Below are 55,536 nucleotides of genomic sequence, written 5' to 3' on the forward strand. Positions count from 1 at the left end.
CGCCCGCGACCGATGCCCAGATCGTCGACGCCGCGAGAGACGTTCTCCTCGAACGTGAATGGGACCTGGTGGTCTGTCTGACGGATCTGCCCCTGCACGTGGGCCGGCGCCCTGTCGTCGCGCATGCGAACGCGGTGCACGGCGTCGCGGTCCTGTCGGTCCCCGCCCTCGGCCCGACCGGCCTACGTCAGCGGGCGCGGACCACGGTCACCGGTCTCGTCGGACAACTCCTCGGTGCCGACGCCGACGACCTCCGCGACCACGAGAAGTCCCCGTCGAAGTCGCCGCTGCGGCATCGTGTCCGCCAGCTCGGCACCGACACCGACGAGGCGGGCACCGCCTTCACCGCCCGGGTGCTGACCGGCAATCTCCGGCTCCTTTCGGGGATGGTGCGCGCCAACCGACCGTGGCGCCTCGCGCTCGGACTGACCCGGGCACTGACCGGCGCCATCGCCGCCGGTGTCTTCGCACTGGTCACCGCCGACATCTGGCTACTGGCCGACACCTTCGGCTGGGTCCGCCTCACCGGCGTCGCCGTCGGTTCGATCGTCGCCATCACCGCCACCCTGATCGTCGGCGCCAACCTGTGGGAACGGGGGTCGTCGCGGCAGTCGCGCGAACAGATCGTCCTGTTCAACACCGTCACCGTCATCACCGTCGTGCTGGGAGTCGCGGCGTTCTATGCCGCTCTCTTCGTCCTCGCGACCCTCGGGGCCCTGTGCCTCGTGGTCCCACAGGTCTTCGGCGACGCCCTCGGTCACGACCCCGGGATCACCGACTACTTGGAGGTCGCGTGGCTGACGTGTTCGCTCGCCACCGTCGGCGGTGCGCTCGGTGCCGGGCTCGAGACCGACGAGGCGGTGCGCGACGCCGCGTACACCCAACATCCCGCCGAGTCGGTTTGACGGGGTACCACCGACGGTCCGGCTGCCACGAATTCGGTCCAAGCCGTTAGGCTGCATGGGCAAACGTCGATGTGGAGGTGACGATGACCCAAGATCCGGCGAGTGGGGGACTGCCCGGATCCGTGGTTCTCGGGATATCCGTCGTGGACGATCAGATCGCGTCCGTGGTGCGCGACGCCGATGGCCACATCCTGGCCAGCAACCTCGTCGACCTGCCTGATCCGTCGGCACCCGCGGTCGAGGCCGCGATCATCGAGCTGGTCGATTCGGTGCCGGTCGTCGTCGATCAGATCGGCGTCTCGGTGTCACGCGAGGACGTCCGCAAGCACCTGGCGCAGGCCTTCGGGTCGAGCGGCGCCGGGGAGTCCTGGCACGACCGCGTCGTCGTCACCGGTTACGCCTCGGCACTCGCCGAGATCGCGTGCACCCATGCCACCCGGGGCGGCGTCGTCGCCGTCGTGGACCTCGACCGGGATGCCGCTCCGGCATCCGGTACGTCGGTGGCCACCGTCGACACGACCTCGGGTGCGGTCCTCGGGACCGCCGACTTCACCACCAACCGGCTCGCCCCCGTCACCGATCCGGACGGGGCGTCCGAGCTGGCGACGGCGGTGTCCAAGCTGCCGCGCGGCCGCGACATCACCTCGATCATCGTGGTGGGACCCGGCGCGGAGATGCCCGGTATCGCGCCCGCGTTCGAATACGCCGCACAGCGGCCCGTCACGGTCGCTGGCAACCCGCCACTGGCCTCGGCCATCGGCGCGGCCGACGCCGCCCTGGTGGCGTTGTCGACGCCGGCGGCGGCCCCGCGGGTGTCGACCGGGCGACGCTGGTGGTTCGTCGGCGCCGCGATCGGTGCGGCGATGTTCCTGGGCGCGGTCGGTCTGACCCTGCTGCTGTCCGCGGAGCGCAACACCACCGAACCCGCCCCCGTGACGGTCACCGAGACGCCCGCTGCCGTGACCGTCAGCGCGGACGCGAAGACGGTCACCGAGACCGAAACCCAGACGCAGCAGGCGCGCACGACGACGATCACCAGCACCCCGCGTCCGGTCACGAGGACGACCACGGTGACCGAGGAGATTCCGGGACCGTTCACGATCACCGAGACCGAGACGACCACGGTCGAGGTGCCGGCTCCGGGAGAGCCGGCTCCCTGACGCGGTGACCCGCGGGTCAGTACACCGGGTCGTGCTGGATACGGCTGGCGCGGACCCCGGCGATGATCAGTTTGCGTCGGGTCGCCTCGATCATCTGCGCCGACCCGGCGATGAGCACCTGGTGGTCCTCCCAGTTCCCGGCGCCGACGACCACGTCGGCGAGGGTGCCGATCTCGTGGTCGATCCCGAGTTCGGCCGGCGTCGCCACGGCGGTGATCCACCACGGGTCGCGCTCCTCCTCCGACACCGCGGTGACCTGCAACCACGGGTTGGTGGCGGCGATCCGCCGAAGGACACTCAGGTCGTAGAGCTCGCCGGGGTAGCGCATCCCGTAGAAGATGTGGGTCGGGGGCGAGTCCGCGCGTTTGGACATCTCGATGAGCAGGGCACGCAGTGGGGCGAGCCCGGTGCCGCCGGCGACCATCAGGACGGGCCGGTCCCGGTCGACGTGCAGGGTCCCGTGACTCTGCGACAGGGTCCAGACGTCTCCGACGCTGGTCTCGCTGACGATGGCCGAGCTGACCGTCCCACCCTGGATCGCCCGGACATGGAACTCCAGCTCACCGGCCGGGTTCGGCGGGATCGACGGCGAGAAATTGCGCCACTGCTTGGGCCACTGCGGGATGTGGACCTCGAGGTACTGGCCGACGTTGAACGTCAGCGGCGCATGTGCGATGAGTCGTACCACGGCGAGGTCGCGGCTGATTCGGTACTTCTCCACGACCTCTGCCGTCCACCGGGCCGGGTGGGTGGCGGTCTCGGCAGCCCCGCGCATCACACCGGTGACGAGCATCATCGCCTGCGAGACGGTCTGCTGCGCCTCTTCGTCCCAGTACCCCTCCATCAGACTGGCGAACTCGCCCATGAGCGCGGTGTACATCACGTGGTAGTGCTCGGGTTCGACCCCGAACTTGCGATGGTCGCGGCCGAGCTGGGCGAGGAACTCGACGAGGTCGGCGTGGCCGGACTCCGCAGGGATGGCTTCGAGGACGTGGTCGATCACGCGATGGAAGGCGATCTGCTGTGCGGCCATCGAGACGCCGAACAGATCCCGGAGGTCGGGATCGATCGCGAACATCCGGGTGTAGACGTTGGTCACGAACCGGTCGGGCTGCCGGTTCACCGCTGTTCGCAGGTGATGCAACGTGTGGCGTGAGTGGCTCGCCATTCTCTTAGGACAACCTCCGTCGGCGTTCGTCCCCCGCCTGTTCCGAGAGCTCAACACTAGCGGTCGACGGTACAGAATTCAGGATCCGTCATCGTATGTCGGACTGTGATCCGGTGTGGCAAGGTACCAACATGACGTCCCTCGACGGTGTCCTCCCGGCCATCGTCGACGCGCATGTGCAGCACTGGAATCCGCGGCGCACCCCATGGGCGGCAACCCGCTCGTCGCGGCTGTACGGGTTCGTCCCCCGATTGGGGGACCGAGCCTTCCCGCTCATCGCCTCGCGCGCCGACCGGGAGTTCGTGCTGACACCGCGAACCGTCGCGCGCCCGTACGAGCCGCGGCAGTACGCCACCGATGCCGCTCTCGTCTCGACGGTCGTCGGGGTGCCCATCGACACCGTGGTGCACGTCGAGTCGCATTGGCGCAAGGCACTACCCGCGGGAGAGCAGGCGGCGGCACACAGCACCGCCGTGGAGGAGACGCGCTATCTGGAGCACCTGCCGTTTGGCCACTCCGGCGCTCCGCGTCTGGGGGCGATCGTCGCCCACGGCGACCCGCGCGACCATGACTTCGCCGAGACGCTCGATCAGCAGTTCACGGTCTCGTCCCGTGTCCGGGGCATCCGGCTGGTGGCGACGCGCCATCCCGACCCGCGTGTCCGCGACGGCGGCGACTCCGACAACATCCTGGCGTCGGCCTCCTTTCTCGACGGTTTCGCCGAACTTGCCGCGCGCAAACTCGTGTTCGAGGCGGCGGTCTACTCCCACCAGCTCTACGACGTCATCGTGCTGGCGCGCGAGTATCCCGACACGGCGATCGTCCTCGACCACTTCGGGATACCCGCCGGGGTGTTCGGGCCGATCGGGACACGTACCGGCGCGACGGCCGCGGCGCGCGCCGACATCTGGCGGCTGTGGCGGGAACGGATGACCACCCTGGCGTCGTATCGCAATGTGGTGGTGAAGCTTTCCGGGCTGGCCATGCCGGTTCTCGGTTACGGCCACGAACGGTGGGGCAACATCGGGGGACAGGCGACGCTGGGCGAGATGATCGGTCCGTTCGTCGAACACGTCGTCACCCACTTCGGTTCGGACCGCATCATGTTCGGCTCCAACTATCCGATCGACCGCCCCAATGCGGCGATCGACGTCCTCGTCGGCGCGCTGGTCGACTGTGCGTCCCAGTGGGGAGACGAGGCGTTGCGACGCATCTTCCGCGACACCGCGGTCCGCGTGTACGGACTCGACGAGGGCTGATCCGCGACCGGTCGGTCACGGATGACGCGGACGTCCCCACCATCGTGAGCGGGTCGGCTCGGGGACGGGCACGTCACGCATGAGACGGACCAGGATGTCGACGAGAGCCGTACACGTCGGATAGCGGTTCTGCGGTGACTTGGCGAGCGCCTTGGCGAAGATCGAATCCATCGCCGACGGGAGCCACGGACGGCGCCGGGTGAGGCGCGGCGGTTCGTCGTTGATGTGTGCGTAGGTGATCGCGAAGGACGTGCGCCGCGGATACGGCGGTGTGCCGGTGAACAACTCGACGAGACTGCACGCGAAGGAGTAGTTGTCGCTGGCCGGCGAAAGGTGATGTGCCTGAAGCAGTTCGGGCGAGGCATACCCGATGGAGCCCTGGACCCGGCCGTTGCGTGCGAGTGGTCTTGTGTCATCGAGGAATTGGGCGATCCCGAAGTCGGAGAGGTAGGCGTCGACCGGTGCGGAGGAGCTGGGCGTGGGCCCCTCCGGGTCAGAGTCGAGAGGTCGGGAGAGCAGGATGTTGGCGGGCTTGACGTCGCGGTGGAGGATCTCCTGGCCGTGTGCGTGGTCGAGGGCACCGGCGATCTGCGCGGCGACCCGCAGGATCGCGTCCACGTCGGGTTCGGTGTCGTCGCCGGGAATGAGTGCGGTGGCCGCCGGGCCCGCGACGTACTGCATCGCCAGCCACATCGACGGCTGGTGGCGAGGGCCGAGAGAGCCGGGCGGCGCGGCGATCTCACCGTGGGCGCGCATCCGGACGATGTGCGGGTGGTGGAGAAGCGACGCAATCCCGAACTCGCGCTCGAACCGTTCACGGACCCGGGCGTGATCGGCGGCGTCAGGGTGCAGCACCTTGAGCGCGACCGGCCCGTTCCCGTCGTCGCGATGAGCCCGGAAGACGTCCGCGCTCGCACCACCGCCGACGAACTCGTCGATGGTGAAGCCGTCCACGCGGTCGCCAACCTCGAACACCCTGCCCAGAGTAGAGCGGCGTCGATCTGCGGGTGCGGTGCCGGACAAGGGTGTCGAGACCAGGGTGCCCGTATCAGGCTCGAGAGGTCAGGATCTCGGGGTCAGACGGAAGATCGGGAACTTCCGGCCCTGAGCGGTCTCGGTGTACTTGACGAACTGGTCGGTGAACGCCGTGAACTTCGCCCAGGCGGCGTCCCAGTCGTCATCGGTGATCTCGGCGACCTGCGTCTCGTGGTGTTCGATGCCCTCGGCTGCGGGGGCCTCGACGGCAACCGAGTTGGGGTGCGCGCGAAGGTTGTGGACCCAGGCCGGCGTCGTCGGCGAACCCGCGAAAGATCCGATGACAAGCCAGGAGCCGTCGTCGGCGAGACCGAACAACGGGCTGATTCGCGGCTCCCCGGATTTCGCGCCGACGGTGTGCAGCAGGACGAGGTTCTTCCCGAACCCCGCGGTCTCGACATGTCCGTTGTTGGTGCGGAACTCGTTGATGATGGTCGAATTGAAGTCAGTCACGATCTCCTTGATACGCCTGCGGAGCCCTGACCGGCAGGTGTGCCGAAGTGAAACCGCGGTGCGGGCCTCGAAGAATACGCTGAACGCATGAGTGCCGAAACGAGTTCGTTGGCCGCCGCCCTTCCCGACGGAATGGTGATCACCGACCCCGACATACTCGCCGGGTATCGCCAGGACCGCGCTTTCGACCCGGCCGCCGGTACCCCACTCGCACTGATCCGCCCGACTTCGACCGATCAGGTCCAGACGACGGTTCGGTGGTGTGCCGAGAACCGGATTCCGATCATCACCGCGGTGCCGGCACCAGCCTGTCCGGCGGCTCGACCGCGGTGGACGGCGCCGTCATGATCTCCACCGAGAAGATGCGCGAGATCGCCGTTGACCCCGCGACGCGCTCCGCCGTCGTCCAGCCCGGGCTGTTCAACTCCGAGGTCAAGGCCGCGGCGGCGGCGGAGGGTCTCTGGTACCCGCCGGACCCGTCGTCGTTCGAGATCTGTTCGATCGGCGGCAACGTCGCCACCAATGCGGGTGGGCTGTGCTGCGTGAAGTACGGGGTCACCACCGATTACGTGCTCGGGCTGCAGGTGGTGCTCGCCGACGGTCGAGCGGTTCGGGTGGGCGGCAAGCAGCTGAAGGACTCCGCCGGGCTGCCGTTGACCAAGCTGTTCGTCGGCAGTGAGGGACTCCTCGGCATCATCACCGAGGTGACCTTGCGGCTGCTGCCGCCGCAGGGGCCGGCGAGCACGGTCGTCGGGGTCTTCGACTCGGTACACGACGCCAGCCGTGCCGTCCTCGCCGTCACCGGCGAGATCCGCCCGGCGATGCTGGAATTCATGGATTCGGTGGCGATCAACGCGGTCGAGGACATGCTGCGCATGGGACTCGACCGCGACGCGGGCGCACTGCTCGTCGCCCAGTCCGACGCACCCGGGGCCGCCGGTGCCCAGGAGGTCGAACTCATCCGGAACGCCTTCGAGTCGAACGGTGCCGGCGAGGTCTTCACCACCGACGACCCCGCCGAGGGCGAGGCGTTCACCGCTGCCCGGCGAGCAGCGATCCCGGCGGTGGAGAAGCTGGGTTCGCTGCTGCTGGAGGACGTCGGGGTCCCGTTGCCCTCGCTGCCCGACCTCATCGACGGCGTCGCCAAGATCGCCGCGGACAACCAGGTGATGATCTCGGTGATCGCACATGCCGGCGACGGCAACACGCACCCGCTGATCGTCTTCGATCCGGCCGACACGGCCGAGGCCGACCGTGCGCAGACGGCATTCGGCCAGATCATGGACCTCGCCATCGAACTCGGCGGCACCATCACCGGCGAGCACGGCGTGGGCCGGCTCAAGAAGGGCTGGCTGCCTGACCAGGTGGGTCCGGACGTGATGGAGCTGACCGCGCTCATCAAGAACGCTCTCGACCCGGACGGGCTCCTCAACCCGGGCGTGATCCTGTAGGCGTGGTCGGCACCACGGCATAGGTGCCGCGCCTCTTCGCCTTCGCCTCGAACAGGGCGTCGTCGGCGAGGGCGAAGTCGCGTCGAATGCGCTCGGTCGCATCCTCGTCGGTCATGTGCTCGCTGTGCAGGGGACCCACCGCGATGCCGAGACTGACGGTCGCCCACTCGCCGTCGCCGGCGTCGACCGGTTGGCCGCGGATGTCTTCGGCGACGGCACGCACCGCCTGTTCGTCGAGCCGCGCCGCGATCGCGAACTCATCGCCGCCGAGCCGGGCGACGACCGCAGGCTCGGGCACGGCGCCCTGGAGGATGTCGGCGACCTGCTGCAGGACGGCATCGCCCACGGCGTGCCCGTGGTCGTCGTTGATCCGTTTGAAGCGGTCGACGTCGGCGATGACCAGTGCGAACCGGTCACCGGGACCCCGACGCAACAGTGTGGTCGTGGCGAGGATGAATCCGCGGCGGTTCAGCAGTCCGGTGAGTGGATCGGTATTGGCCATCCGCAGTTGGTGTTTCAGGGATCGCTGGAGGTCGGAGGTGTAGCCCTGGTGCAGGGTGACCGTCCCGCTCACGGCGACGAGCAGAGCAAGGGTGGCGGCGAACGCGGGCACGGGCGGAGCGCCGTCCAGCCAGGCGAGAACTCCGAGTGTGCAGGTCACTGCGCTCGACAGGGCCAGGTGCAGGTACACGACGCGGGCACGTACGAAATGTGCGCTGTAGGAGCCGATCACGGCGAACAGTGCCGAGAAGTACAGCGCCAGGCGTGGATCGGCGACGGCGAACAGGCACACCGCCACACCGATGTCGGCGTAGGCGACGAAAGCGTCGTTGAACCCTCGGACGTGTGACTTCTTGGTCCACCACATCACGCCCAGATGGACCCGGCTCACCGCGATCGCGGTGGGGATGGTGGTGGCGGCAGCGGTACCGAGGATCAGCGACCGCCACAGCGAACCCTGCGCGCCGCTCGGCGTGAACAATCCGAGCGCGCCCACGACGCCGAAGATCAGCACCAGCCCGGCGATGGTGTACCGGATATGGCGTTCGCGCAGACGCAGCTGCCGGAGAACGTCGAGTGTTTCGTCGTAGAGCCCGCTGCGCCGTGCGATCTCCGCGGTGATCGAGTCGCGACCGAGCCCGCCGAACGGAGTAGATCTCGGCGAACGGCCGACCGTTTCTTCCACCTGATCGAGCTCCGGAAATGGGGGTTGGGGCGAACAATGCGAAGTCCAGATGAGCATTAGCGATGCTTCATCAGAGCAATTGATAGCCGCCGACGCCCGGTTGCGGCAGCGAAAACACCGAAATGTGAGAAAGAAGCACCTGCCGAGGTCCTCCCGTCCCCTCCGCGGGGGACCTCAGCAGGTAGCCCAAAACGCGAATGACATCTGAACACGATGCCATGCAGAAATGAGCATATTGGGTTGAAGGTCAACCTACAATCACATCAATCCGGATAACTGACAGGAGATGGTTGATGAATGGTTCTGGGGACGCCGGACTCCGCGATATAGACCTGCGCCGACTCCGAATGTTCGTCGTCGTCATGGAGGCTCCGAGCCTCCGCGTCGCCGCCGACAACCTGTTCATCAGCCAGCAGGCGTTGTCCTCGGCGATCCGTGAACTCGAGCGACAGCTGGGAGTCGAGCTCTTCTCCCGTTCGCGGCGCAGCCTGACGCCGACGCCGGCCGGGGAGGCGCTCTACCGCGGCGCGGTGCCGCTGCTGGCCGGCGGGGAACAGCTCGCCACGCAGGTCAGACGGGTCAACGCAGGGGCACCCGCACCGTTCGTCATCGGCCATGCACCCGACCTCGCGTCGTCGGAGGTCTTCCGGATCATCGAACCCGTGGTCCTCGCCGACCCGTCGGTGCCGATCACGGTGCGCCCGGTGTTCGCCGACTTCATGCGTGAGGAATTGCTGTCGGGCTCGATCGACCTGGCGCTGGGCCGTGGTGTGTCGGCGCCACCGGACATGGCGACCACGATCGCGACCGAACACGAGCTACGCCTCGCGGTGCGCAGCGATCACCCGCTCGCCGCGCATGCCCGTGTCGACATGGCCGCCCTCGCCGGTTACGAGATCGTCGTGTGGGGGCCCGAGCACGAATACGAGTACACCGACATCCTCGTCGGGCTGTGCCGGCGTGCGGGATTCGAACCGCGCATCATCCTGTCGACGCTCCTCGGTACACCGCCGCACACGGCGGTCATCGCCCACCCCAAAGCCTGTGCGTTCGTCACCAACGAGCCCGGCTGGATCTACGCGAACTCCATCCGCATCGTCGAGTTCACCGATCCGCCGTTCGCCCCCGTCCGGGCGATGTGGCTGCCCAACACCGCCTCGACGCTGCGCCGGCAGATCCTGGCGGCGGCGGAAGGGGTGGTGTGAGGACGGAAGGCGGGGTGTCTCAGTGACGTTCGAGGATGGCGGCGAGATCGGCGCCGTCGGGGAGCGCGCCGTACTCGAAGCTGCGGTCGGGTCCGAGGCGGCTGGCGATGAACGCGTCGGCGACCGCCGACGGGCTGTGCCTCACCAGCAGTGACGCCTCGAGCGCCAGGGCCATCGACTCGACGGTGGATCGGGCTCGGCGCTGGGCGTCGGCCGGGGCGAGTCGCGACAGCTCGCCGAGTTGCTCCCGGAGTCGGTCCAGGTGCGTGTCGAGAGTCCGGTCGGCGCCGCGGGCGAGGCTGACCTCGGCGTCGAAGGCCGCGACCGATTCGGGTTCCCGGGTCATCGCGCGCAGGACGTCGAGGGCGATGACGTTGCCCGAGCCCTCCCATACGGCCATCACCGGCTGCTCGCGGTAGCGCATGGCGAGCGGGAAGTCCTCGGTGTATCCGTTGCCGCCGAGGCATTCCAGCGCCTCGTAGGCATGGTGGGGGCCGCGCTTGCAGATCCAGTACTTGGCGACCGCGGTGGCGACCCGGCGGAAGGCGCGCTCCTGCGGATCGGCATCCTCGTCGTGGGCGCGGGCGAGGCGGATCGCGGTGGTGGTCGCGGCCTCGGATTCCAGTGCGAGATCGGCCAATACGGCGGTCATCGCGGGTTGGTCGGCCAGCGTCGCGCCGAAGGCGGCACGATGCCGGGCGTGCCACACGGCCTCGGCAACGGCCTGGCGCATGCCCGCCGCGGAACCGAGAACGCAGTCGAGGCGGGTCTGCGCGACCATCTCTATGATCGTGCGCACGCCGCGTCCCGGCTCGCCGACCATGACGGCGACGGTGCCGTCGAGTTCGATCTCGCTGGAGGCGTTGGACTTGTTGCCGAGCTTGTCCTTGAGACGCTGGATGCGGAAGACGTTACGGGTGCCGTCGGGCAGGATGCGGGGGAGCAGGAAGCACGAAAGTCCTTCGCCGCCGGCGCCGTGCGCCTGCGCGAGAACGAGGAAGGCGTCCGACATGGGCGCCGAGCAGAACCACTTGTGTCCGGTGAGGAGGTACTCGGCACCCGGTCCGCCGGTTCCGGCGGGGACTGCGACGGTGGTGTTGGCGCGGACGTCGGAGCCGCCTTGCTTCTCGGTCATCGACATCCCGAAGATCGCCGACTCCTTGGTGGCGTTCAACTCGGGGGAGTAGCTGCGGGACAACGCCTTCGGCACCCAGTTCGCGGCGACGTCGGGCTGGAGTTCGAGTGAGGGGATGACCGCGTGGGTCATCGACACCGGGCAGGCGTGGCCCGGTTCGATCTGGCCGAACAGCATGAACGCGGCCGCACGCACGACGTGCGACCCGGGTTGAGGATCGGACCAGCAGCGCGTGTGGGCGCCGTGGGCGATGGATTCGGAGATGATCCGGTGGTATGCCGGGTGGTATTCGACCTCGTCGATGCGGTGACCCCAGCGGTCGAACGTCCGCAACACCGGCGTGATGGTGTTCGCGAGATGGGCGTCGTGCTTGAAGGATTCGCTGCCGACGAGCGCCCCGATCTCGCGAAGCTCGGCGTCGCCCCAGGCGGCGTCGTGTCGCGCGACCGCCTCGGTGAGGACGACGTCGAGCTCGTACTCGTTGACGTCCAGTCGCGGAGCGGACTGGTTGAACACCTCGTGGGTGAGGTGCGGCTGCGGATGGATGTGCGTCGCGGACTGGGTCATCATGCCTCCTGGGGCGTGGGTACGAGTGGCCGGTCCAGAACCCGGTCCGGGATCTGCAGATTCGTGAAGATCACCGCGACCGCGTCCTCGAGTCGATAGCCGAAGTCGGCCCCGGTGGCGGCCTTCTGAACCGCGAGACCGAAGATCGCCGACCAGAACGCCTTCGCCTCGACATCGATCCCGGCACGCAGTTGCCAGCCGGTGCGCACCAGCGTCGACATCAGCGCCTGCTCGCCGCGTTCGTGAAGTGTGCGCAGGGTGTCGGTGATGTGCTCCCGCAGGTCGGTGCGGCGCGACGTCAGCAGCATGGCGGTGGTGAACAGTTCGACGTCCCGCGCGCAGGGGCCGAGGAGGGTTCCGACGAGCGTGTTCGTGTAGTCACGGACGGTCGTGGTCTCGGCGGCGGCCTCTTCGGCTCGACGTCCGGCCCGCAGTACACCGGCGCACGCGACCTCGACGAAGAGTTGTTCCTTGGAGCCGAAGTAGTAGGTGACCTGGTTGGGGTAGGCGTCGGCGCGCTGGCAGATCTGAGCGACCGACGCCGCGTCACCGTGCTCGGCGAACACCTCGCCGGCGGCACGCAGCAGCGCCTGGCGGGTTGCCCTGCCGGCTTCCCGGCTCGCGCGTCCGGTGGTTGCCACAGTGGGTTCCGATCGTCGACGCCAGTGTTTGTATGGCAAACAATAAACGCCGGGTGGCGCGCGGGCAAGGGTTGATTTCAGGAACGTGAGTCGGCGTAGTTGCCGGACCAGTGCCCGACGAGCTGCCGGTAGATGTTGTCCTGGTCGACGATGAGGGGCGTCAGGTGTCCATCGCCGACGAGGCCGCCGACGTGCACATGGGACATCGCGGAGGTGGCCGAGTGGATGTCGTCGGGTCCGGCTCCCATGGAGTCGGCATCGGCCACCATCATCAGGGTCGGCACGGCGATCGATGCGAGATCGGCCGTCACATCGGGGCGATGCAACATCATCGATCGCATGGCGTGGAACATCGGTCGGCGATCTGCGTCGACGAATGCCCGCATGATCTCGCACGCCCGATCAGGATGTGCACCAGCTGTTCTCGGTCCGATCAAGGCGTTCTGGAGCTGTGTACGCAACCATCGGTTGGGTCCGGTCACGCGATAGATCTGCACCAGTGGCCAGCACATCGTCCAACGCTCCCGCGGGTTGATGGGCCGGAGGGGCGTCCCGATCGTGGTCAGTGTGCGGAGTCGGCGAGGGTGTCGCGCCGCCACCTTGATGCCGATGTGGCCTCCCCAGGCGTTGCCCACCCAGTCCACGGGACCGTGGAGGGCCAGGGCGTCCATCACCGCGACCGCGCAGTCGGCGACCTCGTCGAAGGTGAAGTCGTGCGTCAGGCCCTCGCTCCGGCCGTGGCACGGGCCGTCGATGGCGATCGCCCGGTGGTCCTCGCTGACCCGGTCGAACAATGGCCCCCACGACGCCGAGTCGACGAAGAGGCTGTGCCACAGGACGACTGGTGGACCGGAGCCTTCGTGTCGGACGTGGATTCGGCCGAGCTGAGTGGGAATCGAATCGGTGCTCATGATCAGGCGCCTGCCTTTCGGCGAGGGAAATGCTTCGGAAACCGAAACTTCGGTATCCGTAGTATCCTCCGTTCCCATGGGCGGGTCAAGAGTGTCCGACGTGGAACGGCAAGCCATCGGTCAGCTGTTGGTGCGGCTCCTCGCGGAGTTCCGTTCCGACCTCGCCGGACCCCGCGCGGAGGCGGGGTTCGGTGACGTTCGCGATGCGCATCTGCAGATCTTCGGGAACATCCGGATGGGCGGAGTGCGGCTCACCGAGCTTGCGTCACGCGCGCAGTTGAGCCTGTCGGCCACGTCGGAACTGGTGAACGACCTCGAGAACCTCGGCTATTTGGCGCGTGAACCGGATCCGTCCGATCGTCGCGCCAAGTTGATCGTCCTGAGCAAGCGCGGACAGTCGCTGATGGCTGCGGCCGGGGTTCGGGTCGCCGACATCGAGCGGAGATGGGCGGCGGTGGTCGGCGACGACGACTTCGCCCACATGTGCGCGACGATGCAGCTGCTCCTGGATCGCCTGAACGCGGCCGACTGAAGGCCCGGGTTGTCAGACCTCGCGGACAGCCCGACGGAGATGAGGTTGGCGCCAGAACAGGACCATGAGCGCGACCAGCGCGGTCACCCATACGTTGACCGACGGCCCACCAGTAGTTGGAGGGTAGACCCGCGAAACAAAGCGAATTCACCAGCCTGAATTGGCTGATCTGTGCAGGTCAGTCGGCGATCTCGGACGCCGGAGAGGACGCGGGACCAAATCACGACCCCGCGTTGTTGTGCACGGTGACGCCGGACGAGCTCCGCCAGACCGACGAGCGGCCGGCGTCGACAGGAGGAATCGTGAGCAACGAATACCGCAAGACGCCCGAGGCCTTGAACCGCCTCACCGACGCGCAGTTCCGCGTCACCCAGCGCGACGGCACCGAGCGCGCCTTCGACAACGAGTACTGGGACAACCACGAGCCCGGCATCTACGTCGACGTCGTCTCAGGACAGCCGCTGTTCTCATCGACCGACAAGTACGACAGCGGCACCGGATGGCCGAGTTTCACCAGGCCCATCGACGACGCCGCGGTGACCACCAAGACCGATCGGACCCTGTGGATGCGCCGCACCGAGGTGCGTTCGTCGGGCGCCGACAGCCACCTCGGCCACGTCTTCGACGACGGTCCACGAGATGCCGGCGGACAGCGTTACTGCATGAATTCGGCTGCGCTGCGCTTCATCCCGGTTCGTGACCTCGAGGCCGAGGGATACGGCGAGTACACCGAGCTGTTCCCCACCACAACCCACACCGAAGAGGAGACCGCATGACCATCGACACCGGTCAGATCACCGTCCGTCCCGGCACCGAGACCGCAGTCCTCGCCGGCGGATGTTTCTGGGGGATGGAGGACCTGATCCGCAAGCAGCCGGGAGTCCTCGACACCCGCGTCGGCTACACCGGCGGACAGAACGACCACGCCACCTACCGCAACCATCCCGGCCATGCGGAGGCCGTCGAGATCGTCTTCGACCCGAACGAGACGACCTACCGGGACATCCTGGCCTTCTTCTTCCAGATCCACGATCCGACGACCCGCGATCGTCAGGGCAACGACGTCGGGACGAGCTACCGCTCGGCGATCTTCCCGTTGGGTCCGGAGCAGGAGCAGGTGGCCCGGGACACGATCGCCGACGTGGATGCGTCGGGTCTGTGGCCGGGGCCGGCCGTCACGACCATCGAACCGGCGGGTCCGTTCTGGGAGGCCGAACCCGAGCACCAGGACTACCTGCTCAACTACCCGAACGGCTACACCTGCCATTTCCCGCGTGCGGGCTGGGTGCTGCCGAAGCGAGGTGCGTCGACCACGCCGTGATCCACCAGGGCCGGTCGAGGCCGGTGGATCGGTGGAGATGAGATGGATTGACAGGTGACGCGATGAGATGCGGGATCGACAGCAGATAGGCGACGAGGCGAGGTGCCACAATCGGGCCAGACGACCGGGCTGACCGAAGGCGCTGACATGACCGATGCCGACGCGGCGAAGGTGCTCGTGATCGGGGCCGTGAACGTCGACCTGGTCGTCGCAGCCGAACGACTCCCGGGGCCCGGGGAGACCGTCGTCGGGCCGGACGTGAGCAGTCACGGAGGCGGCAAGGGTGCCAATGCCGCGGTGGCGGCGGCGCGCGCCGGAGCCGTCGTCCGGTACTGCGGTGCGGTCGGTGACGACGAGATGGGTGCGGGCGCACTCGGTGAGTTGGCGGAGGAGGGCATCGACGTCACCGAGGTTTCCCGCATCGACGGCGTCTCCACCGGCGCGGCGCTGATCGTGGTCGACCCGTCCGGTGAGAACCAGATTGCGGTGGGGGCCGGAGCAAACGCCCGGGTCGCTGCGGATGATGTGCGTGCAGCCGTGGCCCGCGCGGCGGACTGGGGTGCCGGATGCGTCCTGACCAGTACCGAGATAACCCCCGACGCCGCGGTTGCCGCAGTGAAAGCTGCTGCAGAGCACGGCATCACATGTGTGGTGAATCCGGCGCCGGTCCTCGACGAACTCGTCGGGGTGCTCTCGGTTCCGGACATCCTCACGCCGAACTCCTCGGAACTGCGCGACCTGTACGCGCGAACCCTGTCCGAAGGTCGGCACGACCCCACCGAAGCCGAGATGGCCACGGCGCTGGCCGAACACCTCGACGTCACCGTCGTGGTCACGCTGGGTGCCGATGGAGTACTGGTCGTCGACCGTTCCGGCGCGACGTCGGTGCCGGCGGGTGAGGTCGAGTCGGTGGTCGACACGACCGGCGCCGGCGACACGTTCAACGGTGTACTGGCCGCTTCGCTGGCGGCCGGGCACGACCTCGTCACGGCCGCGCGGCGCAGTGCAGCAGCGGCGTCGCTGTCGGTGGCTCACGTCGGAGCCCGAACCGGGATGCCGACCGCCGAGGCTCTCGAGCGCGCCCCGTCGGGAAGCTAGCGCGACAGGGGTTTCGGACGTTCCATGTAGCGGTGGTGATCATTGCTCGGCAGGAAGTAGTCACCCCGGCCGCCGGCGCGCAGCAGCGGGCGTGCACGGGCGGTGTCGTAGACCAGGTCGTCGCCGAGCAGCTCCGTCGCGATGTGCACCTTCACGACCTCGCCGAGAACCATCCAGGAGTCCACGGACTCTCCTGCGGCCGAACGCAATTGGAAGGTATCGGTGACCAGGCATTCGAACGTGACGGGGCTCTCGGCGACCCGGGCCGGGCGCACGAGTTCGGAGTCGAGGGCCGTGAGTCCGGCGTGCTCGAACTCATCGGTGTCCGCGGGGAGTGCGGCCGAGGTGGCGTTCATCTTCTCGCCGATCGAATCGGTCGCGAGGTTCCACACGAACTCGCCGGTCGACTTCGCGTTGGCGACAGTGTCTTTCCATCCGACGCTGGCGAATCCGATGATCGGCGGGGTGTAGTTGAACAGGTTGAAGAAGCTGTAGGGGGCGAGGTTTCGCACCCCGGCGTCGGACACCGTGGAGATCCAGCCGATCGGACGCGGCGCGATGATCGCGTTGAGAGGGTCGTGAGCGAGACGATGCCCCTCGGCGGGGGCGTACGAGTGGAACTGGACCATCGCTTCACCGTACGTGACCGGGGTACGGTGATCCGGACATGGACCGGGCGAGACGATGGGGGCCGGAGTGACCTTCTCCACTGCTGGTGAGCGCGATTCCGACCGGGTTCGGCGTTCTCTCGCGAACATCCGCGACCTCGGTGGGCTGCCGCTCGTCTCCGGCGGAACGACCTCGCCCGGGGTTCTGATCCGCAGCGACGCGCCGTATCCGGACGACGACGATCCCGTCGGTGTGCCGTGGCCGCCGTCGACCGTGGTCGACCTGCGCGATCCGTCCGAGTCGGGTGCGGTGCGGGTGACGTGGCCGGCCGAGGTGCGGTTGGTGCACCGGCAGGTGTCCTCGGGGGCCCGCATTGACCGCCTCGCCGACACCGCGCTGACCGACATCTACACCGCCATGATGCAAACCGGCGGGGATCGGCTGACGGCGGCCCTCAACGCTTTCGACCCGGCCGGCCCGACCCTTGTCCACTGCGCGGCCGGTAAGGACCGCACGGGCGTGATCGTTGCGATCGCCGAACTCCTCGCCGGTGTCGAGGAAGCCGCGATCGTCGCCGATTATCAGCGGACCGAGCAGAACATCGCCGGGGTCCTGGCGCGACTGCAGCACCGCGACCGGGTACCGAGAGGCATGTCGCTCGATGCACCGATCCTGCGCACGCCGCGGGAGGCGATCGATCTCGTCGTCGACGCCGTGACCGGGCACCGGGGTGGCCCGTGGGGCTGGTTCGAGGCGAACGGCGGCGACGTCGGGCATTTCGAGGGCTGGGTGACGCGATTCGCGCCCGGCGCAGCACCCGGGTAGGACGATTCCGCAGTCGGCCCGTCGGGCGTCAAGGGGTGGGCGCCCGACGGGCCTGGCGGAGAAACGTCGGGGTGGTGCATTTCTCCGCGAGGCGTATGCCCGACGCTCAGCCGCGTCAAACACTCGAGATACCAATGAAGATCCAACGAATCGGAAAGCAGGTCCATATGCCCGGTCACGACGACGCACGGCCGTTCCCCGAGGACGTTGTCGCCGGCGTGCTCGCGCACATGAACGGCGACCACGCCGACGACTCGCTGGTCATCTGCAAGGCACTCGGCGAACGGCCGGATGCGATCGCTGCGGTGATGACCGGCTTCGACGACCGGGTCGCGATCTTCGACGTCACGGTCCCCGAAGGCGCCGTGGAGATGCGGTTCGAGTGGGATCGTCCCGTGAACGACCGGACCGACGTGCGGAAGGCCGTCGTGGCGATGTTCCGGGACGCGCAGGCCCGGCTCGGTATCAACCCGGCCTGATCACACCCGCTCGAAGATCGCGGTGAGCCCCTGCCCGCCGCCGATGCACATGGTCTCCAGGCCGAAACGTGCCTCACGACGGTCGAGTTCACGCAGCAGAGTCGTCAGAATCCGCACGCCCGTCGCGCCGACCGGATGACCGAGCGAGATTCCCGAACCGTTGACGTTGGTGCGCTCGAAATCGGCGTCGGTGAACTTCCACTCGCGGGTGACGGCCAGAGCCTGAGCAGCGAAGGCCTCGTTGAGTTCGATGAGGTCGATGTCGGACAGGTCGAGGCCTGCGCGGATGAGTGCCTTGGCGGTGGACGGGACGGGGCCGATGCCCATCACCTCGGGTCCGACACCGGCGACCGCCCACGTGACCAGGCGCGCGAGGGGCTTGAGTCCGAGGCGTTCGGCGTTCGCACGCGTGGTCACCAGCGTGGCTGCGGCTCCGTCGTTCTGGCCGCTGGCGTTGCCTGCGGTGACGGTCGCGGCTGGATCGGACTTGCCCATGATCGGCCGGAGGCGAGCCAGTGACTCCAGCGTGGTGTCGGCCCGGGGATGCTCGTCGCGGTCGACGATCTTGTCGTCGCCTTTGCGCTGCGGAACCGACACGGGGACGATCTCTTCCGCGAACTTGCCGCTGTCGATGGCGGCCACGGCGCGTCGATGCGATTCGACGGCGAGCGCGTCCTGCTCCTGACGCGGGATCGAGTATTCGCGCCGAAGGTTCTCCGCGGTCTCGAGCATCCCGCCGGGAACCGGATGGTTCTTACCGCCCGACGTGACGCGGCCACGCGCCAGGCGATCGTGCAGAGTTGCCGGCGCACCCTTGGCGCCCCACCGCATCGACTCGGTGTAATACTCTGCGCGACTCATGGATTCGACGCCACCGGCAATAACCAGGTCGGCGACCCCGGTCTGGATGCGCATCGCGGCGTCGAGAACCGCCTGCAGGCCCGAGCCGCAGCGGCGGTCGAGCTGCGATCCCGGCACGGTGATGGGGAGTCCCGCGTCGAGTGCGGCGACGCGCCCGATCGCCGGCGCCTCACCGTTCGGATAGCACTGACCGAAGATCACGTCGTCGATGCTCGAGGGATCGATCTCGGTGCGTCGCAACAGCTCCGAGAGAACAGTCGCAGCCAGCTCGGTGGCGGGTACGTCGACGAACGATCCGCCGTACCGTCCCACGGGAGTGCGGAGCGGCTCACAGATGACGACGTCGTCGGCTGCGGGTGGTGGCGTGGTGACGGTCATGCGGGTGTTCCTTTGCGGTAGTCCACTTCCTGGCCGGACCATCGCTGCGCCCACTCGCGCAGTTCGACGGCCCGGATCTTGGTTCCGTTGCCGCCCACCGTGGTCGGCATCCGCTCGATGACGTGTACGGCCGCGGGCACTTTGAATGCGGCCAGGCGATCACGGCACCAGGTCTTCAACGACGAGGCGTCGAGGTCTGCGCCGTCATCGACCGGAACGACGAAGGCCACGGCCTCGGTGTAACCACCCGAACCGGTGATCCCCACGACCTTCGCGGTCTGTACGTTCTCGTGTTCGGCGAGGCGGTGCTCGATCTCGGCCGGGTCGACGAGGAAACCCCGCAGCCGCAGGACATCTCCCATGCGGCACACGTAGCGGAATCCGCCGGTGTCGAGTGCGCGTGCGAGATCGCCGCTGCGGAACCAGCCGTCCGCGGTGAACGCACGCGCGGCGGCATCCGGGTTGCCGAGATATGCGTCGACGACGTTGGGGCCGCGGAACTGCAGCTCACCCTCCTCGCCGGTGGCCAGGACACGGTCATCGAGCGGATCGACGACGCGTACCTCGATGGCGGACTCGACCGGACGGCCACCGCCGTTCCAGCGCACCGACTCCGGGTCGTCGGACGACCAGAGCAGCGCGAGGGCGAAGACCTCCGACGAGCCGAAGACGCCGGTCGTCTCGGCTCCGGCCTCGTCGCGTACCCAACGCGCGATGTCGTGGGAGCGGCCGAGGAAGTCGGCGATGCCCAGCCACCGCAACGTGGTCAGATCCGCTCGCCGGCCCTCATGCCAGGTGTCGAACAGGCGCCCGAAAAGATCGTCACCGCCGACGATGTGGGTGACGCGCAGCGACTCCACCCTCTCCAGGGTGGCCGCGGCGTCGAAGACGGGCTCCATCAGGATGGCTGCGCCACCCGCGAGACCGGCCATGGCAGTGCTGAATCCGAAGACACCGGACACCGGAAGGACGCCGAGGATCACGTCTCCCTCGCGGACCCCCATGATCACGGAGTCGGCATGCGCATGCCGGACCACGGCCGAATCCCGGTGTGCGGCGAGCTTCGGTGTCCCGGTCGAGCCGGAGGTCGTGAACGCGACCGCGAGCTCGCCGGTGTCTGCGGCACGGTCGCCCGCCGGGGTCCACGCCGTCGTCGACGGGGTCGCAGGTGCGGAAACGCCGGTGGTGTCGCCGCTTCCGGCGATCCAGGCCCCGGCGCCGAGGTCGAAGTCGGCCGCCGCTGCCCGTGGAGACAGAGGCCCGGGAACGACCGCGATCGCCGGGACGGGGTCGGCCGTCGAGCTCGCCTCGCGCAGGGTGCCGAAGACGTCGAGTCCGTGGAACTCCGCGGGGACGGCGACCACCGCCGGTCGCGCCGAGGTGAGGATGTGCATGACCTCGCCGACGTTGTACCGGGTGTTGACCCCGATGACATGCGCGCCGAGAGCTGATGCGGCGAACTGCCAGACCAGCGCGTCGGACCAGTTGGGCAGGTACACCGCCAGGCACTGGCCGCGGCGGACGCCGATGCGGGACAGCTCTTCCCGCAGCTGGTCGACACGGCGGCCGAGGTCGGCTCGGGTGAGGGTGATGACCTCGCCGCCGGCGACGTCCATCGCGACCGGACTGTCGGGGGACTCGTGGACGAGATCGGCGAGCATCCCGGCGAGCGTGGGATGGGTCGTGACGGTCATGACACGGCCTCCGGGGTGCGGGTGCCGGCCGGCAGGGATCGGAGCCAGGCGTCAGCGCGGGCACCGAAGTCGGGGAGCTCTTCCATCGGGTAGTGGCCGTACCCGGCCAGCTCGGTGAACTGCGCACGCGGACCGTCGAGTTCGTTGATCTCGTCGGCGGCGCGACGGACGGCGTCGACGCTGATCCACGGGTCGTCGGCGCCGCAGATCAGATGCAGCCCACAGGTGAGGTCGGTGAGCCGGTCGCGGACGTCGTGGCTGCCCCAGCCGATGAGGTCCGACGACGAGATCTCCGGGTCCTCGCGTTTGTGCATGAGGCCGATGAGATGTGCCTGTGCGGCGGGTACCGCCCGCCCGACGGACGCGAGACTGCCGAGGTACGTGCGCTCCGCACGCGCCGGTCCGGCCACATCCTCGAGTTCGCGTCGCAGGCCGGCGATCTTGACCCGGCCAGGCCCGGTCTCGGCGGCCATCGCGACGGCCCCGGCGAGCGGATACTCGGGCCGCGTCGCCAGTTCCAGCGTGAGTTTCCCGCCGATGGAGCAGCCGATCACATAAGGACGCTCGATGCCCAGCTGCTGCAGGACGGCGGTCAACCAGTCCGCGTAGTCGACGAGGTTGGTGATCGGGCCCGTCGGGCAGGGTTCGGAACGGCCGTGGCCCGGCAGGTCCGGCACGACGACGCGGTACCCGCAGTCGGCGATGTCCTGTGCGGCACGGCGCCATTGGACGCCGCTCTGCCCCGCGGTGTGAATGCACAGCACGGTCGGGGTGTCGCCGTTGCATTCCCCGGAGGACGTGGAACCGGCGGTGACGATCTCGACGAACGCCAGGGCGCCTTGGATCTCGAGGTAGCGTGCCTCGATCATGAGTGCACCTCCCGTGCCAATGCACGCGCGTTCTGGATGATCGCGTGCAACGGCTTGGTCAATCTCAGGTACTCGTAACCGTTTCCGGCGGAGGAGAACTCTCCTCGGAGGGCGCGGCGCATGAAGTCGTCCGAGTCGGACAGCAGGAGATCCACCCAGGTGGCGGGGGAGGTCTCGAAGGTGAAGGTGGCACCCAGCGGGGCGCGCCGTGTGACGTCGATGACCTGTCCCTTGTAGATGCGGAGGTGCACCTCGCGCTCGCCGCACCGCAGTCCGACGGTGCCGTCCCAGGTGGAGACCGACGAGGTGAACGCGGCGTCCCGGTGCAGGCGAGCGCGCAGTAGCTCACCCCACTCGACCGAGCAGAAGTCGAGGGAGGGCACCGACTCGGGACTGGCCTCGGTACGCCATGTCTCCGTGCCGGATTCGCGAACGCGTCCGGCGTCGTCGACCAGGCGGACCTCCCGGTCGATCCCGTCGGCACCGACTCTGGTCACCACGGTGGTCGCATGGACGTGGTCGGATTCCGCGATGGGGGCGGTTGCCGACCAGGTGATGGCGACACGTTCCGCGCACGGAACCGCGTCGGTCAGATACTCGGCGACGACCATCCCGAAAGACTGTGAACGAGAGGGGATGCGGAGTCCGTGACGGTCGAGGACATCGGCGACCAGACGGGTTCGGGTGGAGGTGCGGACTCCGACGCGGAGCGAGGCGATGGCGGTGGTCATGACCCGGCCCTGCCCAGCAGCTCGTCGGAGATGATCCGCATCTGGATCTCGCTGGTGCCCTCGAAGATCTTGGTGAGACGTGCGTCGCGCCAATGTCGTTCGACCTGGAAATCGGTGGTGTAGCCGGCGCCACCATGGATCTGGACGGCCTCACTCGTCACCCGTTCGGCCATCTCGGTGGCGACGAGCTTGCACATCGACGCCTCGAGCGAGCACCGCCGGCCGGTGTCGATGTCGGTGGCGACCGAGTACATGAGTTGCCGCGCCGCCTCGATGTCTGCGGCCATCGTGGCGATCTTGAAACGCAGGTGCTGGAAGTCCGCGAGTTCGTGGCCGAACTGCTTGCGGGTGTGCATGTAGGCGATGGAGTCCTCGAGTGCGGCGCGGGCCAGGCCGATGGCACGGGCGGCGGTGTGGGCACGCCCGACCTCCAGTCCGCTGACCGCGAGGTAGAAGCCCTTGCCCTCCTCGCCGAGCATCCGGTCGGCCGGGATGCGGAAGTCGTCGAAGGACAGTTCCCAGGTGCTCCAACCGAAGTAGCCGATCTTGCGGACCTTGGTGCCGGAGATGCCCTCGGGGAACTCGCCGCGTTCCTTCTCGACGAGGAAGGCGCTGATACCGCGGTGGGGCTTGGCCGGGTCCTTGTTGGGATCGGTGCGGGCGAACAGGACCAGGTAGTCGGCCTCGTCGGCGTAGGTGCACCACATCTTGGTGCCGTTGACGACCCACTCGTCGCCGTCGCGTGTCGCCCGGCACGAGATGTTGGCGACGTCCGACCCCGCCTCCGCCTCGGAAAGTGCATAGGCGCCCAGGTATTCGCCGCGCGCCACGCGGGGCAGCATCGCGGCCTCCTGCTCAGGGGTGAAACCGCCGCCCATACCGTTGCCGCGCGCCAGCAGGCCGGACACGCTCATCCACGCACGTGAGAGTTCCTCGGCGACAAGGCAGTACTCGAAGACTCCGAGGCCGAGGCCCCCGTACTCCTCCGGGATCATGATGCCGAAGAACCCGACCTCGGCCATTGCCTTCTTGAGCGTGTCGGGAATGGTGCCCTGGACGGGGTCGAGTTCGTTGGCAACCGGCAGGACCTGCTTCATCGCGAAATCGCGGGCGAGGTCGCGGATCGCGATGCGCTCCTCGGTCAGGTGGCGCGGGCTGTCGGTCCGGGGTTGTGACGGCCGATGGGTCATGGCCTTCTCCTAGTGAATGCGGGCCGGAGTGATCGGGTCGGCCTGATCGCTCGTTAACGGTCGTTCACCATTAGAGCACCGGGTCAGGCCCGGGTCAATGGGTTGAGCGGGGTCCGGTATCCGACGAGGTTGAGTGCGTACTGCCCGTAGTCGTCGGCGACCTGGGTTGCGGTCCGGGGGCCGTCCGGTCGGAACCACACCGGGATGCCGGCGCACATCAGCAGTACGGCCGTAACCGCCTGATGGACTCTGTCGACGTGGAAAAGTCCCTGTTCGACCGCCCTTTCGGCGATGTCGACGAACTGCTGCTCCTGGGCGTCGCGGGACCCGACCACCCGCTTGCGATCGATCTCGCCCAGATAGCGCAGCTCCGTGTTCGCGACAAGGCACTCGCGCGGTCTCTGGGCGGTGTACAGCGCATGGGCGACGACCGCCGCGCGCCACTGTTCGGCGGGATCCTTGCCGGCCCGGCGGATCGCGTTGCGGGTCGCGGTGAACTGTTCGTCGCTCGCGGTTCGCAGGATCTCGACCAGCAGATCGGACTTGTTCTCGAAATGGTTGTAGACGTTGGCGGCGCTACAACCTGCACGATTGCCGATGGTTCGCATCGTCGCACCGTGAAAACCGGCCGTGTAGAACTCGTCGAGCGCGGCGTCGAGGATGCGGTCGTGGGATGCTGCGGTCGGCGAAGGCGATCGGGTGTTCATGTGCACAGACTAGGGCGATGCAGTTTCACCAGCAATGATGAAGGCAGGCCGCTCGGTTGACCTGCCTATGCCTCGCGCTTATGGTGTGGATCACGTGAACGAACGTTAATGGAGGAATCATGACCACCGAGTCCGAGCTGGCGTCGCGGCTCGCCCGTCTGGAAGACATCGAGGCCATCCGCACGCTCGACGCCCGGTACTGCCGCCACCTCGACGACGGCAACTGGGACGAATTGATGGCACTGTTCACCGAAGACGGGGAGTTCGACGGCTTGTCGAACCCGCGGGGCAAGGCCGAGATGCGGGCGTTCTTCGCCGGCCTGGCCGACGGTGGCCTCACCTCGTTCTGGCACTTCATCACGAACCTCGAGATCGACATCGACGGTGACATGGCGACGGCGCGATCGTTCCTCTGGCAGCCGTGCGTTCTCGACGGCGTCGCCTCGATCGCCGCGGGCCGATACACCGACACGCTGGTCAAGCAGGACGGGCACTGGTTGTACCGGGTCAAGAAGGTCCGCTTCCACTTCTTCGGACCCCTCGCCGATGGCTGGGACGAGAACCTTTTCGCCCTCGACTCCGCCCGCGCGGCCGCCGTCAATCCGTAGAGTCGCGCCGAGGGGGCCCGATCGGGTTCCGGCATCCGGCGGACAGGGAGTGGCATGGGACGGCTGGCAGACAAGGTCGCGTTCATCACCGGCGTTGCCCGGGGGCAGGGGCGGGCGCACGCGGTGCGAATGGCCTCGGAAGGGGCGCACATCGTCGGCGTCGACCTCGCCGGACCACTGCCGGGCGTGCCCTACGACTCGGCGACCGAGGACGATCTCGCCGAGACCCGGCGACTCGTCGAAGATCTGGGCGCCAAGGCGATTCTGACCCGGTGCGACACCCGCGATCTGGACGGACTCCGCGCGGCGGTCGGCGAGGGGGTGGAGGCACTCGGCGGACTCGACGTCGTGGTCGCCAACGCGGGGATCTGTATCCCCGAGACCTGGGACGAGGTGTCCCCGGAGAGCTTTCGCGACACCATGGACATCAACGTGACCGGCGTGTGGAACACGGTTACCGCGGCGGCTCCCCACCTCATCGACCGCGGCGGGGGATCGGTCATCCTGATCAGCTCCCTGGCGGGAAAGAAGCTGCAGCCGTTCATGGTCCACTACACGACAAGCAAACACGCCCTGGTCGGGATGTCGCGCGCCTTCGCTGCGGAGTTGGGGCAGTACGACATCCGCGTCAACACCGTGCATCCGGGTGCGGTCATCACGCCGATGGGCTCGGGCCGCATGGTCGAGCGGATCGAGGAGACCAACAAGGCCAACCCGCGCCTCGCCGGTATGGGGATGACCTTCCTGAACCAGTTCGCCGCAGAGGCGGGCGAGGTCGCGAACGCGGTGGCCTTCCTCGCGTCGGACGAGTCGAAATTCATCACCGCAGAGGAGATCTCGATCGACGGCGGCGCACAGCACTTCTAGCTGCTCCCGCGACTTCTAGGTGGTGCCGCGGACCACCAGCTCGACCGGCAGACGTCGCGACTCCACGTCACGTCCCGCCGTCAGATCCAAGAGTCCACGGACCGCGGTCTGGCCGATCTCCAGGGCGGGGGAGTGGATCGTCGTGAGCGGTACGGGAAGCTGCGCGGCGATCGGGATGTCGTTGTAGCCCACGAGTGCCAAGTCCTCGGGGATTCGCAGCCCGAGGTCGCGAGCGACGCCGAGGACGCCGACGGCGATGGTGTCGGACACCGCGAAGATCGCTCTCGGCCGGTCCGGTGCGTCGAGCAGAATCCGCCCCGCCTCGGTGCCCCCGCGCACCTCGAAACTGGACGGAACGATCCGATGGTCGGGGAGCTCGATCCCCGCCGCGGCGGTCTCGGATCGGAAGCCGGCCAGCCGATCCGTCGCCGTCGTGGCGTGGGCGGGGCCGGCGATCACCGCGAGGTCGGTGTACCCGCGATCGATCAGATGGCGTGCGGCAAGCGCGCCGCCGCGCACGTCGTCGCCGCCGACGAACGGGAGCCCGGCATCGGTGTGCCGGGTCAGCGTCATCATCGGCACGTCCCCGACGCGCAGGGACGCGATGAATTCCTTGCCCGGTCGGTGCAGCCCGCTGAGCAGGAGGCCGTCGACCTGACGTCCCACGAGCAGTTCGATGGCCGCGCGCTGGGCTTCCGGGTCGTCGGGCGGGCTGGACAGCAGCACCGAGTAGCCGGCCCGCGTCGCTTCCTCCTCGATGCCCTGATAGGTGGTGGCGACCACGCCGTCGGTCAGGCGGGTCATCACGACGCCGAGCGTGGTGGTCTTGCGGGTCCGCAGACTCGCCGCCCAGAGATTGCGCTGGTAGCCCAGCTCATCGGCGACCTCGCGAACCCGCAGTGCCGACTCCGACCAGCCGTCGGCGGGTTCGGACTGTCGCAGCACCCGAGACGCCGTCGACACGTGGACACCCGCAGCTTTCGCGATCTCCTTGAGGGTCGGCGTTCGCTGACCTCCGGCCACGCTGGTCCCCCATCCTGTCGGTAGCACTGTTGACGCTGCGCGTTCGAGCACCTACGGTAGCTCATGCAAACGTTCTCGCAAACGTTCTCGCTGAACTTGTACCATCAGTTACAGGCCCGACCCCCGGAGGTTCCGATGTCCCGACCCAGCACCCTGGCGCAGCTCTTCGCCCTGGACTCGTTGCTCGACGCCGACGAGATCGCGATCCGCGATACCGTCCGTGACTTCGCCAATGCGCGTCTGCGGCCGCATATCGGCGACTGGTTCGAGAACGCCGAGCTGCCGGCGCGGGAGATCGCCAGGGAACTGGGCCAGATCGGTGCGCTCGGCATGCACCTGGAGGGCTACGGTTGCCCGGGCATGAGCGCGACCGCCTACGGCCTGGCCTGCCTCGAACTCGAGGCCGTGGACTCCGGTATCCGCAGCCTCGTGTCGGTGCAGGGCTCGCTCGCGATGTTCTCCATCCACCATTGGGGCTCGGAGGAGCAGAAGAACGAGTGGCTGCCGCGGATGGCTGCCGGTGAGGCGATCGGTTGCTTCGGCCTGACCGAACCCGATTTCGGCTCCAACCCGTCCGGCATGCGCACCAACGCCAAGCGTGACGGCGACGACTGGCTGCTCAACGGCACCAAGATGTGGATCACCAACGGCTCGATCGCCGACGTCGCGGTCGTCTGGGCCCAGACCGACGAGGGTATCCGCGGCTTCGTCGTCCCCACCGACACGCCTGGCTTCTCCGCGCCGGAGATCCACAAGAAGATGTCGCTGCGCGCGTCGGTGACCTCCGAGCTCGTGTTCGACAACGTCCGCTTGCCCGGTTCGGCGATGCTCCCGAAGGCCCAGGGCCTGAGCGGGCCGCTGACCAGCCTCGGCGAGGCCCGCTTCGGCATCATCTTCGGTGCGATCGGCGCTGCCCGCGATTGCCTCGAGACCGCCATCGACTACTCGCAGTCGCGCGAGGTCTTCGACAAGCCGCTCGCCGGTTACCAGATCACCCAGACCAAGATCGCCGACATGGCACTCGAGGTCGGCAAGGGGCACCTGCTGGCCTACCATTTGGGTCGTCTGAAGGACCGCGGTGAGATCCGCCCGGAGCACATCAGCACCGGCAAGCTCAACAACACCCGCGAGGCCATCAAGATCGCCCGTGAATGCCGAACCATCTTGGGCGCCAACGGCATCACGCTCGAGTACCCGGTCATCCGGCATGCCAACAACCTCGAGTCCGTCCTCACCTACGAGGGCACCTCCGAGGTCCACCAGCTCACCATCGGCCGCGCCCTCACCGGCGAAGCCGCCTTCCGGTGAGCGAGCGCGCGGCTCTCGACGGACTCGTCGTCGCCGACTTCGGCCGGGTCCTCGCCGGGCCATACGCGACGATGCTGCTGGCAGACCTGGGTGCCGAGGTCATCAAGATCGAACGACCTGGGATCGGCGACGACACCCGGTCGTGGGGTCCGCCCTGGGTGGGCGAGGCGTCGTCGTACTTCCTGTCGGTCAATCGCAACAAGCGGTCCGTGGCGATCGACCTCTCCGATCCCGCGGGACTCGAGGAGGCACGACGCCTCGTCGATCGGGCCGACGTCGTCGTCGAGAACTTCATGCCGGGCACGATGGATCGCCTCGGACTCGGTTACGACGCCGTCGCCGATCGCCGGCCGGACATCGTCTACTGCTCGGTGACAGGATTCGGCGGGAACAACCAGCTGCCCGGTTACGACCTGCTGATCCAGGCGGTCGGCGGACTGATGAGCATCACCGGTCCCGACCCGCAGACGCCGACCAAGGTGGGCGTCGCGGTCGTCGACGTCATCACGGGATTGCATGCGGCCGTGGGCATCCTGTCCGCGTTGCGGCACCGCGACCGGACCGGGCAAGGACAGCGCATCGAGGTGAACCTGTTGTCGTCGCTGATCTCGGCGCTGGCCAACCAGTCGTCGGGCTACGTGGCGGCAGGCGTGGTTCCGACAGCGATGGGCAACCGGCATCCCAGCATCGCGCCCTACGAGGTGTTCCAGACCGCGGATCGTCCGTTCGTGCTGGCCGTCGGCAACGACCGCCAGTTCGCCGGGCTGTGCGAGGTCCTCGGACGCCCGGACCTACCCGCCGACGAGCGGTATGCGACGAACAGTGCGCGGGTGGCGAATCGGGAGAAGCTGGCGGCGATCCTGAACGAGGCGCTGTCAACGGCGAGCGCGGATCACTGGTTCGACGCACTCACCGCGCGGCGGGTGCCGTGTGGCCCGCTCAACGACATCGCCGACGCCATCGCGCTGGCCGAACGTCTCGGTCTCGATCCGGTTGTGGAGATCGACGATCCGCGCCGGGACTCACCGTTCCGATCGGTGGCCAACCCGATCCGGATGAGCGTCACTCCGCCGAGGTACCGGTCGGCACCACCGCTGCTCGACGAGCACGCCACGGTGTCGGACCTGGTCTGACTCACGCCACAAAACCCACCCTTTTGCGGTCTTTCCACCCTGACAGGACGCGGGGAGGTCTTGCCGAAAAAGGCTGGGTTTGTGGGTGTTCGGTCTAGGCAGAGGCCAGCTCCCGGCTCTCGGCGAGCTCGCGGTAGGCAGCCACGACGACGTCGAGCTGCGCGTGCGAATGCCGGCCGAGTCCGCATTCGGTGGAGATCCCGAAGTTCGGCAGGAAGACCGACGCGATCGAAGCACGCTCGCGGGCACCTTCGGCGCCGTCCTCTGCGTGCAGCAGGCCGAGGAAGATCTCGGTCGACGGCTCGACCGCGAGACTCTGCAACGGTTGCCAGTGCGCACGACGCTTCCAGGCGGCGACGGTCGCGGCGTGGATGGCGTCGATCGGACGGGTCACGTGTCGCGACAGTCCATTCGCGACGGTGACGATGGCCGACGCGTCGCGCGGCAGGATGTGGCGTCCTCCGCGCGCGGCGGCCTCGGCATCCGGCGGATCACCCATGAACGGCGACGCCCCGAACTTCGAGTCGCCGTAGCACAGATGGAAGGTGAGTTCGGCGCCGTCGGGGATCCACGACGCCAGGCGTGCGATCGCCGCGAAGATCGCCTCATGCCCCGCATAAGGATTGGGGAACCAGCCCTCGACGGTGACCAGCTTGGTCGGCAGATCCCACTGGACGGCGAGGTCGGTCGCCGGGATGAGGGAGAAGAGCTTCTCGACGCTCGCCTGTAGCGCACGGGTGCACGGCGTCGAGCAGACAGTTCTGCTCAGCCCGACCGAAAGGCTCAGTACGCCGAAACAGGCTGGGACGGGATGATTCCGTGATGCAACTCGGCAACATCGGGATGGGCGCGGGTGCGCGACTTCCAGGCGTTCTCACCGTAGGTGCTGAAGATCGGGTTGTCCGGATCGGTTTCGACGCCGCGCGACGCTGTCGCCAGTTCGGGCGGGAGGTCGATGATCGGGATGACCTCATCGAGCGCGGGGTTGAGGAAGAACGGGATCGAGACCCGGTCGATCCCGAGGCGGGGCGTGCGGACCCGATGCCGGGTCGCACGGAGGTAGCCCCCGGTCGCGACCTCGAGCAGTTCGCCGATATTGACGATGAACGCGCCCTCGACGGGCGGGACCTCCACCCATCTGCCTGCAGCTGTCTCGACCTCCAGGCCCTCCGAGCCGGGTTCGACGAGTAGCAGGGTGAGGACTCCGGAGTCCTTGTGCGCGCCGACGCCCTGCGTGCTGTCGGCGGTACCCGGGTAGCGCACCACCTTGATCAGCGTGGCCGGCAGCTCCGCGAACGCCGCGTCGAAGAAGGACTCCGGGGCGCCGAGCGACACCGACCAGTGCCGCAGCAACCGCAACCCGACTTCCGACAGTGCAGTGCCCCACTCCTCGAAGGAGGCGCGGAAGCCGGCAGGCGACGAAGGCCAGAGATTCGGTCCCTGCAGCCGCCAGTAGCCCTCGGCGCCGGGGAAGACCGCGCGTTCGGGGCCGATGTCGATCTGCTCGCGCCAATCCACCTTGCCGTTGGTCAGTTCACCACCGAGCCGCGAGTACCCGCGGAACTGTGGGCTCTGGAGCTGACTGATCTCGTTCTTGACTTCGTCGGGCAGTGCGAAGAAGTCGCGTGCCAGCCGCATGACCTCGGTGAGCGACTCGCCCGGCACCCCGTGGCCGGTCAGGTAGAAGAACCCGTGGTCGTGAGCGGCCTCTCGGAGGGCCGCCCGAAAGGTCGTGGGGTCGGTTTCCGCGTCGTCGAGATCGAGGATGGGGAGCATGATGCAAAGCCTGCCAGAGCGACGTACGCGGGCGGAACGTCGTTCAGGGACCGTGAAACCCCGTTCATGAGGTTTACAGGCGCTACGTTGGTATTCGGGTCCGTAAGCAGTGCGGCGGTATCGACTCGGGCTCGCGACGTGGTCGGCCGCCTCGAGAGGAGTTCGATCGTGACCGAAGCGACCGACAATGTTCATCTCCGCATCGCGGAGCTGGCACGAGGGCTGCACGGCGACGAAGCCGACGACGAACAGGTGGCCAAGACGATCGTGGCCGGTGCGGTGGCCGAGATCCCCGGAGCCCAGTACGCCGGACTCACGGTCGCCACCGACCGGCGCTCCATCGAATCGTTCGGGGCAACCCACGAGATCGCGGAGATCCACGACCGGATCCAGGCCGATGTCGGAGAGGGGCCCTGCCTGTCGGCAGCCCTGCACGACCGGGTGGTCCGCGTCGACGATCTCCAGAACGACGAGCGGTGGCCGAAATACCGGAGCCGGGCGATGGGCGAGGTGCCGATCCGATCCGTGTTGTCGTTCCAGCTCTTCGCCAATCGCAACAAGATCGGGGCGCTCAACCTCTTCGCGGACGAACCGAATGTCTTCGACCTGCACGCCGAGGACATCGGCGTCGTGTACGCGACCCATGCCGCGCTGGCCTGGAACACCATCAAGAAGGACCAGCAGTTCAACAGCGCTCTGGCCAATCGTGACGTGATCGGGCAGGCGAAGGGCATCCTGATGGAGCGTTTCGACATCGATGCGCTGGCAGCGTTCGATCTCCTGAAGAAGCTGTCCCAGGAGTCGAACACCAAACTGGTGGAGATAGCACGGCAGATCACCCTCAAGAGGTGACCTGCCGGCGCGCTGCGTCGAGTTCTACTCGGAGACCGCGAACTCTGTTGTGCTGGGGCCGATCTCGCCTTCGGTGAGCGTGCGGCCGGCCTCGTCGACGGTCTCGAAGACGCGAACCCGGCCGGCCATCCCGCAGATTTCGAGGGGGCGGCTGACAGTTCGTTCGCCGACCAGGACGACTGGAGTAGAGCGCTTCGCGGCATCGTCGACGAAGGTCTGCAGCAGTACGAGTCCGACCGTGCCGAAGAAGTTGACCGCGGAGAAGTCCAGGACGACGCCGTGGATACGATCGCGCGCGACGCGATCGAGCGCAGCAGCGAAGTCCGCCGCCGTCTCGCGGTCGACGCTGCCGGAAAAGCGCTGTACACAATACGATTTCGCGCAATCGAAACGTCGCGGTGACGTGCGCTCAGGGGAGCCGGTGCCGACGTCGAACGCCGAACGGAAAACGGTGGATGTGGTGAGCGGCATGAGGTGGTCTCATCTCAGTGGAAGCGTTTGCAGGGGCGATCTGTTGTGGACCGAACCCGGCGAGTGCCCGCTGGTGTTCGAGCGGGACCCAAGTTCACGATCGTCCTGAACGGAGATAAGCCGTGATGTCGCGTGAGTCGAGGGACCTTGGGTGCCCACTCGCTCTTTAGTGCGCGGCTCCGACCTGAACCGCACCCCTACCCTACGGGTCCTTCGGATGCCGAACAAGACCGACTCGGGTCACGGTAGAAAGTCGTCAAGAAATCCCGCATTGTGAGACGCCGAAAGTGGACGTGTGGCGAAGAACATGATTGTCTAGTACCTGATGCGCGTCGAGTCGCGTGCGCGGCATCAATCCATGCTAGATGGGGCAGCAGTCAGCCCATCGGTCGCAAGATCTGAACGTCTGGGTGGTGACAAATGGCGACACAACGCGCCGAGCACGACGATTACAGCGACGTCCTCCCGATACTGCGAGAGATTCGCAGTGAACGCGACGACGACCTACGTGCCAAGAAACGCGACGAAGTGATCGAGCGGTGCCTACCGCTCGCGGATCACGTCGCACGCCGGTTCTCCGATCGTGGTGAACCGGTTGATGATCTGCGCCAGGTTGCGCGGATCGGTCTCATGCATGCGGTCGACAGATTCGATGTCGATCGTGGCAATAATTTCCTCGCTTTTGCCGTCCCGACGGTCATGGGCGAGGTCAAGAGGTATTTCCGTGACAGCACGTGGTCGATCAGAGTGCCACGTCGTGCGCAGGAGGCCTCGCTCAACATCGCGAAGGCCAGCGAGGAACTCCTGCAGTCCCTCGGACGGTCGCCGCGGCCGAGCGAGATCGCCGAGCACCTCGGACTACCGGTCGGCGAGGTCATCGAAGGGATGGTCGCGCGGTCCGCATACACCGCGAGTTCCATTGACGCCGAAGCTGGTTCGTCCACGGACGGCTGGACTCTCGCGGACACGCTGGGCGACGAAGACGAGCGCCTGGACATGGTCGAGGAGTTCGTCACGCTACAGCCGGCGCTTGCTCGACTCACCGAACGCGAACGAACGATCCTCACCCTGCGGTTCTTCCGTTCGATGTCCCAGAGTGAGATCGCTCGCCAGATCGGGATCTCCCAGATGCACGTGTCGCGGCTCCTCACCCGGATCCTCGAAACTCTGCGTGAAGAGGTCGCCGACGACGAGGAGTACGAGGAGCCGCTGCTCAAGCACGCGTGAGACGCTGCCGGGCCACGTAATCGGTTACCGAGGGCCCATGCCGGGAGCACCTGGCATGGGCCCTCGATCCCGCTCAGGGCTTCAGGATGACCTTCACCATGCCGTCGGCCTTGCGCTGGAACTTGTCGTACGCCTCCGGCGCCTGATCGAGCGGTAGTTCGTGAGTGGCAAAGGTGTCCACTCCGAGCGGGTCGGCGTCGGTGAGCAGCGGGAGGATGTCGTCGGCCCACCGCTTCACGTTGGCCTGTCCCATGTGCAGCCGGATCTGCTTGTCGAACATGGTCAGCAGCGGCAGCGGGTCGGCCATACCGCCGTACACGCCCGACAGTGAGATCGTCCCGCCGCGTTTGACGATGTCGATTGCGGAGTAGAGGGCGCCGAGCCGGTCGACTCCCGCCTCCGACATGGCCTTGCGGGCAATCGGATCGGGGAGCAGCCCGACGACGGTCTGCATCGCCTTGTTCAGGGGTGACCCGTGGGCCTCCATGCCGACGGCGTCGATGACGGAGTCGGTGCCGAGGCCGCCGGTGAGGTCGCGGATCGCCTCTCCGACGTCGTCGACCTCGTCGAAGTTCACCGTCTCGATGCCGCGACCCTGTGCGCGCCGGATGCGTTCTGGCACACGGTCGACGCCGATGACCCGAGCTCCCTTGTGGGAGGCGATGCGCGCGGCCATGTCGCCGATCGGGCCGAGTCCGAGAACGGTGACCGTTCCGCCGCTGGGGATCTCGGCGTACTCGACCGCCTGCCAGGCCGTCGGTAGGACGTCGGACAGATACACGTATCGTGAGTCCGGATTCTCGGGCGGGACCTTGATGTGGGTGAATTGTGCCTGCGGCACACGGAGATACTCTGCCTGGCCCCCCGGCACCGAACCGTAGAGCTGCGAGTAGCCGAAGAGCGCCGCGCCCATGCCCTGTTCTTTCACGCGGGTCGTCGAACACTGGGTCATGAGTCCGTCGTTGCAGAATTGACATGCGCCGCACGAGATCTGGAACGGGATGACGACGCGGTCCCCGACCCGGAGGTCGCCGGTGTCCGAACCGACCTCCTCGACGATACCCATCGGCTCATGGCCGAGGATGTCGCCGGCGTTCATGAACGGGCCGAGTACTTCGTAGAGGTGTAGGTCGGAACCACAGATGTTGGTCGAGGTGACCTTGATGATGGCGTCCGTGGGTTCGATGATCTTGGGGTCGGGCACGGTCTCCACCGAGACATTGCGTTTTCCCTGCCAGGTCACTGCGCGCATTTCAGGCCTTTCCGTCGTGGTGTCGGTCTGCGGAGCGTTCGTCACGCGCTCGTTCGTGCTTGCCGGTGTGGTCGACCGGGAAGCCGTGGTAGCGCTCCTCGTACCGCTCGGCTTCCTCTGCGGTCGTCTCCGGCTGGATCGGATCCTGATGCGCGCGTTCGCCGTCACGGCCAGCGCGCCGACGGAGGAGCACTCGGCTGCCGATGAGGAGCCCGACGGCGAGGATGCCCGATATGGCGGCGCCGGTGGCCAGCCACACGGTGGCGTCCCGGTCGCTCGCCCCGGCCGCTATCGCGGTCCCGCCGAGCACCAGCATCAATCCGAGACAAAAGAATCCGAGGAGACCGATCGCCTTCAGGCCACGCGATTTCCGCGCCGGTCGGCGGGCGATGGCTTCTCGGGAGGCGACCTCGCGGTCAGGTGTGAGATCTGGCATAGCTGTCCCTTCGCCAGGTGGTGGTGAACTCGCATCGAGATGACTGCCGGGTACCGCAGGGGGTCCCGACTGAAACGTCGGCGAAGCGCCTGTCCGCCGTTGTCGCAGCTGAGAGCGCTGTACGGATCTTCGCAGAGGTTACCGACAGAGCCTTGCTCTGCTAACGTTGCGAGACGTGTCAGGGGAAGCACCGTCAGTGTTGCGAATGAACAGACGCAGTTTGGACTACATCAACGTGGGGCATTCATGAGCGGTCCGGTGAAGATTCACTCAACTCGACGTGCGAAGAAGACTCAATTGATGACCGACTCTGACGCCACTTCCCAGCTATCGATCGACGGCAGTTTGCCAACGGTTCTGCGGGTTCCGGCGGCGACCGATCGTCTTGCGCTGGTGCGTGCCCTGGTCGAGACGGCTCTGTACATCGATGACTGGTCGCTCGACGATGTGATCGACGCCAAGGTCGCGGTGGACGAGATCTGCTCGCAGATCATCTCCGCGGCGGTCGAGGGATCGTCGATGGAGATAGTCCTGCATCTGGCCTCCAATGGTGTGGTCGGTGAGGTCCGAGGTGAACTCGTGGACGGCGTCGAACTGGACGAGTCCACGTTCGGATGGCGCATCGTCCATACCGTCACCGACACCCGCACGATCAGGTACTGCGACCCCATGCCCGGTGCAGGCACCCGACGGGTGACCATCGGCTTCTCGAAGTTCCGCGAATAAGGTTCTGATCAGCTGCGCGACAGCGCATCCACGGTGAGGCGCCAGTCGTCGGCCGCCTCGTCGTGGTAGACGAGTCCTCGCCGCGCGAATGCGTCCAGCCAACCCTCCATGGGCCATCGATCCCACCTCTGATGGAACACCCGCGCATTGCGAAGGATGTCCTCGAGGTGCTCGACCGGCGGGTCCGACACCGGGTGATGTTGGTGGTACGCGTGCGCACCGCCGACCCAGGCGATACGGAAGCCGTTGACCGCCGCGCACATCGCGAAGTCGGTGTCCTCGCCGCCGTAGCCGCGATAACCCGTGTGGAACCCGCCGATCTCCAACCAGTCGGTGCAGCGGATACCGAAGGACAGGGACCAGAACAGCATCATGTCCGAGGAGAGCTGTGTCTGGCAGGGCCCCGGTACGGGGCGAGCCGGATGCGGGTCGGTGAAGCGGTACAGCTCGCCCGACTCGAAGACCTTTTGGTCAGGTGGCAGGTAGGTCACCGGTCCGCAGTAGAGGAGATGGAGATCCGGTGTCGCGGCGCATGACCGGAGATAGCGCCGGATCATGTCCGGCCCGGGGATGCAGTCGACATCGAGGAACACCAGAAGTGTCGCGCCGGCCTCGATGGCAGTGCGAGCGCCCAGATTTCGCGCGTCGGCGAGCGGCAGTGTCCCGGACTCCGCGGCGTCGAGGTGGACGACCCGCACCAGATGTCCCGTGGGTGCCGAATCGGCGACAACGGCGTCGATGTCGGGATCGCACATGGCGACGACGACGTGGAGGTCGGGACGTACGGTCGAGTGCGCGAACGCCTCCAGTTGGCGGAGGAGATGTAGGTGACGACCCGATGCGATGGTGACGACCGCGACGATTTCGCTCTCGGCGCCTGATGCCGCCGGGGCGCCACCCGCGTAGGCCGGACCGGTCGTCATCGGGCCACCGCGGCGATGGCGCGGGCCGCACGTTCGGCGGCGCCGGAGGTCTGCCACCTGGACCACGCCGGTGCGGAGTCACCGACCGAGTCCACGATCGATCGCCAGCGGTCGACCTCGGGCCACGTCGAGGCGACGAGGGCGAGTTCGGAGCGCGCAAGCGTGTTCGCGGTGGCGCGTTGTTCGGCGAAGGGTCGGTCCTCCGGGATCACGACAGCCGGGCGCCCGGCGGCGGCGGCGTCCGCCACACTCCCTTGGCCCGCGCCGATGACGGCGACGCGAGCACTGCACAGGAACGGCCACGGGTCGTCGACCCAGGTTCCGAAAGCGGGACCGAGGCCGACCACCTTGAGGTCGGGGAGAGCGTCGGCCAGATCGGTCGCGGGATGCGGCGCCCGCGGATCGCCGCCTGCGCCGGTGAGTACGAGGACGTCGGCGGCGAAGGTCGGATGGCCGGCCTGCGGACGGCCGTCGAACCGAGAGACGCCGCCGGTGAAGACCGTCTTGTGCAGGTGCTCGGCGAGCCAATCCGGTTGATACAGGTCACCGGGCCAAGGAGCGATGATGGCGTCGGCGGCACGGTAGGCGAGCTGGTGGGTCAGATCGTCGCGCACACCGGGCATGGCCATGACGACGACCGGCACACCGAGGAGTCGCAGGAACAGCGTGACCTCGACCGACACGTCGACGACCATCGCCACCGGACGCCGGGTGGCGACGAAGTCCGCCAGCTGTGCCATCCGGCCGCGCAACCCTGCGTCGTGGCGGGGTGCCCAGTGCAGCAGGCCGCCGGCGTCGACGTCGACGGGGGCGGGATCGGTGTCGTCGCGATGGAGCGTCACCACCTCGCTGAACGCGGGATCGGTCAGTTCGGCGCTCGTGAGCGCTACGACCTCGGTCTGGACGTGCGCGGCGATCGCAGCGGCCCGGGAACAGTGCCCGCGCCCCTGGTGGTGGACGTAATAGCCGATCATGCCGAAAATGCCTTTGCAGGTGAGTGGGTCTCCCGGTACCTCCGGTCGGCCACCATGTCGGTGTAGATGGCGGTGTACCGCTCGATCATCGCGATGTCGGAGCAATGCTCCTGCGCACGTCGACGTACCTCGCATCGATCGAGAGTGAAGGCCTTCTCGGTGGCCTCGGCGAGTGCGTCGACATCGTCGCCCGGAACGAGCACACCGGCGTTGTCGCCGACGATCTCCGGGATGCCACCGCGAGCGAATCCGGCCACAGGTGTTCCGCAGGCGAGAGATTCGGCGACGACCAACCCGTACGGTTCGTTCCACACCGGCGTCACGAGGGCGGCGCCGCAGGACCCGACCAGTCGCGCCAGCTCGTGCTGATGGAGATGGCCCTCATAGCGGACGCGATCACCGAGGAACGGTGCGACGTGGTCGCGGAAGTACGTCTCGTCGCTGATCGGTCCGGCGAGCCGGAGCCGGCGGCCGGTGGTGCGGGCGGCCTCGATCGCGAGGTGGGCACCCTTCTCGGGCACGAACCGGCCGAACCAGACCAGGTCGTCCCCGCCGTGGCCGATCGGCCAGTGATCCAGTTGAACGCCGTTGTGTACCACCGGTATCGAACCGAGAACATGCGACCAGGCCTGCGCCGTGTGCCGGCTGACCGCGACACATCTGGTCTCCGGTGCCAGCGCCAGCGCCGATTCGAGCCACGGGGTGGGCGGGGTGTGCAGCGTGGTGACCATCGGCGTCTCCACGGACGGACCCATCGCGACCGGCAGGTAGTGCAGGCTGTGGTTGTGGATCACGTCGAAGTCGCCCGGGTTCCGGCTGAACGAGAGCATCAGCGAGAGGTAGGCGTGGTGATCCTGCAGCACCTCGATCGGCGGCATCGACACGTCCGACCGGGCGGCAGCCGACGGCTCGAACAGCTCACCGCGCAGGCGGTCTGACTCGACGGGCAGGTCGCTTCCGGCCCCCGCGAACAGCGTGACCTCGTGGCCGGCCAGCGTCAGCGCCCGCGTCAGGTGCCAGACATGGGCCTCGAGGCCGCCGGCGAACGGCTGCGCTATCGGGTACCGGCTGGACGCGACGACCGCGATCCGCAGCGGATCACGCATCCAGCACCCTCGTGTAGAGGCCGGCGTGCGCTTCGGCGAGCGTCGACCGCTGCGTACGGCGGTCCCGCCACATCGCCGGCGCCGGCCGAGCCGAATATGCCTGGGCCAGTGCGGCAACCAGCGACTCCGGATCGAAATGATCCTCGGTGAAGTCGTAGGTGAAGCACTCCTGCTGCTGGTGGTAGAAGCCGCAGCTCGGCGCGATGACGGAGGTGCCGAGGTCGTGGCAGGCCTCCAGCCAGCCGGAGTGGGTGCCGAACCGGTAGGGCAGGACCGAGACCGACAGCTTGCTCAGGTAGTCCCACAGCTGGTCGTCCGTGTAGTACTCGTGCACCAGCACGCGGGCGTACGGATGGCGCGACAGTGCGAGGGCGGTGGTGCCGAAGTCCGGGTTGTACCAGTGGTTTCCGGGAACGAAGACCTCGTCGTGGAGATTGATCTGGATGGTCATGTCCGGATAGTCGGACGCGGCTTCCAGCAGGGTCATGATCACGGGCAGCGGGTCCATGTTGGCGCGCACGCTCTTCGCGTGCACGCCGACGATGAACTCGTTGGTCGGTGCCTCGCGCGGCGTGAACCGGGCCGGCGGAATGACATGCGGGTGCGGGAGCACCGTCGCGGACCGGTCCCAGCGCTGCGAGATCTGCTCGGCCGCACCCGGGGTCAGGGTGATGACCTCGGCGGCGGCCGGGACGAGGAGATCGAGGACCTCCTCATGAGCGCCGGGCTCCGGGTGGTGGGGATTGCGGAGATCGTGCAGCGTGTAGACGAGCGGCTTGTTGTGGCGGTCGAGTTCGGTGAGGACGTCGGCCATCACCGACGGTTCGATGCCGTCGAAACCGAAGTGGATGTGGAAGACGTCGAACTCGTCGTGATGCTCGGCGATCCACCGCGGGTCGAGCATGAGGGGCGGCCACCAGCCGCCGGGCACCTTCGCGCCGTCCGCCGGCACCGGGTCGGGAAGTCGGGTGACCGAGACCGACCCGGTGTCCAGAACGCTGACCGATCCGTTCACCGGCGAGAGATGCCGAACGTAGACGTGCGACTGGGGGACGGACGCCACCCGGATATTCGCGGTGCTCGTCCGCGCCGTCCGTGAGCCCTCCACCTTCTCGAGGGTCGCCGCACCGCCGAGTTGCCCGTTGAATCGTCCGTCCACTGTTCCATCCGTTCACTTCGAGACATGAACGGCTGTTGGCTCAACCGGGTCCGCAGATCGCGGCGTCACCGCCGCCGAATTGCCGAGAGTCGGCGTTTCGCTTGCAGATACCCCGGTACGACGACCCTGAAACCCGACGATCCGCGTCGGTGAGGGGCTCAGTTCTCGTTGTGGTGAGCGTTCAGGAGCAGGTGGTCGAAGGACTGGCGGACCGGGTCGGGCAGCACGACGTACCGGTGGACACCCGTGACGATGTTCTTGGCCAGCTCGTTGACCTTGACGTTCGCAGTCTGCGACCGCCAGCGCATCACCTCGAAGGCACGCTCGGGACTGACCCCGTAGGCCATCGAGATCATGCCCTTGGCCTGCTCGATGACACCCTGGTTCTCCCGGAAACGCGCGACGTGCTCGTCGACCTGGAACTTGACGGTCTCCTCGTAACCGGTGAGGTCGAGGTAGAAGCCCTCGGCGCCGATCGGTTGGCCGTCTTCGTCGATGATCTGCTGCGAGACCACAGCGACATGATGGACCGTGCCGGAGGTGTCGATGATGCGGTGACGGCTGGAGAACGGCGTACGTCGACTCAGCATCGTCGCGACCATCTCGTCGAACGCGTGGCGGTCGTCGGGATGCTTGTGTCCGGCGAGCAGTTCGGTCGTCGGGTTGATCTCGCCCGGTTGGTAGCCGTGCATCTCGGCGACCTCGTCCGACCACCACCACTCCTCGGTGTCGAAGAGAAACCGGAAGCTACCGACGTGCCGAATGCGGGAATCGTCAGCAGGAATGTTGTCAATCTTTGGCACGGTTACCCCTAGAGCTGAAAAAGGCACGCAGAACTGCACGCCGGCGGTCTCGGGCGGAATTTGAGCTTACCTGGGATTCATTAGCCGCGAGAAGTGACCCGAGCTGTGTCGACCCTGGATGTAGTCCTTCGAGAATGCGCAGGTCACTGCCGTTGTTTCGACGGTCTGACCGCCGGGTAGGCCTGTCCCACGGTGGCCGGGAGTGGCCGCCGGTGAGATGCGAGGAGGTCTTGATGAGCACCAACAGCGACAGCGCCGACGCCGGTGCCGCGACGGAAGGCGTCAACCCCGACCTGACCATGACGGTCGGTGCCGAGGACCTCGACGAGGACCATCTGGCGCGCGACCCGCTCGAGGACGGGATGGACCCGCCGGAGGACTGGTCGGCCAGCGACCGCACCGGGACGACGGCCCGCGAGCAGCGCGAGGGGGAGTCGCTCGACGAGAAGCTCGACCAGGAGATCCCCGACGAGAATCCCTGACCCCGAGCCGCAGAACTATCGCCACCTTCCGAACAGTCGCGCTCCCTCTCGTAGCTCTTCTGGTCGAAAGGTGGCGATTTCTGCGAGTGCCGGTGATACGCGAAGTCAGGTTTTCGATCGCGCCGCTGCGGGCAACCGGACGACCATGACCGATCAGGAGAACTCACCGCACGAAGCGAAGACCATCCCGTACCCGGGCGAGACCGGGGACATGCCGGACCGTCCGCGCGACGAGATGCGCGAGTACCGCGGCCGCGATCTGCTCGCGGGCAAGAAGGCGTTGATCACCGGTGGCGACTCGGGCATCGGCCGTGCCACCGCGATCGCCTTCGCCAAGGAGGGCGCCGACGTCGCGATCGCCTACCTCGAGGAGGACGAGGACGCCCGCCACACCGTCGAGCTCATCGAGGCCGAAGGACGCACGGCCCGCGCGTACCGCGGCGATCTCGGAGACCCCGCCCATTGCGCCGACGTCGTCGAACGGACCGTCGCCGAACTCGGCGGGCTGAACATCCTTGTGAACAACGTCGCCTACCAAGAGGTCGTCGACGACTTTCTGGAAGTCGATCCTGCGCAGTGGTACCGGACGTTCGACGTGAACATCCACAGCTTCTTCCACACCACCCGCGCCGCCGTGCCGCACCTGACCGGTGGCGGGGCGATCATCAACACCTCGTCGATCAACGGGTTGCGCGGCAATGACAGTCTCATCGACTACTCGGCGACCAAGGGTGCGGTCCTCGCCCTGACGTACTCGCTCGCACAGTCGTTGATGGAGCGGAAAATCCGCGTCAACTGCGTCGCTCCCGGACCCGTGTGGACCCCGCTGATCCCGGCGACGATGCCGGCCGAAGCCGTGAAGGACTTCGGCACGCAGGCACCGATGGGCCGCGCCGCCCAGCCCGACGAGATCGCGCCGTCGTATGTGTTCTTCGCGGCCGACCAGCTGTCGTCCTACTACACCGGTGAGGTACTTGCCCCGATCGGTGGCGAAACGCTCCCCGGCTGAGGGGGAACGTCGTCAGGGAATCGGCAGCGGCGCCAGGCTGTTCCCGCGCGGCAGCGATGCGCAGTTGCTGCGAGTGGGGATGCCGGCGAAGCGTTCGGTCAGATACTCGGCGGCGAGCGGTTCGAACGGGAGGAAGGCCTCCTGGTGGGTCAGTCCGTTGAGCTGCTGGTAGGTGACATCGACTCCGCGGGAGCAGTATTCGTTCGCGAGGGCGATGACGTCTCCGGTGATCATCAGGGTGTCGCCGGTCGCGTTGTAGTGGCCGACCGCGAGGAACATCTTGGTCCGCGGCGTGCCCTGACTGCCCATGATGTTGTCGTTGATGGCACGCACCACCGCGGGGACGTCGAGCAGTCCCGTGTAGGGCGGGGTCACCATGGCCGCGCTCGTCAGCCCCGGGTACTTCGACGCGAACTGCGAGATGCACTCGGAGCTCACGGCTTTCGTGACCTGTTCGCCGCGCGCGGAGAGGAAGGCGGAGGTGTCGATCCGGTAGGCGCGCTGGTAGGCGACGATCAGGGCGGGGATCACCCCGGCCCATTTCGCACTGCCGTCGATGTAGGGCAGGTTGTGAGCCAGGTCGACCGGCAGTCCGCCGGCGGCAGCGCCGATGATGTTGAGTTCGGGCGCATAGCGCGGCGCGATCTCGGCTCCCCACTGGGTCGGGATGGAACCCCCGGAGTAACCCACCAGGCCCACCGGTGTGGTCCGCGGGAGTCTCAGGAACGCCTCGGCAGCTCGGATGCCGTCGAGCGCCGCATATCCCGACTGCCGGCCGACGGTCCACTGCAGGTCCTCGCCTTCGTAGTCGGGCACCACGACCGTGTAACCGGCCGCGAGATAGCCTGCGATGACGCCTTGTTCGGCGGTGGCGGTGCCGTTCGTGTAACCGCCCGCGAGCGTGTAGGACGGGTCGCATTGCGAGCCGAGAGCGTCGTAGGCCATGTGGTAGGAGACGAGCTTCGTCGGACCCGGGATCAGTGGGCGCAGCACGGTCGCGACCGTCGCGCGGCCGGCGCCGAACTGGTCGGTGGTGCGGTACAGCACCTGGGTTCCGGTGATGGGCGTGGACAGGCGCGGTGTCCGGAACGTCATCGGCCTGGTTCGGAGGACGGTTCCCGGCGGGGTGTGCCGCAGCGACCCGTCGTACCGATAGAACGGGTCGGCGGAGGGAAGCGGTGAACCCGGACCGGGAGCGGCATGCGCGGTCGGCGGAGCTCCGACGACACCCAGCACCACCCCGACGATCAAGCCGAAGAAACCCGCCACACGCAGGAAGTTCATGCGCACCCCGAACGACATGGCTCATTCAAACACCGATGGCCGCTCGCCGTCGGACTTCCGGATCCGTTGGATCGGGCGTCGAATGTTAGGTTGCGTAACGATGTCTCCACAGGCCCGCTTCCGCGTCGCCGCGATCGCGCGGCCCCGGTGAGTCCCTCGCGCACGGCGCGCCTCCGGAAGACGACGAACGAGCGGACCACCGCCGGTGTGATCATCACCGCGGTCGGCGTGATGCTGGTGGCGGCCAATCTCCGTCCCGCCGTGGTGTCGGTCGGTCCGCTGATCGGGACCATCTCGGCCGATGCCGGATTCAGCAGTGCGGTGGCCGGTCTGCTGACCGCGCTTCCGGTCCTGTTCTTCGGGATCTCGGCTCCCGTCGCGCCCCGGCTCGCGAACCGGTTCGGTATCGAGCGGGTCATCTTCGGCGCGATGCTCGTACTCATCGTCGGCATCGTCGTGCGACTCGTGCCGTCGTCGATCGCCCTGTTCGTCGGGTCGGCGGTCATCGGCGCCGCCATCGGCACCTGCAATGTGGTTCTGCCGGCGCTCATCAAACGGGACTTCGCGCATCGGTCGGGGCTGATGACCGGCTTCTACTCGATGACACTCTCCGGCGGTGCCGCGGTCGCCTCCGGTGTGAGCGTGCCGATCAACGATGCGCTGGGCGGCGACTGGCGTCTCGCGCTCGCCTCGTGGGGGCTTCTCGCGCTGGTCGCGGTGATCGTCTGGGTCCCGCAGCTGTCGCATGTGCACCGGGTGACGGCGGCGGCTCCGACGTCGTCGTTGCTGCGGAACCCCATCGCGTGGGCGGTCACCGTCTTCATGGGCACGCAGTCGCTGATCTTCTACACCTTCGTGGCGTGGTTGCCGCAGTATCTGGTCGACGAGAACGGGATGACGCCGGTGGGGGCGGGTGCCGTCGTCGCGTCCGCACAGGTGGTGGCCCTCATCATGTCCTTGGTCGCGCCGATCGTCGCCGGACGGTTCGACGACCAGCGTGTGGTGACCTTCGTGGTGCTCACCGTCTGCGCGATCGGCTTCGCCGGACTGATCGGCACCGACGTGTGGGCCGGGTTCTGGGCCGCATGCGTGATGGTCGGCCCCGGTGCGTCGATCAGCTTGTCCCTGCTCTTCATGGTTCTCCGCAGCTCAGGGTCGGAGCAGACCGGTCAGGTCTCCGGTATGGCGCAGTCGGTGGGCTACCTTGCAGCCGCGGTCGGGCCGATAGTGATCGGCCTGATCCATGATGTGACCGGCTCGTGGACGGTGGCGATGGCCGTGCTCTCACTTGCCGTGGTGCCGCAGGCCGTCGCAGCCCTCGGCGCGGCCAGGAACGTCAAGATGACGTCTTGAGACGAAAGGGGGGAATCATCTCACGCCGGTGAACGCCGGCGACTACGCTGTGGCGCATGCATTGCGTGGTCGTTGGTGGGGGACTCGCCGGTCTGGCGTCGGCGGTATGGCTCGCGGAGGCGGGGCAACGGGTGACGCTCCTCGAGCGGCGCGGTTCACTCGGTGGTCGGACCATCTCGATGCCGCTCGCCGCGGTGGACGACGTGCCCGACAACGGCCAGCACGTCTTCGCCAGCGGATACGAGCACCTCATGCGGTACCTCGAGAGTGTCGGTACACGCGAACATGTCGAATTCCCCGGCCACATGACCATGCGGATGCCGGGCGGCGCCACCCGGAGGTCGGCCTTCGGCGGACTGACCGGCCTGCGAGCGGCGATCGGCGACCTCCCCGGCGTCACCGGGCTCGACCGACTTCGTACCGCCCTCGCCCAGGCCCGGCTGATCCGGCACGCGTTCCGGCAACCCGAATGGCTCGACGAGGTGACCGCCGACGAGTGGTTCCGTCGCATCGGCATGCCGCAGTCGGCTCGCGACGCGCTCTGGGACGGCATCGTCATCGGCCTCACCGGCGACAAGACCGAGATCTCGTCGGCCAAGGTCCCGGCCGACCTGCTCGTCACGGGCACCCGGCGCGCCATCGCGACCCGGACCCCGGTCTCCATCGGCTTCCCCAACGTCGACCTCGACACCCTGTTCATCGCGGGCGCGGAGAAGCGGTTCGCCGACGCCGGCGTCGACGTCCGGCATCGGGCGGTGGTCTCCTCCATCGACGTCACCGACGGCACGGTCACCGGGGTGACGCTCGCAGACGGCGAGAAGGTCGCGGCCGACGCGGTCATCTGTGCGGTACCCGTGTGGAGTGTGAAGGGACTTCTCGACCAGGTCCCGGGCCATGAACGGATCTACGAGGCCGTCGACACCCTCACTCCGGTCCCGATCGTGAGCGTCAACCTCTACCTCGACCGGTCGATCGGCATGACCGACTGGGGCGAGATCCTCCACGGCGGTGAGGGAGTGCTGGAGCAGGTCTGGGACCGTCAGCGCATGCACGGACGGGAACCGAAGGACAACTGGTTCTACTCGACGACGGTGTCGGCGTCGTACGACCTGATCGGCAAGACCAACGCCGAGATCACCGACATCCAGATGGACATGCTGCGCAGGTACTACCCGCAGGCCGCGGATGCGCAGGTGATCCACAGTCACGTCGTACGAATGCCGAAGTCGACGTTCGCGCAGCGGCCCGGAACCGCGGGAATCCGCCCCGACCAGCGCACCGCCGTCGACGGCCTCGCCCTCGCCGGAGACTGGACCAGGACCGACTGGACCACCACGATGGAGGGCGCCTGCCAGAGTGCCGCGCGGGCCGTCGACGTGATCCTGGAGTACGCGAATTCCCGGCGCTGAGTAAATTCGTCCCATGCCGACGACATCCTCTGTCTTCTACATCGGTGGACCCGAGGTCATGCTGCGGATCAGCGGCCACTCCGTGTCCGCCGAACGCGGTGAGGCCCGCGTCGAGACCGGGCCGTGGCTCGCCGACCCCGCCGCCGGCGTCAACCGCGCATCGCTCGCCGTCGCCCTCGACGACGTGACCGGATACGTCGTCGACGCCGGCAGCCCCGACGGCCTCTGGCCGGTCTCCCTCGGCATCCGGATGGACTTCGTCGCGGACCCGCCGCTCGACGGGACACCGCTGAACGTCACCGGCGAACTCGTCGCCCGCGACGAGCGTGGCGCGATGACCACGGGCCGGGTGTCCGATCCGTCCGGCCGCCCGATCGCGACGATCATCCAGCGCTCCCATCTGGTGGACGCGCCGACCACTCCGGGTGCGCATGCGACCACCGAGGTTCTCGACGCGCCGGTGAGCCCGGTTCGCGATCAACTGGGACTCGTGCCCACGGCTCCCGGCGTGCTGACGATGGCCCCGACGATCCTCTCCGCCAACGGCATGGGCAGCGTGCACGGCGGAATCCTCATCTGCGCTTCCGAACTCGCTGCGATGTCGTCGGTCGAGGCGAACGGGCAGTTTCGTACCACCAGTATCGACATCACCTACGTACGTCCGTGCAACGCCGCCGATGTCACCACCTTCACCTCCGAGACGATGCACCGCGGACGAAGCCTGTCCGTGGTGCGGGTCGTGTCGGCCAACTCGTCGGGAAAACCCTCCTCGATCGCGACCGTGGTGCTTCAACACATCTGAGATCCACGCCACGTCCACGGCTTTCGCGACCGGCATACCAGCATGGTTGCGGGGGACCGCATTTCCCTGGCAAGGTGCACTCATACGGCCTGATCAGCGCGTGCAGCTGATCGCGCGCCCCGTGCAGCCGTACCGTCTCGCGGTCCGCCGTCCTGTGATGCGGACTCGCGCACAACACAATCACCTTGCCTGCTCCCGGATGTCTTTCCCGGGCGGCCTGCCGGATGAGGGAAAGGATCGACTCGATCGTGGCAACTCAAACAGCAAACCAGAACACTCAGATCACCAAGACCGGGATCCCGAGGAGTGACAACCCGGCCCGCGGTGTCGACGTGTACCGAACCCGTCTCGTCCACCGCAGCCAGATCGAACCCCGCCCCCACAACACCGTGTGGGGCAGCATGGGGAACCCGGGACCGTTGTCGGCGCCTGAACTGCGTCACTACGCCGACCGCGGGTACCACACCGAGAACAAGGTCCTGTCGGCCGCAGACATCGACGCGTGTCTCCGCGAGGTCTCCGACATCACCGATCGCCTCGGGGAGGATGACCGGGTGATCCGCGAATCCTCCAGCGGCGACGTACGTTCGCTGTTCGCGGTGCACAAGTTCAGCGACCTGATCGCCGAGATCTGTGACCGCGATGCGATCCGTGGTGTCGCAGAACAGATCCTGGACGACGAGGTGACGATCCACCAGAGCCGGATCAACCTGAAGCCGGGCTTCGCCGGCGGGCCCTTCTACTGGCACTCCGACTTCGAGACCTGGCACGCCGAGGACGGGATGCCTGCGCCACGAGCGCTCAGCGTCTCGCTGGCTCTCACCCCGAACCTTTCCACCAATGGTTCGCTGATGATCATCCCCGGATCGCATCGCCGATTCGTGAGCTGCGTAGGAGCGACACCCGATGGCTACCACCGGGAATCGCTGACCTCGTACCGCCCGCCGTTCGGCACACCCGAAGAGGAGGATGTCGCGGCGCTCGCCGACGAGCTCGGGATCGACACGATCACCGGACCGGCGGGTTCGGCGCTCTACTTCGACTCCAACTGCCTGCACGCCTCGGCCGGCAACATCACGCCGTACCCGCGGAGCAACCTCTTCGTCGTGTTCAACGCGAAGGCGAATGCCCTGCAGGAACCGTTCGGCGGCACCGCACCACGGCCGGACCACCTCGCGCACAGGTGACCTGAACACAGTGCGGGATCAGTGCCGGAAAACGGCACTGATCCCGCACTCTGTCTGTTGGGGGCGTCAGAATCCCGCCGACGATCCCAGCTCCGGGGCGGGTCCGGCGAAGTAGTGCTCACCGTCGAACCGGGCCGGGAGGCCGGCAGCGAGGTACGTGCCGATGCCCGGTTGGTACAGCTCGGTGAACAGCGGATTCTGCTGCAGCACACCTGATTCGACGACCTCGTCGAATGTTCGATAGCGCTCCGACAACACCGCGCTCTTCGACAGGGCCTCGTCGACCTCGGCGGCGGAGTGGCGTGCGAACCACGCGGCGAACAGTGGGGTGAGGACCCCACGATGGATGTACCGGTCGGCTTCGGTGGTGAAGTCGGCACCGAGGGCCTTCTCGATCGCCGCCACCGCGTCGCCGGTCTCGGTCATCGCGACCAGGTCCCGGAAGTGACGCGGGGTGAGGGCGACGAGCATGAAGCGACCGCCGTCGGCGGCGACGAAATCCGTTCCGTACGTGCCGTAGACGTCGTTCCCGGTCGCCGGCCGGCTGCCGACGCCGAGTTGCGGTTCGGTGAGGTAGCCGAGCGTTCCCGCGATCGCCAGGGCGGTGTCCTCCAGCGGCAGCGTGATCTGGGCGCCGACACCGGTCTGGTCGCGGCGTCGGACCGCGGCCGTGATCGCAAGTGCTGCATACAGGCCGCAGGCCACATCCCATGCGGGCAGCGCATGATTGACGACGCCCGCGTAGTCGGTGGGGCCGGTGATCGCCGGGAAGCCCAGTGCCGCATTGACGGTGTAGTCGACGCCGGGGGTGCCATCGGTGCGTCCGAGGAGTTCGAGGGAGATGACGTCGGATCGTTTGGCGGACAGGGTCTCGTGACTCATCCACGCACGGCCGCCGGCGTTCGTGACGAGGATTCCGCCACCGGGACCGCTCTCGGTGACGAGATCCTGGATCAGCTTCTGTCCCTCGGGCTCCCGGAAGTTCGCGGTCACCGACCTCTTGCCGCGGTTGAGGCCGGTCCAGTAGATGGAGTTGCCGTCGGCGGTGACCGGCCAGCGGTTGGTGTCGGCGGCGCCGCCGATGGGGTCGACGCGGATCACCTCGGCGCCGAGCTGGGACAGTGTCAGACCGCACAGAGGTGATGCGACAAAGCTCGACACCTCCACGATGCGGAGACCCTTGAGGGGGCGGGTGTTGGTGCTCATGGGCGAAAGATCCTCCGGAAAGTGTGTTTCGGGTCAGGCCATCAGGACGTGGTAGCGCCAGTCGAGGACGTCGCGGTCCTCGGCTGACTGGTCGTCACCGTCGCCATGGGCGACGACCTTCGACCGGAGCCGCAGGACTCCACCGCCTCCGGCCAGCGGCGTCGCTTCCTCGACGTGGATCTCCGAACTCAGGGTGTCGCCCTCCCGGACGGGTCCGGTGTGATCGCAGGAGTCCCACGCCACCACTGTGACCAGGTTCGGCAGCGCCCGATTGGCCTGTGACAGAGCGAGTCCGATGGTGTGGCCGCCGTAGACCAGGCGTCCGCCGGCCGCCTTGCCGGCCACTCGCTCGTCGTGGTGGGTGGCCGCGATGTTCAGCGACAGGCGAGCGAGTTCCGGTGCGCTGGAGACGACGTCGGAGCTCGAACGGTAGACGCGTCCGGCCAGGTCGGGGGAGAAGTGCTGGCCGCCGACCGATGACCGGAAGGTGGCCAGATCCCAGCCGGGCAACGCCGGTTCGGCGTCGTCGCCGGGCCCGACGGTGCTCAGATCGTCGGCGTGCACGGTGCGGCCGGGGTCGGCATCCGGGGACAGCGGCAGCATCGCGCAGCGGTAGAAGTCGAGGACCGTCGCGCCGTTCTGGTCGGTGGTGATCATGTGCAGCGCGGCCAGACCGGTCGGGGCACGGCCGGGCTTGGATTTGTTCTCCCGCAGCCCGACGACCTCGGTGACGGTGGTGAGCGTGTCGCCGATCTTCGGGTAACTGAGAAAACGCAGCCCGCGGTAGAACAGGTTGGCCTTGACATGGTGGGTGGCCAGCGTCGACTGCCCGATCGCGACGTCGGTGACGAGTCCGGGATGTGCGAGTGTGCCCTCGCCCAGGACGCGGCCCGCCAGGTGTGCGTCCAGCGAGAGCCTCAGTCGGTCACCGAGAATCGCCTGATGGGAGGCGGCGAGACCGGAGGTGAGCGTCAGCGACGGTGCGTCATCGAAGACCTGTCCGGGGGTCAGTTCGTCGAAGTAGGGTCCGCCGACCGCGATCGGCTCATTCATCGACCGCTCCCTTCGCGAGGACGCGACGAGCGGAGACCGCGAGGGCCTCGTCGAGCATCCGGCCGTCGAGTTCGGCGGCGCCGGCACCCGCGGCCGCAGCCTTCTCCAGCGCCTCGAGCACGCGTCGCGCATCCTCGATGGCGTCCGCGTCCGGGGTGAAGATCTCGATGGCGCTTGCCAACTGGGCCGGGTGGATCACCCAGGTGCCGTCGAAGCCGAGGTCGCGGACCCAACGCTTCGCGTCGCGGAAGGTGTCGTCGTCGGCGATGGTCAGGTGCGGGCCGTCGATCACGTCGACGCCGGCGGCGCGGGCGGCCAGCAGCACCGAGTCCTGAACCACGTGCCAGGTCTGCATCGGCAGGCCCGACGACCGGCCGAGTGACGCGCCGAGATCGGCGTAACCGATGAGGACGGCGTCGAGGCGGTCGGTTGCCCCGCAGATCGCTCCGGCATCGCGAATCCCGCGCGGGGTCTCGAGCAGGGCCTGGAGGCGGACAGCCGAATCGCCGAGCTGCTTGTCGGCCTCCTTCAGATCGTTCGGGGTGTCGGCCTTGGGGAGCACCACCGAGGTCAGGTTCGGCATCTGCGCGCACGCGGACAGGTCCTCCGCGGCCCACGGGGTGTCGATGGCGTTGATGCGCAGCGAGACCGCCCGATCGCCACCGAACTCGGCGACGAGTTCAGCAGCGGCCGCACGGGCCGAGTCCTTGTTGGCCGGGGTGACCGCGTCCTCGAGGTCGAGGACCACCTCGTCGGCGATGGAGGCCAGCGCCTTGCGTGCCTTGCGGTCGTCGGAGGCCGGAGCCACCAGAACGCCTCGTCTTCTCTGCACCATTGCTCCCAAATGATCGTGACAACCCGGCTGTCGGGTATCAAATGTGCGGCCAAAGTGTGCCGTCACGGTTGTATCAGACCTGGATGTCTGTTGGAAAGGTTGACATAGGTACGGCGGATAGACAAAATGGCCGTACAAATCAACCGGACCACGATGATCACAGGTGAGCCCCTCCATGAGCACGCTGTCAGCCGAAGAATCCTTCCTCGTCGAGACCGTTCGGTCCTTCGTCGACCGCGAGGTCAAGCCGACCGTGCAGGACGTCGAGCACGCCAATGAGTACCCCGAGAAGTGGATCGAGCAGATGAAGCAGATCGGGATCTACGGCCTGGCCGTGCCCGAGGAGTACGGCGGCTCGCCGGTGTCGATGCCCTGCTATGCGCGGGTGACCCAGGAACTCGCCCGGGGCTGGATGAGCCTCGCGGGAGCGATGGGCGGTCACACCGTTGTCGCCAAGCTGCTGACGCTGTTCGGCACCGAGGAGCAGAAGCAGAACTACCTGCCGCGGATGGCCACGGGCGAGATGCGGGCGACGATGGCGCTGACCGAGCCCGGCGGTGGTTCCGACCTGCAGGCGATGTCGACCGTGGCCAAGGAGGACGGCGACGAGCTGGTCATCAGTGGCGCGAAGACCTGGATCAGCAACGCGCGACGCTCCGGGCTCATCGCCCTGCTGTGCAAGACCGATCCGGCGGCACAGCCGCGGCATAAGGGCATCTCGATCGTCCTCGTCGAACACGGTCCCGGACTGACGGTCTCACGCGACCTGCCCAAGCTGGGCTACAAGGGCGTGGAGAGTTGTGAACTCTCCTTCGACGGGTACCGCGCACCCAAGTCGGCGATCCTCGGCACCGTGCCCGGCAAGGGTTTCGGACAGATGATGAAGGGGTTGGAGACCGGCCGCATCCAGGTCGCCTGTCGCGCACTGGGTGTGGCGACGGCCGCTCTCGAGGACTCGCTGGCCTACGCACAGCAGCGCGAATCCTTCGGCCAGCCGATCTGGAAACACCAGTCGATCGGCAACTACCTCGCCGACATGGCGACCAAGCTGACCGCGGCCCGCCAGCTCACCTGGCACGCGGCCGACCAGTACGACAAGGGCGAACGCTGCGACATGGAGGCCGGTATGGCCAAGCTGTACGCCTCCGAGGTCGCGATGGAGATCGCCCTCAACGCCGTTCGCATCCACGGCGGCTACGGTTACTCCACCGAGTTCGACGTCGAACGGTACTTCCGCGACGCACCGCTGATGATCGTCGGCGAGGGCACCAACGAGATCCAGCGCAACGTGATCGCCGCGCAGCTCGTGGCACGGGGCGGTATCTGACGGCGTCGTCTCGTCAGCGGAAGCGGTACTCGAACAGGGGAGTGGGATGAGCGAGGTCGGGCAGTCCGAGCCGGCGTACAAGGTGCTGGCCGCCGAACTGCGCTCGCACATCGCGCAGGGGCGCTACAAGGGCGGCGTCCGGCTGCCCACCGAGTCCGAGCTGTCGCAGGAGTACGGGCTGAGCAGGCAGACGGTGCGCCGGGCCTTCCTCGAACTGGTCACCGAGGGTTCGGTCTACCGCGTGCCCGGTCGAGGGACCTTCGCGACCGAGAACGCCGGTCAGTATCTTCGGCAGCTCGGTTCGATCGACGATCTGATGAACCTCTCGACCGACACCGAGATGCAGGTCCTCGAATCACCCTCGCGTCGAGTCGATCTCGAAGCGGCCGGGCGCCTGCGACTCGATACCGATGTTGTCTACCGGATCGTGTTCCAGCGATTCCACGACGGTGTGCCGTTCGTGGTCACCACCGTGTCGTGGCCCGAGTCGGTGGCCCGGCTGGTGATCGACGCGCCCGAGGTGAAGTCCGGGGCGACAAGCGATCACACGATGATCGGCCTGCTCGAACCCCACCTGCAGTATCCGATCGAGGAGTGCGCGCAGTCGATCACGGCCACCACCGCAGACGCTGACACCGCTCGGCGTCTCGGTTGTCCGGAGGGGCACGCCGTGCTGCGCGTCGACCGGCTCTACACCGACTCGCGGGGGCGGGCCGTCGAACTCGCGGTGAGCTACTTCCTCCCCGAGCACTACACGTATCGGGTGACGCTGCGCCGTAGCGGCCTCTGAGGAAATGTCCGAAACACGAAGCGGCCCGGCAGTTCTCGTCGACTGCCGGGCCACTTCGCGCGGTGGGGAGGGTCAGTGCCCGGCACGCAACGGCTGCTCCTCGACGAGGCCCGAGGCCTTGCCCCTGGTGGGGATCAGCAGGGTGATCGCCACGCCGATGAAGGCTGCGGCGGCCGCGATCAGGAAGCACCAGGTGAATGTCGACTCGTCGGGAACCTCGGTGCCACCCAGCGAGATGGTTGCGCTGGCGAGGATGAGGGCCATGACGGCGGAGGCGACGGTGGTGCCCAGCGAGCGCATCAAGCCGTTCAGCCCGACGGCCGCGCCGGCCTCGGTGGGCGGCACCGAACCCATGATCAGGGTCGGCATGGCCGCGTAGCCGATGCCCACGCCGATGGCGCAGATGATCGAGGCCAGCATCAGCTTCCACGCCGCGTCCATGAGGAAGAAGGCGAAGATGTAGCCGATGCCGAGGATGCTCGCGCCGATGGCGAGGGTGAACTTGGCGCCGATCCGGTTGATCAGCAGACCCGACAGCGGGGCGAAGAACATCATCATCAGACCGCCGGGGGCCATCCACAGACCTGCGGCCAGGATCGACTGTCCCAGGCCGTATCCGGTCGCCTCGGGCAGACGGAAGAGCATCGGCAGGATGATCGACTGCGCCATCATGCCGAAGCCGATGGCGGCCGCCGCGATGTTCGTCAGCAGCACGGCGGGGCGGGCCGAGGTGCGGAGATCGACCAGCGGCTCCTTCTGGCGGAGTTCGAAGAATCCCCAGGCGACGAGAACGGCGATACCGCCGATGCCCAGGCCGAGAGTGCTGCCCGAGGTCCAGCCCCAGTCGTTGGCCTTCGACACCGCGATGAGGAAGGCGGAAAGACCTATGGCCAGGCCGATGGCGCCGGGGATGTCGAGACGTCCGCCGGCGGAGTTGTTCACGCGGGGGACCAGGACGAGGACGGCGATCACGATGAGCACGCCGAGCCCGGTGGCGACGTAGAAGAGGGCGTGCCAGTCCCAGGTCTCGACGATCCAGGCCGACAGCGGCAGGCCGATGGCGCCGCCGACGCCGAGGGTCGCCGACATCGCGGCCACGGCCATGGACGTGATGCGCGGCGGGGTGATCTCACGGATCAGGCTCATGCCGACCGGGATGAAGCCCATGGCCAGACCCTGGACGCCGCGACCGATGATCAGCGGGATCAGGGAGTCGCCGAGTGCGCAGAGCAGCGAACCCAGCGTGAGCAGTACGGCGCTGGCGAGCAGCACGCGCTGCTTGCCGAACATGTCGCCGAGGCGGCCGGCGATGGGCATCGCGACGGCTGCCGCGAGCAGGGTGGCGGTGATGACCCAGGAAGCGTTGCCGATCGAGGTCCCGAGGAGACGTGGCAGATCGGGCTGGATCGGGATGATCAGTGTCTGCATCAGCGAGGCGACGAGGCCGCCGAAGCAGAGCACCACGACGCTGCCGATGGCGCCCGCGGGTGCCTTGTCGGCCGCGACTGCGACCTGGTCGTCGGCAGGCGCCCGACCTTGTACGTGGCTCATTTTTGAGACCTCCTTCGAGGTATGCAGCATACATATGTAACGTACATAGGCAAACCGGACAGTAGATTGTCCTGGTCGAATGTGATGGAGGAGTCATGCCCGAGGACCACACGCCGTGGCAATCGCCGGTACATCGTGACCTGGCGGCTGAATTGCTGCGCATGTCCCGGCGCCGAAGTCTCGTCCATCCGTCGGTGGGACTGGAGAAGTCGGCCTTCGCCATCCTGTGGGTTC

At 67.4% G+C, this 55,536-nt stretch carries 55 protein-coding genes and 2 pseudogenes (2 of these 57 running past the window's edge); 27 read left to right on the top strand and 30 right to left on the bottom strand.

Annotated features, from left to right (window positions below; translation table 11 throughout):
- Together BJF87_RS04015 and BJF87_RS04020 are read left to right on the top strand one after the other, a co-directional pair.
- Positions 1–905, top strand: the 3' portion of a protein-coding gene (locus tag BJF87_RS04015) for a hypothetical protein (RefSeq protein WP_006359862.1). It extends 190 nt beyond the left edge of the window; only the last 905 of its 1,095 coding nucleotides appear in the window; the start codon falls outside the window, past its left edge; its stop codon occupies positions 903–905.
- A gap of 83 nt (positions 906–988) precedes the next feature.
- A complete protein-coding gene (locus tag BJF87_RS04020) occupies positions 989–2,065 on the top strand; it encodes a hypothetical protein (RefSeq protein WP_006359861.1) in 1,077 nt (358 codons plus the stop codon).
- Positions 2,066–2,081: 16 nt separating this feature from the next.
- Here the strand turns inward: BJF87_RS04020 and BJF87_RS04025 are convergent, their stop codons facing one another.
- A complete protein-coding gene (locus tag BJF87_RS04025; RefSeq protein WP_006359860.1) occupies positions 2,082–3,233 on the bottom strand; it encodes an FAD-binding oxidoreductase in 1,152 nt (383 codons plus the stop codon).
- 131 nt (positions 3,234–3,364) lie between these two features.
- Here BJF87_RS04025 and BJF87_RS04030 point away from each other — a divergent pair, with 131 nt between their 5' ends.
- Complete coding sequence (locus BJF87_RS04030; protein ID WP_040004269.1) at positions 3,365–4,492, top strand: amidohydrolase; 1,128 nt, start codon at positions 3,365–3,367, stop codon at positions 4,490–4,492.
- A gap of 15 nt (positions 4,493–4,507) precedes the next feature.
- Here BJF87_RS04030 and BJF87_RS04035 read toward each other — a convergent pair whose 3' ends face one another.
- Together BJF87_RS04035 and BJF87_RS04040 are read right to left on the bottom strand one after the other, a co-directional pair.
- Positions 4,508–5,467 carry a serine/threonine-protein kinase gene (locus tag BJF87_RS04035; RefSeq protein WP_006359858.1) on the bottom strand — a complete coding sequence of 320 codons (960 nt, stop codon included), beginning with the start codon at positions 5,465–5,467 and terminating at the stop codon, positions 4,508–4,510.
- A gap of 87 nt (positions 5,468–5,554) precedes the next feature.
- On the bottom strand, positions 5,555–5,980 hold the full coding sequence (locus tag BJF87_RS04040) for a nitroreductase/quinone reductase family protein (RefSeq protein ID WP_006359857.1): 426 nt from the start codon (positions 5,978–5,980) through the stop codon (positions 5,555–5,557).
- An 87-nt stretch (positions 5,981–6,067) separates the two neighbouring features.
- Between BJF87_RS04040 and BJF87_RS04045 the strand changes: the two are divergent.
- Positions 6,068–7,431 (top strand): annotated as a pseudogene (locus BJF87_RS04045) (FAD-binding oxidoreductase).
- Here the strand turns inward: BJF87_RS04045 and BJF87_RS04050 are convergent.
- A complete protein-coding gene (locus tag BJF87_RS04050; RefSeq protein WP_006359855.1) occupies positions 7,409–8,617 on the bottom strand; it encodes a diguanylate cyclase in 1,209 nt (402 codons plus the stop codon). The pseudogene BJF87_RS04045 and the gene BJF87_RS04050 sit on opposite strands and share 23 nt — an antisense overlap.
- 293 nt (positions 8,618–8,910) lie before the next feature.
- On the opposite strand from BJF87_RS04050, the gene BJF87_RS04055 reads away from it, so the two are divergent.
- Positions 8,911–9,822: a LysR family transcriptional regulator gene (locus tag BJF87_RS04055; RefSeq protein ID WP_035752884.1), complete on the top strand. Its 912-nt coding sequence runs from the start codon at positions 8,911–8,913 to the stop codon at positions 9,820–9,822.
- Positions 9,823–9,841: 19 nt separating this feature from the next.
- Here BJF87_RS04055 and BJF87_RS04060 read toward each other — a convergent pair whose 3' ends face one another.
- From BJF87_RS04060 to BJF87_RS04070, 3 genes are all read right to left on the bottom strand, one after another.
- Positions 9,842–11,524: an acyl-CoA dehydrogenase family protein gene (locus tag BJF87_RS04060; RefSeq protein WP_035752882.1), complete on the bottom strand. Its 1,683-nt coding sequence runs from the start codon at positions 11,522–11,524 to the stop codon at positions 9,842–9,844.
- Positions 11,524–12,165, bottom strand: a complete 642-nt coding sequence (locus tag BJF87_RS04065) for a TetR/AcrR family transcriptional regulator C-terminal domain-containing protein (protein WP_006359852.1) — start codon at positions 12,163–12,165, stop codon at positions 11,524–11,526. The genes BJF87_RS04060 and BJF87_RS04065 overlap by 1 nt, the downstream gene beginning before the upstream one ends.
- Positions 12,166–12,242: 77 nt before the next feature.
- A complete protein-coding gene (locus BJF87_RS04070) occupies positions 12,243–13,076 on the bottom strand; it encodes an alpha/beta fold hydrolase (protein WP_035752879.1) in 834 nt (277 codons plus the stop codon).
- Positions 13,077–13,152: 76 nt separating this feature from the next.
- On the opposite strand from BJF87_RS04070, the gene BJF87_RS04075 reads away from it, so the two are divergent.
- From BJF87_RS04075 to BJF87_RS04090, 4 genes are all read left to right on the top strand, one after another.
- On the top strand, positions 13,153–13,608 hold the full coding sequence (locus BJF87_RS04075) for a MarR family winged helix-turn-helix transcriptional regulator (RefSeq protein WP_081474357.1): 456 nt from the start codon (positions 13,153–13,155) through the stop codon (positions 13,606–13,608).
- A gap of 302 nt (positions 13,609–13,910) precedes the next feature.
- Positions 13,911–14,384 (top strand): peptide-methionine (R)-S-oxide reductase MsrB, encoded by a 474-nt coding sequence (gene msrB, locus BJF87_RS04080; protein ID WP_006359849.1) that lies wholly within the window; start codon positions 13,911–13,913, stop codon positions 14,382–14,384.
- Positions 14,381–14,929, top strand: coding sequence for a peptide-methionine (S)-S-oxide reductase MsrA (gene msrA, locus BJF87_RS04085; protein ID WP_006359848.1), 549 nt, complete (start codon positions 14,381–14,383; stop codon positions 14,927–14,929). The genes msrB and msrA overlap by 4 nt, the downstream gene beginning before the upstream one ends.
- A gap of 147 nt (positions 14,930–15,076) precedes the next feature.
- Positions 15,077–16,027, top strand: coding sequence for a PfkB family carbohydrate kinase (locus tag BJF87_RS04090; RefSeq protein ID WP_075862707.1), 951 nt, complete (start codon positions 15,077–15,079; stop codon positions 16,025–16,027).
- Here the strand turns inward: BJF87_RS04090 and BJF87_RS04095 are convergent.
- A complete protein-coding gene (locus tag BJF87_RS04095) occupies positions 16,024–16,656 on the bottom strand; it encodes a flavin reductase family protein (protein ID WP_006359846.1) in 633 nt (210 codons plus the stop codon). The genes BJF87_RS04090 and BJF87_RS04095 overlap by 4 nt on opposite strands.
- Before the next feature lie 55 nt (positions 16,657–16,711).
- On the opposite strand from BJF87_RS04095, the gene BJF87_RS04100 reads away from it, so the two are divergent.
- Positions 16,712–17,461 (top strand): tyrosine-protein phosphatase, encoded by a 750-nt coding sequence (locus tag BJF87_RS04100; protein ID WP_084813144.1) that lies wholly within the window; start codon positions 16,712–16,714, stop codon positions 17,459–17,461.
- 134 nt (positions 17,462–17,595) lie between these two features.
- Positions 17,596–17,940, top strand: coding sequence for a DUF2470 domain-containing protein (locus BJF87_RS04105; protein WP_230461847.1), 345 nt, complete (start codon positions 17,596–17,598; stop codon positions 17,938–17,940).
- Here the strand turns inward: BJF87_RS04105 and BJF87_RS04110 are convergent, their stop codons facing one another.
- From BJF87_RS04110 to BJF87_RS04135, 6 genes are all read right to left on the bottom strand, one after another.
- The gene (locus BJF87_RS04110) at positions 17,941–19,179 is read right to left on the bottom strand and encodes an acetyl-CoA C-acetyltransferase (RefSeq protein WP_075862679.1); all 1,239 of its coding nucleotides are present in this window, start codon (positions 19,177–19,179) and stop codon (positions 17,941–17,943) included.
- Positions 19,176–20,873, bottom strand: a complete 1,698-nt coding sequence (locus BJF87_RS04115) for an AMP-binding protein (protein ID WP_075862680.1) — start codon at positions 20,871–20,873, stop codon at positions 19,176–19,178. The genes BJF87_RS04110 and BJF87_RS04115 overlap by 4 nt, the downstream gene beginning before the upstream one ends.
- Positions 20,870–21,742 carry an alpha/beta fold hydrolase gene (locus BJF87_RS04120; protein WP_075862681.1) on the bottom strand — a complete coding sequence of 291 codons (873 nt, stop codon included), beginning with the start codon at positions 21,740–21,742 and terminating at the stop codon, positions 20,870–20,872. Before BJF87_RS04120 ends, BJF87_RS04115 begins: the two co-directional genes overlap by 4 nt.
- Positions 21,739–22,473 (bottom strand): hypothetical protein, encoded by a 735-nt coding sequence (locus tag BJF87_RS04125; protein ID WP_006359840.1) that lies wholly within the window; start codon positions 22,471–22,473, stop codon positions 21,739–21,741. Before BJF87_RS04125 ends, BJF87_RS04120 begins: the two co-directional genes overlap by 4 nt.
- Positions 22,470–23,663, bottom strand: coding sequence for an acyl-CoA dehydrogenase family protein (locus BJF87_RS04130; RefSeq protein ID WP_075862682.1), 1,194 nt, complete (start codon positions 23,661–23,663; stop codon positions 22,470–22,472). The genes BJF87_RS04125 and BJF87_RS04130 overlap by 4 nt, the downstream gene beginning before the upstream one ends.
- An 83-nt stretch (positions 23,664–23,746) precedes the next feature.
- Entirely contained in the window at positions 23,747–24,370 is a 624-nt protein-coding gene (locus BJF87_RS04135) for a TetR/AcrR family transcriptional regulator (protein ID WP_075862683.1), read from the bottom strand.
- 119 nt (positions 24,371–24,489) lie between these two features.
- On the opposite strand from BJF87_RS04135, the gene BJF87_RS04140 reads away from it, so the two are divergent.
- Both BJF87_RS04140 and BJF87_RS04145 read left to right on the top strand, forming a co-directional pair.
- Entirely contained in the window at positions 24,490–24,978 is a 489-nt protein-coding gene (locus tag BJF87_RS04140; RefSeq protein WP_075862684.1) for a nuclear transport factor 2 family protein, read from the top strand.
- Between the two features lie 54 nt (positions 24,979–25,032).
- A complete protein-coding gene (locus tag BJF87_RS04145) occupies positions 25,033–25,845 on the top strand; it encodes a mycofactocin-coupled SDR family oxidoreductase (RefSeq protein ID WP_075862685.1) in 813 nt (270 codons plus the stop codon).
- Between the two features lie 15 nt (positions 25,846–25,860).
- Here the strand turns inward: BJF87_RS04145 and BJF87_RS04150 are convergent, their stop codons facing one another.
- Complete coding sequence (locus BJF87_RS04150) at positions 25,861–26,868, bottom strand: LacI family DNA-binding transcriptional regulator (RefSeq protein WP_075862686.1); 1,008 nt, start codon at positions 26,866–26,868, stop codon at positions 25,861–25,863.
- A 135-nt stretch (positions 26,869–27,003) separates the two neighbouring features.
- Here BJF87_RS04150 and BJF87_RS04155 point away from each other — a divergent pair, with 135 nt between their 5' ends.
- Together BJF87_RS04155 and BJF87_RS04160 are read left to right on the top strand one after the other, a co-directional pair.
- Positions 27,004–28,176: an acyl-CoA dehydrogenase family protein gene (locus BJF87_RS04155; protein ID WP_075862687.1), complete on the top strand. Its 1,173-nt coding sequence runs from the start codon at positions 27,004–27,006 to the stop codon at positions 28,174–28,176.
- On the top strand, positions 28,173–29,309 hold the full coding sequence (locus BJF87_RS04160) for a CaiB/BaiF CoA-transferase family protein (protein ID WP_006358184.1): 1,137 nt from the start codon (positions 28,173–28,175) through the stop codon (positions 29,307–29,309). Before BJF87_RS04155 ends, BJF87_RS04160 begins: the two co-directional genes overlap by 4 nt.
- 94 nt (positions 29,310–29,403) lie before the next feature.
- Here BJF87_RS04160 and BJF87_RS04165 read toward each other — a convergent pair.
- A pseudogene (locus tag BJF87_RS04165) lies at positions 29,404–30,045 on the bottom strand (hypothetical protein); the annotation flags it as partial.
- Between the two features lie 47 nt (positions 30,046–30,092).
- On the bottom strand, positions 30,093–31,085 hold the full coding sequence (locus tag BJF87_RS04170) for an isopenicillin N synthase family oxygenase (protein ID WP_075862688.1): 993 nt from the start codon (positions 31,083–31,085) through the stop codon (positions 30,093–30,095).
- Between the two features lie 168 nt (positions 31,086–31,253).
- Between BJF87_RS04170 and BJF87_RS04175 the strand changes: the two genes are divergently transcribed.
- The gene (locus BJF87_RS04175; RefSeq protein WP_006358181.1) at positions 31,254–31,937 is read left to right on the top strand and encodes a GAF and ANTAR domain-containing protein; all 684 of its coding nucleotides are present in this window, start codon (positions 31,254–31,256) and stop codon (positions 31,935–31,937) included.
- Between the two features lie 24 nt (positions 31,938–31,961).
- Here the strand turns inward: BJF87_RS04175 and BJF87_RS04180 are convergent, their stop codons facing one another.
- Positions 31,962–32,408 carry an STAS domain-containing protein gene (locus tag BJF87_RS04180; RefSeq protein WP_075862689.1) on the bottom strand — a complete coding sequence of 149 codons (447 nt, stop codon included), beginning with the start codon at positions 32,406–32,408 and terminating at the stop codon, positions 31,962–31,964.
- A 420-nt stretch (positions 32,409–32,828) separates the two neighbouring features.
- Here BJF87_RS04180 and BJF87_RS04185 point away from each other — a divergent pair, with 420 nt between their 5' ends.
- A complete protein-coding gene (locus BJF87_RS04185; RefSeq protein WP_035752836.1) occupies positions 32,829–33,635 on the top strand; it encodes a SigB/SigF/SigG family RNA polymerase sigma factor in 807 nt (268 codons plus the stop codon).
- Between the two features lie 73 nt (positions 33,636–33,708).
- On the opposite strand, the gene BJF87_RS04190 is transcribed toward BJF87_RS04185, so the two are convergent.
- The gene (locus tag BJF87_RS04190; protein WP_006358178.1) at positions 33,709–34,887 is read right to left on the bottom strand and encodes a zinc-dependent alcohol dehydrogenase; all 1,179 of its coding nucleotides are present in this window, start codon (positions 34,885–34,887) and stop codon (positions 33,709–33,711) included.
- Between the two features lies 1 nt (position 34,888).
- Positions 34,889–35,323 carry a hypothetical protein gene (locus BJF87_RS04195; RefSeq protein ID WP_075862690.1) on the bottom strand — a complete coding sequence of 145 codons (435 nt, stop codon included), beginning with the start codon at positions 35,321–35,323 and terminating at the stop codon, positions 34,889–34,891.
- 300 nt (positions 35,324–35,623) lie between these two features.
- On the opposite strand from BJF87_RS04195, the gene BJF87_RS04200 reads away from it, so the two are divergent.
- Positions 35,624–36,049, top strand: coding sequence for an anti-sigma factor (locus BJF87_RS04200; protein WP_075862691.1), 426 nt, complete (start codon positions 35,624–35,626; stop codon positions 36,047–36,049).
- Positions 36,050–36,057: 8 nt separating this feature from the next.
- Here BJF87_RS04200 and BJF87_RS04205 read toward each other — a convergent pair whose 3' ends face one another.
- The 5 genes from BJF87_RS04205 to BJF87_RS04225 all read right to left on the bottom strand — a co-directional run bounded on the left by BJF87_RS04205 (position 36,058) and on the right by BJF87_RS04225 (position 41,014).
- Positions 36,058–36,972, bottom strand: a complete 915-nt coding sequence (locus BJF87_RS04205; protein WP_075862708.1) for a glycosyltransferase family 2 protein — start codon at positions 36,970–36,972, stop codon at positions 36,058–36,060.
- Positions 36,969–37,946: a hypothetical protein gene (locus BJF87_RS04210; RefSeq protein WP_075862692.1), complete on the bottom strand. Its 978-nt coding sequence runs from the start codon at positions 37,944–37,946 to the stop codon at positions 36,969–36,971. Before BJF87_RS04210 ends, BJF87_RS04205 begins: the two co-directional genes overlap by 4 nt.
- On the bottom strand, positions 37,943–39,052 hold the full coding sequence (locus BJF87_RS04215) for a glycosyltransferase family 4 protein (protein WP_075862693.1): 1,110 nt from the start codon (positions 39,050–39,052) through the stop codon (positions 37,943–37,945). The genes BJF87_RS04210 and BJF87_RS04215 overlap by 4 nt, the downstream gene beginning before the upstream one ends.
- Positions 39,045–40,160, bottom strand: coding sequence for a glycosyltransferase (locus BJF87_RS04220; RefSeq protein WP_075862709.1), 1,116 nt, complete (start codon positions 40,158–40,160; stop codon positions 39,045–39,047). Before BJF87_RS04220 ends, BJF87_RS04215 begins: the two co-directional genes overlap by 8 nt.
- Positions 40,161–40,369: 209 nt before the next feature.
- A complete protein-coding gene (locus tag BJF87_RS04225) occupies positions 40,370–41,014 on the bottom strand; it encodes a PAS and ANTAR domain-containing protein (protein ID WP_075862694.1) in 645 nt (214 codons plus the stop codon).
- A gap of 233 nt (positions 41,015–41,247) precedes the next feature.
- Here BJF87_RS04225 and BJF87_RS04230 point away from each other — a divergent pair, with 233 nt between their 5' ends.
- A complete protein-coding gene (locus tag BJF87_RS04230; RefSeq protein ID WP_075862695.1) occupies positions 41,248–41,496 on the top strand; it encodes a hypothetical protein in 249 nt (82 codons plus the stop codon).
- A gap of 145 nt (positions 41,497–41,641) precedes the next feature.
- Positions 41,642–42,505: an SDR family oxidoreductase gene (locus BJF87_RS04235; protein WP_075862696.1), complete on the top strand. Its 864-nt coding sequence runs from the start codon at positions 41,642–41,644 to the stop codon at positions 42,503–42,505.
- 12 nt (positions 42,506–42,517) lie between these two features.
- Here BJF87_RS04235 and BJF87_RS04240 read toward each other — a convergent pair whose 3' ends face one another.
- Positions 42,518–43,807: a lipase family protein gene (locus BJF87_RS04240; protein WP_075862697.1), complete on the bottom strand. Its 1,290-nt coding sequence runs from the start codon at positions 43,805–43,807 to the stop codon at positions 42,518–42,520.
- A gap of 213 nt (positions 43,808–44,020) precedes the next feature.
- Between BJF87_RS04240 and BJF87_RS04245 the strand changes: the two genes are divergently transcribed.
- The 4 genes from BJF87_RS04245 to BJF87_RS04260 all read left to right on the top strand — a co-directional run bounded on the left by BJF87_RS04245 (position 44,021) and on the right by BJF87_RS04260 (position 48,540).
- A complete protein-coding gene (locus tag BJF87_RS04245) occupies positions 44,021–45,142 on the top strand; it encodes an MFS transporter (RefSeq protein WP_262338853.1) in 1,122 nt (373 codons plus the stop codon).
- Between the two features lie 56 nt (positions 45,143–45,198).
- Complete coding sequence (locus tag BJF87_RS04250; protein WP_035752827.1) at positions 45,199–46,551, top strand: FAD-dependent oxidoreductase; 1,353 nt, start codon at positions 45,199–45,201, stop codon at positions 46,549–46,551.
- Between the two features lie 13 nt (positions 46,552–46,564).
- Positions 46,565–47,353, top strand: coding sequence for an acyl-CoA thioesterase domain-containing protein (locus tag BJF87_RS04255; protein ID WP_035752825.1), 789 nt, complete (start codon positions 46,565–46,567; stop codon positions 47,351–47,353).
- 248 nt (positions 47,354–47,601) lie between these two features.
- The gene (locus tag BJF87_RS04260; RefSeq protein ID WP_035752823.1) at positions 47,602–48,540 is read left to right on the top strand and encodes a phytanoyl-CoA dioxygenase family protein; all 939 of its coding nucleotides are present in this window, start codon (positions 47,602–47,604) and stop codon (positions 48,538–48,540) included.
- Positions 48,541–48,606: 66 nt separating this feature from the next.
- Here the strand turns inward: BJF87_RS04260 and BJF87_RS04265 are convergent, their stop codons facing one another.
- The 3 genes from BJF87_RS04265 to BJF87_RS04275 are packed head-to-tail and all read right to left on the bottom strand — an operon-like array spanning position 48,607 to position 51,607.
- Positions 48,607–49,746: a CoA transferase gene (locus BJF87_RS04265; RefSeq protein WP_075862699.1), complete on the bottom strand. Its 1,140-nt coding sequence runs from the start codon at positions 49,744–49,746 to the stop codon at positions 48,607–48,609.
- Positions 49,747–49,779: 33 nt separating this feature from the next.
- A complete protein-coding gene (locus BJF87_RS04270) occupies positions 49,780–50,799 on the bottom strand; it encodes a MaoC family dehydratase (protein ID WP_075862700.1) in 1,020 nt (339 codons plus the stop codon).
- Positions 50,792–51,607 carry a CoA ester lyase gene (locus BJF87_RS04275; protein ID WP_081790077.1) on the bottom strand — a complete coding sequence of 272 codons (816 nt, stop codon included), beginning with the start codon at positions 51,605–51,607 and terminating at the stop codon, positions 50,792–50,794. Before BJF87_RS04275 ends, BJF87_RS04270 begins: the two co-directional genes overlap by 8 nt.
- Positions 51,608–51,809: 202 nt before the next feature.
- Between BJF87_RS04275 and BJF87_RS04280 the strand changes: the two genes are divergently transcribed.
- Positions 51,810–52,961 carry an acyl-CoA dehydrogenase family protein gene (locus BJF87_RS04280; RefSeq protein ID WP_042375229.1) on the top strand — a complete coding sequence of 384 codons (1,152 nt, stop codon included), beginning with the start codon at positions 51,810–51,812 and terminating at the stop codon, positions 52,959–52,961.
- Between the two features lie 46 nt (positions 52,962–53,007).
- Positions 53,008–53,751: a GntR family transcriptional regulator gene (locus BJF87_RS04285; RefSeq protein ID WP_006358161.1), complete on the top strand. Its 744-nt coding sequence runs from the start codon at positions 53,008–53,010 to the stop codon at positions 53,749–53,751.
- A 72-nt stretch (positions 53,752–53,823) separates the two neighbouring features.
- Here BJF87_RS04285 and BJF87_RS04290 read toward each other — a convergent pair whose 3' ends face one another.
- The gene (locus BJF87_RS04290; protein ID WP_006358160.1) at positions 53,824–55,302 is read right to left on the bottom strand and encodes an MFS transporter; all 1,479 of its coding nucleotides are present in this window, start codon (positions 55,300–55,302) and stop codon (positions 53,824–53,826) included.
- A 95-nt stretch (positions 55,303–55,397) separates the two neighbouring features.
- Here BJF87_RS04290 and BJF87_RS04295 point away from each other — a divergent pair, with 95 nt between their 5' ends.
- Positions 55,398–55,536, top strand: partial view of a MarR family winged helix-turn-helix transcriptional regulator gene (locus BJF87_RS04295; RefSeq protein ID WP_006358159.1) — the start only. Its footprint extends 365 nt past the window's final position; the window shows 139 of its 504 coding nt (coding positions 1–139); its start codon is at positions 55,398–55,400; the stop codon falls past the right edge of the window.

The sequence above is a fragment of the Gordonia sp. CNJ-863 genome (assembly GCF_001942325.1).
In the GTDB taxonomy this organism is placed as follows: Bacteria; Actinomycetota; Actinomycetes; order Mycobacteriales; family Mycobacteriaceae; genus Gordonia; species Gordonia alkanivorans.

What these genes read in the sequence shown, in the direction of transcription:
- BJF87_RS04070 (WP_035752879.1), bottom strand. Translation starts at nt 13,076, where the DNA reads ATGAGCACCGATTCGATTCCCACTCAGCTCGGCCGAATCCACGTCCGA.
- msrA (WP_006359848.1), top strand. Translation starts at nt 14,381, where the DNA reads ATGACCATCGACACCGGTCAGATCACCGTCCGTCCCGGCACCGAGACC.
- BJF87_RS04200 (WP_075862691.1), top strand. Translation starts at nt 35,624, where the DNA reads ATGACCGACTCTGACGCCACTTCCCAGCTATCGATCGACGGCAGTTTG.
- BJF87_RS04210 (WP_075862692.1), bottom strand. Translation starts at nt 37,946, where the DNA reads ATGATCGGCTATTACGTCCACCACCAGGGGCGCGGGCACTGTTCCCGG.
- BJF87_RS04285 (WP_006358161.1), top strand. Translation starts at nt 53,008, where the DNA reads ATGAGCGAGGTCGGGCAGTCCGAGCCGGCGTACAAGGTGCTGGCCGCC.
- BJF87_RS04125 (WP_006359840.1), bottom strand. Translation starts at nt 22,473, where the DNA reads ATGACCACCGCCATCGCCTCGCTCCGCGTCGGAGTCCGCACCTCCACC.
- BJF87_RS04155 (WP_075862687.1), top strand. Translation starts at nt 27,004, where the DNA reads ATGTCCCGACCCAGCACCCTGGCGCAGCTCTTCGCCCTGGACTCGTTG.
- BJF87_RS04235 (WP_075862696.1), top strand. Translation starts at nt 41,642, where the DNA reads ATGACCGATCAGGAGAACTCACCGCACGAAGCGAAGACCATCCCGTAC.
- BJF87_RS04170 (WP_075862688.1), bottom strand. Translation starts at nt 31,085, where the DNA reads ATGCTCCCCATCCTCGATCTCGACGACGCGGAAACCGACCCCACGACC.
- BJF87_RS04130 (WP_075862682.1), bottom strand. Translation starts at nt 23,663, where the DNA reads ATGACCCATCGGCCGTCACAACCCCGGACCGACAGCCCGCGCCACCTG.
- BJF87_RS04055 (WP_035752884.1), top strand. Translation starts at nt 8,911, where the DNA reads ATGAATGGTTCTGGGGACGCCGGACTCCGCGATATAGACCTGCGCCGA.
- BJF87_RS04105 (WP_230461847.1), top strand. Translation starts at nt 17,596, where the DNA reads ATGAAGATCCAACGAATCGGAAAGCAGGTCCATATGCCCGGTCACGAC.
- BJF87_RS04190 (WP_006358178.1), bottom strand. Translation starts at nt 34,887, where the DNA reads ATGCGCGCAGTGACCTGGCAGGGAAAACGCAATGTCTCGGTGGAGACC.
- BJF87_RS04240 (WP_075862697.1), bottom strand. Translation starts at nt 43,807, where the DNA reads ATGTCGTTCGGGGTGCGCATGAACTTCCTGCGTGTGGCGGGTTTCTTC.
- BJF87_RS04245 (WP_262338853.1), top strand. Translation starts at nt 44,021, where the DNA reads ATGCTGGTGGCGGCCAATCTCCGTCCCGCCGTGGTGTCGGTCGGTCCG.
- BJF87_RS04135 (WP_075862683.1), bottom strand. Translation starts at nt 24,370, where the DNA reads ATGAACACCCGATCGCCTTCGCCGACCGCAGCATCCCACGACCGCATC.
- BJF87_RS04060 (WP_035752882.1), bottom strand. Translation starts at nt 11,524, where the DNA reads ATGACCCAGTCCGCGACGCACATCCATCCGCAGCCGCACCTCACCCAC.
- BJF87_RS04205 (WP_075862708.1), bottom strand. Translation starts at nt 36,972, where the DNA reads ATGACGACCGGTCCGGCCTACGCGGGTGGCGCCCCGGCGGCATCAGGC.
- BJF87_RS04290 (WP_006358160.1), bottom strand. Translation starts at nt 55,302, where the DNA reads ATGAGCCACGTACAAGGTCGGGCGCCTGCCGACGACCAGGTCGCAGTC.
- BJF87_RS04115 (WP_075862680.1), bottom strand. Translation starts at nt 20,873, where the DNA reads ATGACCGTCACGACCCATCCCACGCTCGCCGGGATGCTCGCCGATCTC.
- BJF87_RS04280 (WP_042375229.1), top strand. Translation starts at nt 51,810, where the DNA reads ATGAGCACGCTGTCAGCCGAAGAATCCTTCCTCGTCGAGACCGTTCGG.
- BJF87_RS04145 (WP_075862685.1), top strand. Translation starts at nt 25,033, where the DNA reads ATGGGACGGCTGGCAGACAAGGTCGCGTTCATCACCGGCGTTGCCCGG.
- BJF87_RS04100 (WP_084813144.1), top strand. Translation starts at nt 16,712, where the DNA reads ATGGGGGCCGGAGTGACCTTCTCCACTGCTGGTGAGCGCGATTCCGAC.
- BJF87_RS04090 (WP_075862707.1), top strand. Translation starts at nt 15,077, where the DNA reads ATGACCGATGCCGACGCGGCGAAGGTGCTCGTGATCGGGGCCGTGAAC.
- BJF87_RS04120 (WP_075862681.1), bottom strand. Translation starts at nt 21,742, where the DNA reads ATGATCGAGGCACGCTACCTCGAGATCCAAGGCGCCCTGGCGTTCGTC.
- BJF87_RS04110 (WP_075862679.1), bottom strand. Translation starts at nt 19,179, where the DNA reads ATGACCGTCACCACGCCACCACCCGCAGCCGACGACGTCGTCATCTGT.
- BJF87_RS04195 (WP_075862690.1), bottom strand. Translation starts at nt 35,323, where the DNA reads ATGCCAGATCTCACACCTGACCGCGAGGTCGCCTCCCGAGAAGCCATC.
- BJF87_RS04030 (WP_040004269.1), top strand. Translation starts at nt 3,365, where the DNA reads ATGACGTCCCTCGACGGTGTCCTCCCGGCCATCGTCGACGCGCATGTG.
- BJF87_RS04020 (WP_006359861.1), top strand. Translation starts at nt 989, where the DNA reads ATGACCCAAGATCCGGCGAGTGGGGGACTGCCCGGATCCGTGGTTCTC.
- BJF87_RS04095 (WP_006359846.1), bottom strand. Translation starts at nt 16,656, where the DNA reads ATGGTCCAGTTCCACTCGTACGCCCCCGCCGAGGGGCATCGTCTCGCT.
- BJF87_RS04140 (WP_075862684.1), top strand. Translation starts at nt 24,490, where the DNA reads ATGACCACCGAGTCCGAGCTGGCGTCGCGGCTCGCCCGTCTGGAAGAC.
- BJF87_RS04255 (WP_035752825.1), top strand. Translation starts at nt 46,565, where the DNA reads ATGCCGACGACATCCTCTGTCTTCTACATCGGTGGACCCGAGGTCATG.
- BJF87_RS04025 (WP_006359860.1), bottom strand. Translation starts at nt 3,233, where the DNA reads ATGGCGAGCCACTCACGCCACACGTTGCATCACCTGCGAACAGCGGTG.
- BJF87_RS04265 (WP_075862699.1), bottom strand. Translation starts at nt 49,746, where the DNA reads ATGAGCACCAACACCCGCCCCCTCAAGGGTCTCCGCATCGTGGAGGTG.
- BJF87_RS04230 (WP_075862695.1), top strand. Translation starts at nt 41,248, where the DNA reads ATGAGCACCAACAGCGACAGCGCCGACGCCGGTGCCGCGACGGAAGGC.
- BJF87_RS04075 (WP_081474357.1), top strand. Translation starts at nt 13,153, where the DNA reads ATGGGCGGGTCAAGAGTGTCCGACGTGGAACGGCAAGCCATCGGTCAG.
- BJF87_RS04270 (WP_075862700.1), bottom strand. Translation starts at nt 50,799, where the DNA reads ATGAATGAGCCGATCGCGGTCGGCGGACCCTACTTCGACGAACTGACC.
- BJF87_RS04180 (WP_075862689.1), bottom strand. Translation starts at nt 32,408, where the DNA reads ATGCCGCTCACCACATCCACCGTTTTCCGTTCGGCGTTCGACGTCGGC.
- BJF87_RS04215 (WP_075862693.1), bottom strand. Translation starts at nt 39,052, where the DNA reads ATGCGTGATCCGCTGCGGATCGCGGTCGTCGCGTCCAGCCGGTACCCG.
- BJF87_RS04250 (WP_035752827.1), top strand. Translation starts at nt 45,199, where the DNA reads ATGCATTGCGTGGTCGTTGGTGGGGGACTCGCCGGTCTGGCGTCGGCG.
- BJF87_RS04185 (WP_035752836.1), top strand. Translation starts at nt 32,829, where the DNA reads ATGGCGACACAACGCGCCGAGCACGACGATTACAGCGACGTCCTCCCG.